General features: G+C 66.5%; 52 protein-coding genes and 3 tRNA genes (2 of these 55 running past the window's edge). 34 read left to right on the forward strand and 21 right to left on the reverse strand.

Annotated elements, in window-relative coordinates:
* The 3 genes from ACFWIX_RS02930 to ACFWIX_RS02940 all read left to right on the forward strand — a co-directional run.
* Positions 1 to 1,805, forward strand: partial view of a DEAD/DEAH box helicase gene (locus ACFWIX_RS02930; RefSeq protein WP_377214611.1) — the 3' portion only. The gene continues 217 nt to the left of window position 1, outside the view; only the last 1,805 of its 2,022 coding nucleotides appear in the window; its start codon lies beyond the left edge, outside the window; it ends in the stop codon at positions 1,803 to 1,805.
* A 324-nt stretch (positions 1,806 to 2,129) separates the two neighbouring features.
* Positions 2,130 to 2,201 (forward strand) — tRNA-Thr (locus tag ACFWIX_RS02935).
* A 61-nt stretch (positions 2,202 to 2,262) separates the two neighbouring features.
* Positions 2,263 to 2,336 (forward strand) — tRNA-Met (locus ACFWIX_RS02940).
* A gap of 43 nt (positions 2,337 to 2,379) precedes the next feature.
* Here the strand turns inward: ACFWIX_RS02940 and ACFWIX_RS02945 are convergent.
* The gene (locus tag ACFWIX_RS02945) at positions 2,380 to 3,159 is read right to left on the reverse strand and encodes an IclR family transcriptional regulator (RefSeq protein WP_377214612.1); all 780 of its coding nucleotides are present in this window, start codon (positions 3,157 to 3,159) and stop codon (positions 2,380 to 2,382) included.
* A 148-nt stretch (positions 3,160 to 3,307) separates the two neighbouring features.
* On the opposite strand from ACFWIX_RS02945, the gene ACFWIX_RS02950 reads away from it, so the two are divergent.
* Positions 3,308 to 4,630: a YjiH family protein gene (locus ACFWIX_RS02950; protein WP_377214613.1), complete on the forward strand. Its 1,323-nt coding sequence runs from the start codon at positions 3,308 to 3,310 to the stop codon at positions 4,628 to 4,630.
* A 103-nt stretch (positions 4,631 to 4,733) separates the two neighbouring features.
* On the opposite strand, the gene ACFWIX_RS02955 is transcribed toward ACFWIX_RS02950, so the two are convergent.
* From ACFWIX_RS02955 to ACFWIX_RS02975, 5 genes are read right to left on the reverse strand one after another with little or no spacing between them, the layout of a single operon-like run.
* On the reverse strand, positions 4,734 to 5,954 hold the full coding sequence (locus tag ACFWIX_RS02955) for a nitrate/nitrite transporter (protein ID WP_377214614.1): 1,221 nt from the start codon (positions 5,952 to 5,954) through the stop codon (positions 4,734 to 4,736).
* Positions 5,955 to 5,999: 45 nt separating this feature from the next.
* Positions 6,000 to 6,785 carry a respiratory nitrate reductase subunit gamma gene (gene narI, locus ACFWIX_RS02960; RefSeq protein WP_377214615.1) on the reverse strand — a complete coding sequence of 262 codons (786 nt, stop codon included), beginning with the start codon at positions 6,783 to 6,785 and terminating at the stop codon, positions 6,000 to 6,002.
* Positions 6,786 to 6,787: 2 nt separating this feature from the next.
* A complete protein-coding gene (gene narJ / locus ACFWIX_RS02965; protein ID WP_377214616.1) occupies positions 6,788 to 7,408 on the reverse strand; it encodes a nitrate reductase molybdenum cofactor assembly chaperone in 621 nt (206 codons plus the stop codon).
* Positions 7,405 to 9,102 carry a nitrate reductase subunit beta gene (gene narH, locus ACFWIX_RS02970; protein ID WP_377214617.1) on the reverse strand — a complete coding sequence of 566 codons (1,698 nt, stop codon included), beginning with the start codon at positions 9,100 to 9,102 and terminating at the stop codon, positions 7,405 to 7,407. Before narH ends, narJ begins: the two co-directional genes overlap by 4 nt.
* The gene (locus tag ACFWIX_RS02975) at positions 9,102 to 12,812 is read right to left on the reverse strand and encodes a nitrate reductase subunit alpha (protein WP_377214618.1); all 3,711 of its coding nucleotides are present in this window, start codon (positions 12,810 to 12,812) and stop codon (positions 9,102 to 9,104) included. The genes narH and ACFWIX_RS02975 overlap by 1 nt, the downstream gene beginning before the upstream one ends.
* Positions 12,813 to 12,917: 105 nt before the next feature.
* On the opposite strand from ACFWIX_RS02975, the gene ACFWIX_RS02980 reads away from it, so the two are divergent.
* Entirely contained in the window at positions 12,918 to 13,580 is a 663-nt protein-coding gene (locus ACFWIX_RS02980; protein ID WP_377214619.1) for an SDR family oxidoreductase, read from the forward strand.
* Here ACFWIX_RS02980 and ACFWIX_RS02985 read toward each other — a convergent pair.
* Complete coding sequence (locus ACFWIX_RS02985; protein WP_377214620.1) at positions 13,577 to 14,782, reverse strand: ROK family protein; 1,206 nt, start codon at positions 14,780 to 14,782, stop codon at positions 13,577 to 13,579. The genes ACFWIX_RS02980 and ACFWIX_RS02985 overlap by 4 nt on opposite strands.
* A gap of 95 nt (positions 14,783 to 14,877) precedes the next feature.
* Between ACFWIX_RS02985 and ACFWIX_RS02990 the strand changes: the two genes are divergently transcribed.
* The 10 genes from ACFWIX_RS02990 (at position 14,878) to ACFWIX_RS03035 (ending at position 24,492) form a co-directional block, all read left to right on the forward strand.
* Complete coding sequence (locus tag ACFWIX_RS02990; protein WP_377214621.1) at positions 14,878 to 16,605, forward strand: glycoside hydrolase family 13 protein; 1,728 nt, start codon at positions 14,878 to 14,880, stop codon at positions 16,603 to 16,605.
* Positions 16,605 to 17,546, forward strand: coding sequence for an aldo/keto reductase family oxidoreductase (locus ACFWIX_RS02995; protein WP_377214622.1), 942 nt, complete (start codon positions 16,605 to 16,607; stop codon positions 17,544 to 17,546). The genes ACFWIX_RS02990 and ACFWIX_RS02995 overlap by 1 nt, the downstream gene beginning before the upstream one ends.
* Positions 17,547 to 17,699: 153 nt before the next feature.
* Positions 17,700 to 18,563, forward strand: coding sequence for an HpcH/HpaI aldolase/citrate lyase family protein (locus ACFWIX_RS03000; RefSeq protein ID WP_377214623.1), 864 nt, complete (start codon positions 17,700 to 17,702; stop codon positions 18,561 to 18,563).
* Positions 18,564 to 18,585: 22 nt separating this feature from the next.
* A complete protein-coding gene (locus ACFWIX_RS03005) occupies positions 18,586 to 18,810 on the forward strand; it encodes a DUF3188 domain-containing protein (protein ID WP_377214624.1) in 225 nt (74 codons plus the stop codon).
* Positions 18,811 to 18,859: 49 nt separating this feature from the next.
* Positions 18,860 to 19,321 (forward strand): MaoC family dehydratase N-terminal domain-containing protein, encoded by a 462-nt coding sequence (locus ACFWIX_RS03010; protein WP_377214625.1) that lies wholly within the window; start codon positions 18,860 to 18,862, stop codon positions 19,319 to 19,321.
* A 2-nt stretch (positions 19,322 to 19,323) separates the two neighbouring features.
* Positions 19,324 to 19,761 carry a MaoC family dehydratase gene (locus ACFWIX_RS03015; protein WP_377214626.1) on the forward strand — a complete coding sequence of 146 codons (438 nt, stop codon included), beginning with the start codon at positions 19,324 to 19,326 and terminating at the stop codon, positions 19,759 to 19,761.
* A 10-nt stretch (positions 19,762 to 19,771) separates the two neighbouring features.
* A complete protein-coding gene (locus tag ACFWIX_RS03020; RefSeq protein ID WP_377214627.1) occupies positions 19,772 to 21,052 on the forward strand; it encodes an MFS transporter in 1,281 nt (426 codons plus the stop codon).
* A gap of 22 nt (positions 21,053 to 21,074) precedes the next feature.
* Positions 21,075 to 22,142 carry a UDP-N-acetylmuramate dehydrogenase gene (locus ACFWIX_RS03025; RefSeq protein WP_377214628.1) on the forward strand — a complete coding sequence of 356 codons (1,068 nt, stop codon included), beginning with the start codon at positions 21,075 to 21,077 and terminating at the stop codon, positions 22,140 to 22,142.
* Between the two features lie 124 nt (positions 22,143 to 22,266).
* A complete protein-coding gene (locus ACFWIX_RS03030; RefSeq protein ID WP_377214629.1) occupies positions 22,267 to 23,379 on the forward strand; it encodes a winged helix DNA-binding domain-containing protein in 1,113 nt (370 codons plus the stop codon).
* A 147-nt stretch (positions 23,380 to 23,526) separates the two neighbouring features.
* On the forward strand, positions 23,527 to 24,492 hold the full coding sequence (locus ACFWIX_RS03035) for a hypothetical protein (protein WP_377214630.1): 966 nt from the start codon (positions 23,527 to 23,529) through the stop codon (positions 24,490 to 24,492).
* Positions 24,493 to 24,547: 55 nt separating this feature from the next.
* On the opposite strand, the gene asd is transcribed toward ACFWIX_RS03035, so the two are convergent.
* The 8 genes from asd to ACFWIX_RS03075 form a co-directional block, all read right to left on the reverse strand.
* Positions 24,548 to 25,690: an aspartate-semialdehyde dehydrogenase gene (gene asd / locus ACFWIX_RS03040; protein ID WP_377214631.1), complete on the reverse strand. Its 1,143-nt coding sequence runs from the start codon at positions 25,688 to 25,690 to the stop codon at positions 24,548 to 24,550.
* A gap of 101 nt (positions 25,691 to 25,791) precedes the next feature.
* The gene (locus ACFWIX_RS03045; RefSeq protein WP_377214632.1) at positions 25,792 to 26,010 is read right to left on the reverse strand and encodes an NF038396 family protein; all 219 of its coding nucleotides are present in this window, start codon (positions 26,008 to 26,010) and stop codon (positions 25,792 to 25,794) included.
* 4 nt (positions 26,011 to 26,014) lie between these two features.
* Positions 26,015 to 26,590 (reverse strand): dihydrofolate reductase, encoded by a 576-nt coding sequence (locus ACFWIX_RS03050; protein WP_377214633.1) that lies wholly within the window; start codon positions 26,588 to 26,590, stop codon positions 26,015 to 26,017.
* A complete protein-coding gene (locus ACFWIX_RS03055; RefSeq protein ID WP_377214634.1) occupies positions 26,587 to 27,390 on the reverse strand; it encodes a thymidylate synthase in 804 nt (267 codons plus the stop codon). Before ACFWIX_RS03055 ends, ACFWIX_RS03050 begins: the two co-directional genes overlap by 4 nt.
* 43 nt (positions 27,391 to 27,433) lie before the next feature.
* Positions 27,434 to 28,402, reverse strand: coding sequence for an NUDIX domain-containing protein (locus ACFWIX_RS03060; RefSeq protein WP_377214635.1), 969 nt, complete (start codon positions 28,400 to 28,402; stop codon positions 27,434 to 27,436).
* Between the two features lie 10 nt (positions 28,403 to 28,412).
* Positions 28,413 to 30,662, reverse strand: coding sequence for an RNA degradosome polyphosphate kinase (locus tag ACFWIX_RS03065; protein WP_377214636.1), 2,250 nt, complete (start codon positions 30,660 to 30,662; stop codon positions 28,413 to 28,415).
* Positions 30,663 to 30,779: 117 nt separating this feature from the next.
* Positions 30,780 to 31,757, reverse strand: a complete 978-nt coding sequence (gene mshD / locus ACFWIX_RS03070) for a mycothiol synthase (RefSeq protein WP_377214637.1) — start codon at positions 31,755 to 31,757, stop codon at positions 30,780 to 30,782.
* A 42-nt stretch (positions 31,758 to 31,799) separates the two neighbouring features.
* The gene (locus ACFWIX_RS03075) at positions 31,800 to 32,498 is read right to left on the reverse strand and encodes a winged-helix domain-containing protein (RefSeq protein ID WP_377214638.1); all 699 of its coding nucleotides are present in this window, start codon (positions 32,496 to 32,498) and stop codon (positions 31,800 to 31,802) included.
* A gap of 271 nt (positions 32,499 to 32,769) precedes the next feature.
* On the opposite strand from ACFWIX_RS03075, the gene ACFWIX_RS03080 reads away from it, so the two are divergent.
* From ACFWIX_RS03080 to ACFWIX_RS03110, 7 genes are all read left to right on the forward strand, one after another.
* Positions 32,770 to 33,537 (forward strand): permease, encoded by a 768-nt coding sequence (locus tag ACFWIX_RS03080; RefSeq protein WP_377214639.1) that lies wholly within the window; start codon positions 32,770 to 32,772, stop codon positions 33,535 to 33,537.
* Positions 33,538 to 33,709: 172 nt separating this feature from the next.
* Complete coding sequence (locus tag ACFWIX_RS03085; protein ID WP_377214640.1) at positions 33,710 to 34,318, forward strand: FABP family protein; 609 nt, start codon at positions 33,710 to 33,712, stop codon at positions 34,316 to 34,318.
* A gap of 50 nt (positions 34,319 to 34,368) precedes the next feature.
* A complete protein-coding gene (locus ACFWIX_RS03090; protein WP_377214641.1) occupies positions 34,369 to 35,094 on the forward strand; it encodes a flavodoxin family protein in 726 nt (241 codons plus the stop codon).
* A 16-nt stretch (positions 35,095 to 35,110) separates the two neighbouring features.
* Positions 35,111 to 36,196: a YgfZ/GcvT domain-containing protein gene (locus ACFWIX_RS03095; RefSeq protein WP_377214642.1), complete on the forward strand. Its 1,086-nt coding sequence runs from the start codon at positions 35,111 to 35,113 to the stop codon at positions 36,194 to 36,196.
* Positions 36,193 to 36,612 (forward strand): ankyrin repeat domain-containing protein, encoded by a 420-nt coding sequence (locus ACFWIX_RS03100; RefSeq protein ID WP_377214643.1) that lies wholly within the window; start codon positions 36,193 to 36,195, stop codon positions 36,610 to 36,612. Before ACFWIX_RS03095 ends, ACFWIX_RS03100 begins: the two co-directional genes overlap by 4 nt.
* Positions 36,613 to 36,729: 117 nt before the next feature.
* On the forward strand, positions 36,730 to 37,755 hold the full coding sequence (locus ACFWIX_RS03105) for an ATP-dependent 6-phosphofructokinase (protein WP_377214644.1): 1,026 nt from the start codon (positions 36,730 to 36,732) through the stop codon (positions 37,753 to 37,755).
* Between the two features lie 28 nt (positions 37,756 to 37,783).
* Entirely contained in the window at positions 37,784 to 38,506 is a 723-nt protein-coding gene (locus ACFWIX_RS03110) for a GNAT family N-acetyltransferase (protein WP_377214645.1), read from the forward strand.
* Positions 38,507 to 38,548: 42 nt separating this feature from the next.
* On the opposite strand, the gene ACFWIX_RS03115 is transcribed toward ACFWIX_RS03110, so the two are convergent.
* The 3 genes from ACFWIX_RS03115 to ACFWIX_RS03125 are packed head-to-tail and all read right to left on the reverse strand — an operon-like array spanning position 38,549 to position 40,145.
* The gene (locus tag ACFWIX_RS03115) at positions 38,549 to 38,806 is read right to left on the reverse strand and encodes a PspC domain-containing protein (protein ID WP_377214646.1); all 258 of its coding nucleotides are present in this window, start codon (positions 38,804 to 38,806) and stop codon (positions 38,549 to 38,551) included.
* 3 nt (positions 38,807 to 38,809) lie between these two features.
* Entirely contained in the window at positions 38,810 to 39,079 is a 270-nt protein-coding gene (locus ACFWIX_RS03120; protein ID WP_377214647.1) for a hypothetical protein, read from the reverse strand.
* 1 nt (position 39,080) lies between these two features.
* A complete protein-coding gene (locus tag ACFWIX_RS03125; RefSeq protein ID WP_377214648.1) occupies positions 39,081 to 40,145 on the reverse strand; it encodes a PspC domain-containing protein in 1,065 nt (354 codons plus the stop codon).
* Positions 40,146 to 40,555: 410 nt separating this feature from the next.
* Between ACFWIX_RS03125 and ACFWIX_RS03130 the strand changes: the two genes are divergently transcribed.
* Entirely contained in the window at positions 40,556 to 41,905 is a 1,350-nt protein-coding gene (locus ACFWIX_RS03130) for a PspC domain-containing protein (protein WP_377214649.1), read from the forward strand.
* Complete coding sequence (locus ACFWIX_RS03135) at positions 41,902 to 42,579, forward strand: LuxR C-terminal-related transcriptional regulator (protein WP_377214650.1); 678 nt, start codon at positions 41,902 to 41,904, stop codon at positions 42,577 to 42,579. Before ACFWIX_RS03130 ends, ACFWIX_RS03135 begins: the two co-directional genes overlap by 4 nt.
* Positions 42,580 to 42,720: 141 nt before the next feature.
* On the opposite strand, the gene ACFWIX_RS03140 is transcribed toward ACFWIX_RS03135, so the two are convergent.
* Positions 42,721 to 43,938 (reverse strand): pyridoxal phosphate-dependent aminotransferase, encoded by a 1,218-nt coding sequence (locus tag ACFWIX_RS03140; protein ID WP_377214651.1) that lies wholly within the window; start codon positions 43,936 to 43,938, stop codon positions 42,721 to 42,723.
* 295 nt (positions 43,939 to 44,233) lie between these two features.
* Between ACFWIX_RS03140 and ACFWIX_RS03145 the strand changes: the two genes are divergently transcribed.
* From ACFWIX_RS03145 to rplL, 8 genes are all read left to right on the forward strand, one after another.
* A tRNA-Trp gene (locus tag ACFWIX_RS03145) sits at positions 44,234 to 44,306 on the forward strand.
* A gap of 81 nt (positions 44,307 to 44,387) precedes the next feature.
* On the forward strand, positions 44,388 to 44,672 hold the full coding sequence (gene secE, locus ACFWIX_RS03150) for a preprotein translocase subunit SecE (protein ID WP_377214652.1): 285 nt from the start codon (positions 44,388 to 44,390) through the stop codon (positions 44,670 to 44,672).
* 116 nt (positions 44,673 to 44,788) lie between these two features.
* Complete coding sequence (gene nusG / locus ACFWIX_RS03155; protein ID WP_377214653.1) at positions 44,789 to 45,667, forward strand: transcription termination/antitermination protein NusG; 879 nt, start codon at positions 44,789 to 44,791, stop codon at positions 45,665 to 45,667.
* Between the two features lie 129 nt (positions 45,668 to 45,796).
* Positions 45,797 to 46,228 (forward strand): 50S ribosomal protein L11, encoded by a 432-nt coding sequence (gene rplK / locus ACFWIX_RS03160; RefSeq protein WP_377214654.1) that lies wholly within the window; start codon positions 45,797 to 45,799, stop codon positions 46,226 to 46,228.
* Positions 46,229 to 46,410: 182 nt separating this feature from the next.
* Positions 46,411 to 47,118 (forward strand): 50S ribosomal protein L1, encoded by a 708-nt coding sequence (gene rplA / locus ACFWIX_RS03165; protein ID WP_377214655.1) that lies wholly within the window; start codon positions 46,411 to 46,413, stop codon positions 47,116 to 47,118.
* A 136-nt stretch (positions 47,119 to 47,254) separates the two neighbouring features.
* Positions 47,255 to 48,373 (forward strand): GNAT family N-acetyltransferase, encoded by a 1,119-nt coding sequence (locus tag ACFWIX_RS03170; RefSeq protein WP_377214656.1) that lies wholly within the window; start codon positions 47,255 to 47,257, stop codon positions 48,371 to 48,373.
* 305 nt (positions 48,374 to 48,678) lie between these two features.
* Positions 48,679 to 49,272, forward strand: coding sequence for a 50S ribosomal protein L10 (gene rplJ, locus ACFWIX_RS03175; protein ID WP_377214657.1), 594 nt, complete (start codon positions 48,679 to 48,681; stop codon positions 49,270 to 49,272).
* A 77-nt stretch (positions 49,273 to 49,349) separates the two neighbouring features.
* Positions 49,350 to 49,727, forward strand: coding sequence for a 50S ribosomal protein L7/L12 (gene rplL / locus ACFWIX_RS03180; RefSeq protein WP_377214658.1), 378 nt, complete (start codon positions 49,350 to 49,352; stop codon positions 49,725 to 49,727).
* Positions 49,728 to 49,783: 56 nt separating this feature from the next.
* On the opposite strand, the gene ACFWIX_RS03185 is transcribed toward rplL, so the two are convergent.
* A complete protein-coding gene (locus ACFWIX_RS03185; protein WP_377214659.1) occupies positions 49,784 to 50,281 on the reverse strand; it encodes an aminoacyl-tRNA deacylase in 498 nt (165 codons plus the stop codon).
* Positions 50,281 to 51,480, reverse strand: coding sequence for an acetyl-CoA C-acetyltransferase (locus ACFWIX_RS03190; protein WP_377214660.1), 1,200 nt, complete (start codon positions 51,478 to 51,480; stop codon positions 50,281 to 50,283). Before ACFWIX_RS03190 ends, ACFWIX_RS03185 begins: the two co-directional genes overlap by 1 nt.
* Positions 51,481 to 51,888: 408 nt before the next feature.
* Here ACFWIX_RS03190 and rpoB point away from each other — a divergent pair, with 408 nt between their 5' ends.
* Positions 51,889 to 55,398, forward strand: coding sequence for a DNA-directed RNA polymerase subunit beta (gene rpoB / locus ACFWIX_RS03195; protein ID WP_377214661.1), 3,510 nt, complete (start codon positions 51,889 to 51,891; stop codon positions 55,396 to 55,398).
* A 105-nt stretch (positions 55,399 to 55,503) separates the two neighbouring features.
* Positions 55,504 to 56,357, forward strand: the 5' portion of a protein-coding gene (locus tag ACFWIX_RS03200; protein WP_377214662.1) for a DNA-directed RNA polymerase subunit beta'. 3,046 nt of this gene lie beyond the right edge of the window; the window shows 854 of its 3,900 coding nt (coding positions 1-854); it begins with the start codon at positions 55,504 to 55,506; its stop codon lies beyond the right edge, outside the window.

A 56,357-nucleotide genomic window follows, 5' to 3' on the forward strand; every position in this document is an offset into this window, starting at 1 on the left:
CCATCCCGCTGCTGCTCGAAGGCCGCGACGTTGTGGGCCTGGCACAGACCGGTACCGGCAAGACTGCAGCATTCGCAGTGCCGGCACTGTCCCGCCTGGCTGAACTGCACGACCTCAACGGCCCGTCCCGCAAGACGCAGGCCCTGGTCCTGGCCCCCACCCGTGAACTTGCGCTCCAGGTGGCGGAGGCGTTCACCTCCTACGCCAAGCACATCGACGACTTCACCGTGCTGCCCGTCTACGGCGGCTCCGCCTATGGCCCCCAGCTGGCCGGCCTGCGCCGCGGCGCCCAGGTTGTTGTCGGTACCCCCGGCCGCGTGATCGACCACATCTCCAAGGGCTCGCTGGACCTGTCCGAACTCCAGTACCTGGTACTGGACGAGGCCGATGAAATGCTGCGCATGGGCTTCGCCGAAGACGTGGAGCAGATCTTCCAGCAGACCCCGGAAGACCGCCAGGTGGCGCTGTTCTCCGCCACGATGCCCAGCCAGATCCGCCGGATGTCCAAGCAGTACCTGAACAACCCCGAAGAGGTCTCGGTCAAGACCAAGACCTCCACGGGCGCCAACATCCGTCAGCGCTACCTGCAGGTCATGGGCCCGCACAAGCTGGACGCCCTGACCCGCATCCTCGAGGTGGAAGAGTTCGACGGCGTCATCGCCTTCGTGCGCACCAAGATGGCGACCGAGGACCTGGCCGACAAGCTGAAGTCCCGCGGTTTCCAGGCTGCCGCCATCAACGGCGACATTCCGCAGCAGCAGCGTGAACGCACTGTTGACGCGCTGAAGGAAGGCCGCATCGACATCCTGGTGGCCACCGACGTCGCCGCCCGCGGCCTGGACGTTGAGCGCATCAGCCACGTGGTCAACTACGACATCCCGCACGACACCGAGTCCTATGTGCACCGGATCGGCCGTACGGGCCGCGCGGGCCGCAACGGTGATGCGATCCTCTTCATGACGCCCCGCGAGAAGTACCTGCTGCGCGCCATCGAGAAGGCCACCCGCCAGCCGGTTGAGCAGATGCACCTGCCCACCGCCGAGACCGTTAACACGCTGCGCCTGGGCAAGTTCGCCGAGCGCATCACCGAGACCCTCGCCTCCGAGGATGTCTCGATGTTCCGCGACCTCATCGCCTCCTACGAGGAAGAGCACAAGGTGCCGGCAGCCGAAATCGCTGCAGCCCTTGCCGTGATGGCCCAGGGCGGCCAGCCGCTCCTGGTCAAGGAACTGCCGGCAGCTCCCGAGTTCCAGAAGCGTGAACGGTCCAAGGACGGCTTCGGATCCCGCGGGCCCACCCGCCAGCTCACCGAGGGCAATGCCACCTACCGGATCGCGGTGGGACGCCGCCAGCGCGTCATGCCCGGCTCCATCGTGGGCGCCATCGCCAACGAAGGCGGCATCTCGTCCTCGCAGATCGGCGGCATCGACATCCGTTCGGACCACTCCCTGGTGGAGCTGCCCGCGGACCTCAGCCCCGAGCAGCTGCGCGCACTGTCCCGCACCCGGATCGGCGGCGAGCTGATCCACCTCGAGCTGGACAACGGACGCCGTCCCTCCGGTGAGCGCGGCGCCTACCAGGGCAACCGCGGCGGTGACCGCGGTGGCAACTTCAAGGGCAGCGGCGGGTTCAAGCGCGAGTTCCGCAAAAACGACGGCGAGCGGTCCTCTGCGGACCGTGGCGGACGTTCGTACAGCGAGCGCTCCTCCAGTGATTCCCGTTCCTTCGGCCACGGTGACGGTTCCCGCAAGCCCCGCGGCAATGACAGCGGACACCGCGATTTCAACCGCAAGGGCAAGTGGTAAACCTTCCGCAAGGTAGGTGACTGACGACGGCGGCGGACCGGCTGAATGCCGGCCCGTCGCCGTCGCCCGTTAAGGCGAGCACACACTGCCGGGAGTGCGGCTGGTGTGGTGATGGACACATTGCCACCCGGGCGGGTCGATGAGGGGTCCTCCAAGGGGATTTCCGGCGTCGGCCGTCCTGATGGTGAAACCGTTAAAAGCCGCTAAAACCTAGGGAAAATCGGGGTGATGCGCACCTCTCTCAGGCAGGCTGCGAGCCCCGGTGGAAGGCCGGTTCCGCCGATTTGTTGGTGGTGAAATCTTCCGGTAGAGTATTTACTCGTTGCCCCCCTAGCTCAGTGGTAGAGCGCGTTCTTGGTAAGAACGAGGTCACCGGATCGATTCCGGTGGGGGGCTCTGAATGAGGGCCTGTGTCAAGGCGGTTTTGACCGGCTTGACGCAGGTTTTTCTCATTCGTGGCGGTGTAGCTCAGTTGGTTAGAGCGCACGACTCATAATCGTGAGGTCGGGAGATCGAGCCTCCCCACCGCTACAGGCTAAGCCCCCGGAATCCCCGAGATTCCGGGGGTTTTTCGTTAACCGTTCCCCGGTGGCACCCATCCAAGCCGGCGGCTCAGGTCCCGGGTCGCGTTCTCGAGGGCGGCCACGAGGGTGCGCTGCAGGTCCGCATCAGCGGCGGACGGTTCGGCCAGGCTGTAGGCGTGGGTGACCGCGATGGAGGCCACGACCCGCCCGGTCCTGTCGTGCACCGGTTTCGCGATGGACGTTAAGCCTTCCGTGACCTCGCCGAACTCGCGGGCGAACCCGGCCCGCCGCACCGCCGAGAGCTGTTCCTGCAGTTCGCCGTACGTGGCCGGACCCCGGCCGGTCCGCCGGATGAACGCGAAGTTGGGTGGGAACAGCGCGCGCAGCTGGTCGTTGCCCATGCCGGCCAGGATCACCCTGCCGGAGGCTGTCAGGTGTGCCGGGAGCCGGACGTCCTTCGCGGTGACCAGTGGTGCGCGCAGGGGAGCGGTCTGCTCGTGGATGTAGAGCGTCTCGTGGCCGTGCAGTACGGCCAGGTGTGCTGTTTCGCCCACCTTTGCCACGAGCCGTTCCAGGACCGGGCGGCCGTACCGGGCCAGCGGCGCCTGGAGACCGAAAGCCTGGCCGATTTCCCGCGCGGCGATGCCCAGGGCGTAGGCCTGTTCCTCCGGCAGGTGCGTCACGTAGCCCAGTGCCTGCATGCCCCGCAACAGCCGGAAAGTGGTGGACCGCGGGGCATCGACGGCCTCCGCTATCCTTGCCGCCGACACCGGGTTTGCCTGGGTGGCCAGGAAGCTCAGGATCAGCAGGGGACGCAACGAGCTGTCCACGCCACACCTCCCTGTGAGCCGAATCTCATATGTGAGACTCCATAGTCCCGGATTCCATTGTCCCTGATCCGGTTCCGCGGTGGGATGGTTGGGTACACGAAAATGCCGGACCCACTCCGTGGCCGGCAAAAGTCAGGAGACAAGTCCGATGGCCATCACCTCCGAGGCCCCGCGCACCACATCGCGTCATATGTGGAAGCTTTTTGTTTACAGCGGCATTGGCGCCTTCATGTTCTTCGTTCCGGTGACCATCGGTGCCAAGAACACCATCATGCTGGACCACATCGTTACGTTCCTCCAGGCCGGCATCGGCCCGGCCCTGCCCTACTACGCGCTGGCCGTCATCGTCGCCGGAGCAGCGTACCCGTTCATTACCGGAACCTGGAAGAAGACTCCCGTCGATGTGATCTTTTCCCTGTTCAAGGTGGTGGGCATGGCGGTGGGCTTCATGATGGTCTTCCGTGTTGGCCCCGCCTGGCTGTTCGAACCCGGCATGGGCCCGTTCCTCTTCGACAAGTTGGTCATCCCCCTGGGCCTGCTGGTACCGATCGGTGCTGTCTTCCTGGCCCTCCTGGTGAGCTATGGCCTGCTCGAGTTCATTGGCGTCCTGGTACAGCGGGTCATGCGGCCCATCTGGCGGACACCGGGGCGTTCAGCGATCGACGCCGTCGCCTCCTTCGTGGGCAGCTACTCTTTGGGACTGCTCATCACCAACCGGGTCTATAAAGAGGGCAAGTACACCGCCCGCGAGTCCGCAATCATCGCCACCGGTTTCTCCACTGTCTCTGCGACGTTCATGGTCATTGTCGCCAAGACCCTGGATCTCATGGGCCAGTGGACCGCCTACTTCTGGATCACCTTCCTGGTGACGTTCCTGGTCACCGCCATCACGGTCCGGATATGGCCCCTGAACAGCATCCCGGACGACTACCACCCGGACGCCGTGGCCCAGCCGGAAGAGCAGATCACCGGCCGCCGCCTCCAGGTTGCCTGGCGCGAAGCGCGAGCTACGGTGGACGCGGCTCCGTCCCTCGCGGCCAACGTGTGGACCAACGTCCGCGACGGCCTTCTGATGGCCATGGCCATCCTGCCGTCCATCCTTTCCATCGGCCTGCTGGGCCTGGTCCTGGCCACTTACACTCCGGTCTTCGACTGGGTGGGCTACATCTTCTACCCGTTCACCTGGGCCCTGCAGCTGCCCGAGCCCATGCTGGTGGCCAAGGCAAGCGCCGTGGGCGTGGCCGAGATGTTCCTGCCGGCCCTGCTGGCGGCAGAAGCCGCCCCCGTGGTGAAGTTCGTCATCGGCGTGGTGTCGGTTTCCGGGATCATCTTCTTCTCCGCCCTGGTGCCCTGCATCATGGCCACGGACATCCCCATCCCGGTGTGGAAGCTCGTGGTGATCTGGTTCCAGCGGGTTGCCCTGACCCTGATCCTGGTCACTCCCATCGCGTTCCTGCTGTTCCCCTCATAGCCGGCACCCCGACGTCGGGCTTAACCGGCTGTGGCCCGCATAAGCGGTGTGCAGCAGCACCGTTCATGCGGGCCAAGGCCGGTTTTGCGAAAGAGGTCCTCCGCTACCGCGCCTCCTGAACCTTGGCAGCTGTGACGCGGCCCTGCACGCCCCACACAGTGAACGCCAGCGCTGCCAGGGCAGTGGCCACCAGCAGCAGGAGCCCGATCGAGTAGCTGCGCGTGGCGGCATCGTACGTGGCGCCCATGATCAGCGGCGGGAAGTACCCGCCCAGACCGCCGGCTGCGCTGACCACGCCGCTGATGCTGCCAACCTTGCCCTGCGGTGCCAGCACCCCTACCCACGCGAACACTCCGCCCGTTCCCAAGCCCAGGGCTGCGGCCATGCCGACGAACGTCAGGCCGGCCGGGATCTCGCCGTCGGGCCGCATGTTGACCACCCAGGCCAGGACGGCGACGGCGGCCAAGGATGTCACGACCACCGGCTTAGGCCCGAACTTGTCCGCCAGCACGCCGCCAATGGGCCGCGCCAGCACAGCAGCCAGCGCGAATCCGGCGGTCCGGGCACCGGCACCGGCGGGATCGAAGCTGTAGACATCGCGCAGGTAGGTAGGCAGGTACGTGGCAAACGAAACGAACCCGCCGAACACTACCGCGTACAGGAAGCACATCTTCCACGTCACCGGCGTCCGGGCGGCATCCAGCAGCTTGGGCACGACCGGCACGTGGTGGGGTTCCCAGTCCGGCGCCTCTTTCATCAGGAACCAGACCAGTGCGGCCATGGCGGCCAGGACTCCGGCGATGAGCAGGTGGGTCGGGAAATAGCCGATGCCTGCTACCAAGCGCGGGTTCAGGAACGCCGCGAGGGCGGTGCCGCCCATGCCGGCGCCGAACACTCCGGTGGCGAAGCCGCGCCGGGAGGGGTCGTACCAGGCGCTGACAAAGGGAATTCCGACGGCGAACACGGTACCTGCCACGCCCAGCAACAGTCCCGCGCCCAGCACCAGCGCGAACGAACTGAGCAGCCCGCCGATGGCCACGAGCATGAGCGGGATGATGGAGGCCAGCAGTACGAAGCTGAACATGGCCCGCCCGCCGTACTTGTCCGTCAGGGCTCCCACCACGATCCTGCCCAGCGAGCCCACGAACACGGGCATGGCCACCAGGATTCCCGTGGTGGCGGGGGTGAGCTCAAGGTTCTGGGTGTAGAAGGCCCCCAATGTTGCCACGGAGTTCCAGGCCCAGAACCCGGCCACGGAAGCGGCCGTGGCCAGCACCAGGTTGAGGGTGCGGCCGCTGGTGACGGCGGGGGATGTTCCAGACACGGTGGCTCTCCTTGAAGTATGTGCGGGCGGGACCGAGTGCCCCGGTCAGCGGTTGCGGGTGTCCCGGTCCGGCGTGCCGACGGGCTGCCAGCCCCGGCCACGGCGGTCCTTGTCACGGGAGCGGTAGACGATGTACGGGCGGAAGAGGTAATGCAGAGGGGCAGTGAACGCATGGACCAGCCGGGTGAATGGCCACAGGAAGAACAACACCATGCCCACCAGCGTGTGCAGGTGGAAAGAGAACGGAGCGGCGGCCATGGCGGCCACGTCCGGCTGGAAGATGAACAGCGAGCGGAACCAGGGGGCCACGGTCTCGCGGTAGTTGTGCCCGTGCTCGCCTTCGAAGACGCTCGCCAGCGTGGTCCACAGCCCGAACAGGATGGCAGCGGTGAGCACCACGTACATGGCTTTGTCGTTCCTGGTAGTGGCCATGAACACCGGGCCACTGGTCCGCCGCCGGTAGATCAGCAACGCGATCCCGCCCAGCGTGCCCACCCCCGCGATCCCGCCGACGAACAACGCGTTGAAGTGGTAGAAGTCCTGGCTGATCCCCACCGCCTCGGTCCAGGACTTGGGAATTACCAGGCCGAAGAAATGCCCGGCCACTACGGCCAGCAGCCCGAAGTGGAACAGCGGCGAAGCGATCCGCAGCAGTTTGGACTCGTACAGCTGCGAGGAACGGGTCGTCCAGCCGAACTGGTCGTAGCGGTAGCGCCACACCAGCCCGCCCACCAGCACCACCACCATCAGGTACGGCAGGACGCCCCACAGCAGGGTATCCAAGGGAGTCACTACGACGGCGGATCCGGGCGCGGTCTCAAAAGCCGGCATGGTCAGGCCCTCCTTACGGGCAATAGCCGGGGATCGTACGGGTCAGGGCCTACCGCTTCGGTGGGAGGTCCCAGGCCAGCCATGCGCATGACGTCCTGCTCGTCGCGGGGCGATTTGCCCGGCAGCGTGGCGCAGAGGGCCTCCAGGATCTTCGTGTGTGGCAGGCCGTCCCGCGCCAGGCCCAGACGGAGCATCTCCAGGCTGGGACGGTAGCGGACCAACAGGGCATGGCCCGCCCCGAAGTCCACCCGGGCCGCGTACTCCAGCACCATGGGCAGGTAATCCGGCAGTTCACCCTGGGTGTCCACCAGGATGTCGCTTTGCCGGTAGGCCTCCTTGAACGTGCCCAGGACCTCGCCGCGGCGCCGTGTGTCCCCATCCGTCCAGTAGCTCAGGTGCAGGGCGTGCCGTTTGCCCAGGTCGAACTCCCGGACATAGAAGGCCTGGAGCTCCATCGCAGGCGTGCCTTCGAGCTGGTCGAGCACGGCCTCGAAGCCGGCTGTGACACCAGGGAACTCTGCCAGCGCGGCGCGGATCAGCGGCACCCTGGCCACCAGGTCCTCGTCGGGATAGGACAGGCACCACGCGGCCGCAAGGTACAGTACCTGGCTGCGGCGGCTCATGGGCGGTCCTCCGCTGTGGACACGGGAGAGCCGGAGGGGCCGGAACGCTCCGGGAACAGCCCCGGCGGTGCTCCGTTGCCGTCCCAGTTGAGCAGGTTCACCCGGCCCCGCAGCGCCGAGTTGTCGGCAGCCGCGCCGGAGGTCTGCCGGTCGCGGAGGGCGTTGAACGTTTCCACGGCCACCGGGACGGGCCGGCCGCTGGCCTCCCCAAAGGGGGCTGAATCCTGCATGCCCGGGCCGCCGTCGAAATCCAGCGAGCAGCCCATCTCCTCGAGGTCGTGCGCCTGCTCCACGTGGGCCTTGGGAATGACGTAGCGTTCGTCGTATTTGGCGATGGCCATGAGCCGGTACATCTCGTACATGGTCTGCCCGTCCATGCCCACGGACTCCGGAATGGATTCGTCCGGGTCCTCGCCCATGCTGATGCCGCGCATGAACGAGCGCATGGCCGCGAGTTTCCGCAGCACCGCCGTCACCCGTTCGGTGTCCCCGGCCGTGAAGAGCTCGGCAAGGTATTCCACGGGGATCCGCAGCGCGTCGATGGCGCCGAACAGATTTCCCTGGTCCTCGCCGTCGTGCCCCTGCTCGCGCAGGAGGTCCACTACGGGGGAGAGGGGCGGCACGTACCAGACCATCGGCATGGTGCGGTACTCCGGGTGCAGCGGCAGGGCCACCTTATACACCTTGGCCAGCGCATACACGGGCGAGCGACGGGCGGCATCCAGCCAGTCCTCCGGGATGCCCTGCGCCCGGGCCTCGGCCTGGACGGCGGGATCGTTGGGGTCCAGCAGGACGTCCATCTGGGCGTCGTAGAGTTCCTTCGGGTCGGTGACCGAGGCCGCAGCGGTGACCGCATCGGCGTCGTACAAAAACAGCCCCAGGTACCGCAGCCGGCCCACGCAGGTCTCGGAGCAGACGGTGGGCAGCCCCACCTCCACGCGCGGATAGCAGAACGTGCACTTCTCGGCCTTGCCGGTCTTGTGGTTGAAGTAGATCTTCTTGTACGGGCAGCCGGTGATGCACTGGCGCCAGCCGCGGCAGCGGTCCTGGTCCACCAGCACGATCCCGTCCTCCACCCGCTTGTAGATGGCGCCGGAAGGGCAGGACGCCATGCAGGACGGGTTGAGGCAGTGCTCGCAGATCCGCGGAAGATAGAACATGAACGTCTGCTCGTAGGCGAACTTGATCTTGTCCTCAGACTCGCGCCGGACCTTCTCCACCAGCGGGTCCAGGTGGCCGTTTTCCGCGGAGCCGCCCAGGTTGTCGTCCCAGTTGGCGGACCAGGTGATCTTGGTGTCCTCGCCGGTGATCAGGGATTTGGGCCTGGCCACGGGGAAGTCATCGCCCAGCGGTGCATCCACCAGGGTTTTGTAGTCGTAGGTCCACGGCTCGTAGTAGTCCTTGAGCTCAGGCTGTACCGGGCTGGCGAAGATGCCCAGCAGTTTCTTCACCCGGCCGCCGGCCTTGAGGACCAGCTTGCCGCGCTTGTTCAGGGTCCAGCCGCCGTACCAGCGGTCCTGGTCTTCGTACCGGCGCGGGTACCCCTGCCCGGGTCGGGTTTCAACGTTGTTGAACCAGACGTACTCGGTGCCGGCACGGTTGGTCCAGGCCTGCTTGCAGGTCACGGAGCACGTATGGCAGCCGATGCACTTGTCCAGGTTCATCACCATGCCCATCTGGGCCATGACACGCATCAGTACTGCACCTCCTGTGAGCGGCGGCGGACGGTGGCCACCATGTCCCGCTGGTTTCCGGTGGGGCCGAGGTAGTTGAACGCGTACGCCAGCTGCGCGTACCCGCCGATCAGGTGGGACGGCTTCACGAGCAGCCGTGTCACGGAGTTGTGGATGCCGCCGCGCCGGCCCGTGGCCTCGGATTTGGGCACATCGATGGTGCGTTCCTGCGCGTGGTGGACGTACACAACCCCGGCGGGCATCCGGTGGCTGACCACGGCCCGTGCCACCAGCACGCCATTGATGTTCACGCATTCCACCCAGTCGTTGTCCTTGACCTCGATGGCGTCCGCGTCCGCCGGGCTCATCCAGACAGTGGGTCCGCCGCGGGAAAGCGAGAGCATCAGCAGGTTGTCCTGGTACTCGGAGTGGATGGACCACTTGGAATGCGGCGTCAGGTACCGGACCACCACTTCCATGGACCCGTCGCGGCCCAGCTTGGGTTCGCCGAACAGCCGGTGCATGTCCAGCGGCGGCCGGTAGATGGGCAGCGACTCGCCGATATCCGTGATCCAGTCGTGGTCCAGGAAGAAGTGCATTCGGCCGGTCAGCGTGTGGAAGGGCTTGAGCCGTTCAATGTTGATGGTGAACGGCGCGTAGCGGCGGCCGCCGGTTTCGGAACCGGACCATTCCGGTGAGGTGATCACCGGCACCGGACCGGCCTGCGTCTGGGCGAAGGTGATGAACTTTTCCTCGGATCCCTCGGCCAGGTCCGCCAGCTTCTGCCCGGTCCGCACCTCCAGGTCCTTGAACCCCTGTACCGAGAGCGCGCCGTTGGTGGTGCCGGAGAAGGCCAGGATGGCCTCCGCCATCTTCGCGTCTGTGTCCAGGGCGGGGAGTCCGTCCGCAGCGCCGCCGAGCATCACGCCGTTGGCGCGCCGCAGCCGCTCCAGAGGGCCGTCCAGTTTATAGGTGACGTTCTTGACGGTGAAGCCCAGCTTTCCGGCGAGGGGACCGACGGCGGCCAGCTTCTCCGCGATGGCCGTATAGTCACGCTCCACGACGGAAAAGACGGGCATGTTCTGGCCGGGTACCGCGGGAATGTCCGGGTTGCGCCAGTCGCGCACCACGCCGCCGGGCTGGGCCAGCTGGCCCGGGGTGTCGTGTTGCAGCGGCACGCTCACCAGGTCCCGGCGGACGCCCAGGTGGGTCTTGGCCAGCCGGGAAAACTCCTGCGCCAGCAGGTGGAAGGTATCAAAGTCGGTCTTGGTTTCCCACGGCGGGTCGATGGCCGGGGTGAAGGCGTGCACGAAGGGGTGCATGTCCGTGGAGGAGAGGTCGTGCTTTTCATACCAGGTTGCGGCGGGGAACACCACGTCGGAGAGGAGCGTGGTGGATGTCATCCGGAAGTCCGCGGAGACCAGCAGGTCCAGCTTCCCTTCGGGCGCCTGGTCGTGCCAGGCGACGTCCCGCGGCTTGAGCTCCGGCGGGTTGTCCTGGCCCATGACGTTGTTGTGCGTGCCCAGCAGATTCCGCAGGAAGTATTCGTTGCCCTTGGCGGAGGAGCCGAACAGGTTGGAGCGCCACAGCACCAGGGTGCGCGGCCAGTTGGCGGGGGCGTCCACGTCCTCTATGGCAGGGTTCAGGGTGCGGTCCTTCAGCGACTGGGCAATGTACGCGGGCGCGTCAGGCACCGCTCCGCTTGCGACGGCGGCCTCCGCCTCGTCCGCGACGTCCAGGGGGTTGCGGTCGAACTGGGGATAGAAGGGCATCCAGCCCAGCCGCGCCGACTGGGCCAGCGCATCCGCCGTGTGCAGCCCGTCCAGGCTGCCCGTGGACAGCGGGGACTTCAGCGCGTCCGCGGAGTAGCCGTCCTGCCGCCACTGGTCCGTATGCATGTACCAGTAGCCGGTGCCGATCATGGTCCGCGGCGGCCGGGACCAGTCCAGCGCGTTGGCCAGCGACACCCAGCCGGTCACGGGCCGGGTCTTTTCCTGGCCCACGTAGTGCGCCCAGCCGCCGCCGTTGCGTCCCATGCAGCCGGTGAGCATCACCAGGGCCAGGATGGCGCGGTAGGTGGTGTCGCCGTGGAACCACTGGCAGATGCCGGCGCCCATGATGATCATGGACCGGCCCTTGGACTGCTCGGCGTTCCGGGCGAACTCCCGGGCCACCCGCACGCAGGCCTGGGCGGGAACGCTGGTGATCTCCTCCTGCCAGGCGGGGGTGTAGGGCGTGGCCGCATCGTCGTACCCTGCGGCCCAGTCACCCGGCAGTCCCTCGCGGCCCACGCCGTACTGGGCCAGCATCAGGTCGAAGACCGTGGTCACCAGGTGCCCGCCCACTTCCATCACAGGCACCCCGCGGCGGAGCACGGAACCCGCCCCGCCGGCGTCCTCGAAGCAGGGGAGCAGGACCTCGGCGCTTTCGCCGGACACCTCGCGCAGGGACAGCGCCGGTTCCAGCCCCTCGAGGTCCAGGTTCCACTTGCCTTCACCGCTGCCGGAGTAGCGGAAGCCCAGGGACCCGTTGGGGACCGCTGCCCTGCCGGACTTCCGGTCGAACAGGACGGTGCGGAACGCCGCATCCTCGGCCCCGGCCTCGCCGGGGACGTCCAGGGCGGTGAGGAATTTCGACGGCGCCAGCCCGCCGCCGTCGTTCGCCTCCAGCCTGACCAGGAAGGGCAAGTCCGTGTACTGCTTGACGTAATCCGTGAAGAAGGGGACCTGCCGGTCCACGAAGAATTCCTTGAGCATCACGTGGCCCATGGCCATCGCCAGGGCTGCATCCGTGCCGGCCTGGGCGGGCAGCCACTCGTCCGCGAACTTGGTGTTGTCCGCGTAGTCAGGGCTTACGGTGACCACCTTGGTGCCCCGGTAGCGGACCTCCGCCATCCAGTGCGCGTCCGGGGTCCGGGTGACGGGGACGTTGGAGCCCCACATCATGAGGTAGCGGGCGTCCCACCAGTCGCCGGACTCGGGAACGTCCGTCTGGTCCCCGAATACCTGCGGGCTGGCCACGGGAAGGTCCGCATACCAGTCGTAGAAGGACGTCATTACCCCGCCGATCAGCTGGATGAAGCGCGTCCCCACCGCGTGCGACACCATGGACATCGCGGGGATTGGGGAGAACCCGGCGCAGCGGTCCGGGCCGTAGGTCTTGATGGTGTTCACGTGCGCGGCGGCGGCAATCTCGATGGCTTCCTGCCAGGACACCCGGACCAGCCCGCCCTTGCCGCGGGCCTGCTGGTACCGGCGCCGCTTCACAGGATCCGCCGCGATCTCCGCGAACGCCAGGACGGGGTCGCCCAGCCGGGCCTTCGCCTCGCGGTACATCTCCACCAGGACGCCGCGGGCATAGGGGAAGCGCACGCGCGTGGGGGAGTAGGTGTACCAGGAGAAAGCCGCACCGCGGGGGCAGCCGCGGGGCTCGTACTCCGGGCTGTTGGGGCCCACGGAGGGGTAGTCGGTCTGCTGGGATTCCCAGGTGATGATGCCGTCCTTGACGTACACCTTCCACGAACAGGAGCCGGTGCAGTTCACACCGTGCGTGGAACGGACCACCTTGTCGTGACTCCACCGGTCGCGGTAGAAGACGTCGCCGCGCCGCCCGCCCTCGCGGAACACCGCCCTGCCGTCATCGGTCTGGTCCCATTTCGTGAAGAAACGGCCCAGTTTGAGCAGTGCGTCTGAGGCGGGTCCATCCAACCCGGCGTGTGGTCCGGCAGCCATGCCTTCCAAGCTAGGCGGGGGCCGGAAACCCGGAACAGGGCACAAAGGCCCTGTTCAGGGCCTTTTCCACTTCTGATGGAGGCACCCGGCAGGCAGAATGGTGGAATGACACGCATCGGCATTATCGGCGGCCACGGGAAAGTGGCCCTCCTCCTGTCCGAACTCCTCACCGGCGAGGGTCATTCCGTCACCTCGTTCATCCGCAACCCCGGCCATGCCGGCGATGTCGCTTCGACCGGAGCATCGCCGTCGGTCCTGGATGTGGAACACGCGACGACGGCGGAAATCGCCGAAGCGCTTAAGGGGCACGACGCTGTGGTCTGGTCCGCCGGGGCCGGGGGCGGCAATCCCGCGCGCACCTACGCGGTGGACCGCGACGCGGCCATCCGGTCCATGGATGCCGCGGTCCAGGCAGGCGTGGACCGGTACGTCATGGTCTCCTACCTGGGCGCCGGCAAGGATCATGGAGTGCCGGAAGGCAGCAGCTTCTTTCCGTACGCAGAGGCCAAAGCGGCTGCGGATGAGTACTTGCGGGGCACCGGCCTGGCCTGGACCGTCCTGGGCCCGGGCGCGTTGACGGACAATCGCGGATCGGGATTGATCGACGTCGGCCCTTCACCCGACGGGGTCCGGGACACTTCCCGGGCCAACACGGCCATGGTGGCGGCCGCTGTGCTGGACCTGCCCCAAACCGCAGGCCGGACCATCGAATTCCGCGACGGGGACCTGCCGGTGGCTGCCGCCCTGGACAGCCAGGAATCGACCTAAGGGCGGGCGCGCGCGCCGATTTCCAGGTCCAGGGAGTTCTTCTCCACGTAGTCCAAGGCGCACCGCACCGCGCCCGCGGCCACGATGGCATCGCCCAGCGGTGATAACTCGACCCGTGGGGGTGTGGCGGTGAACTGCGCCAGGCGTTTGCGGATGTCCGGCAGCATGCGGCCGGCCGAGTTTGCCACGCCGCCGCCGATGACTACCAGTTCCGGGTTGAGCATTGTGGCCACGGTACCGATGACCCGGGCCATCCTGTCCGCCAGCCGGTCAAGGATCCTGCCGGCCACGGAGTCACCGCCGGCGGCAGCCGCGAAGACGTCCTCCGCTGCCAGGCCGCTGGCCGGGATGCTCCGGAGCGCCGTGGGTTCGCCTCCGGCGACCGCTTCCGCGGCCCAGGACCTGGCCAGGTGCGCGATGCCGAAGGTGTCACCCACGCCCTCGACCAGGTCCAGGTACGCCAGCTCGCCGGCGCTGCCGCGGCTGCCATGGACCAGCCGGCCGCCCTCCAGCACGCCCGAGCCCAGGCGTTCGCTGGCCAGGATCACCACAACGTCGTCCACGCCGGCCGCGGTGCCGCGCCAGCGCTCGCCGAGCGCCGCAAGGTTTGCGTCATTTTCCAGCAGCACCGTCCAGCCGCGCCGCTCCTGCATGGCCGTCTTCAATCCGATGTCGAACAGGCCCCAGAACTCCTGCGTGGCCAGCACGTTTCCATGCCGGTCCACGGGTGCGGCGACGCCGGCGCAGGCAGCCAGAACCTCGTTAGGGTCCGCCTCCGCCTCTGCGAGGGCGGCCAGCGCCACGTCCTCGATGACGGCCAGGCGCCCGGCGCCGCCGACGGAGGCAGCGAACGGACGGCCCGCCCGGCCGAGGGCCGTGCCTCTCAGGTCGGAGACCACCACGGACACCTTGGCGTAGCCGATGTCCAGGCCAAGGACGACGCCGGCGCGGTCGTTCAGTTCGAAACGCCGGGCAGGGCGGCCCTTCTGGGCAGTCCCTGCCGCCCTGTTGCTTTCCAGCTCCCGGATCCAGCCGCGCTCCATCAGGTCTTCGCAGACGGCGATGCCCGTGGCGCGCGTCAGTCCGGTGGCGGCCATGACTTCGGTGACGGTGACCGCCTGCGAAGCACGCATGAAGTCCAGCACCGCTCCTGCGCTGACCCGGCGAAGCAGGCCGGGGGTAGCCGGGATCCAGTCGGGCATGCTGTTGACCTTTCTGCGGGCAGGGCCAGATAATGTGGAGAGTAATAAATTTAGAATCAATATAAATATAACCACAGCCACGAAAAGGATCAGCCTTGTCCACCACTGCCACTCTGGCAACCCTGTCCGATTCCGACCGCCTGGCCGACCCCAACTGGTGGCGCCAGGCCTCCGTCTACCAGATCTACCCGCGGAGCTTCTCGGACTCCAACGGGGACGGCATCGGCGACCTCAAGGGCATCACCGCAAAGGTCCCCTACCTGAAGTCCCTGGGGATCGACGCCGTGTGGCTAAGCCCGTTCTACCCCTCAGCGCTCGCCGACGGCGGCTACGACGTGGATGACTACCGCGATGTCGACCCGAAGCTCGGCACCCTTGCCGACTTCGACGAAATGGCCAAGGCACTGCACGCCGCCGGCATCAAACTCATCGCGGACATCGTGCCCAACCACTCATCGGACCGCCACGAATGGTTCAAGGAGGCGCTGGCGTCCCCCAAGGGATCCCCGGCCCGCGACCGCTACATCTTCCGGGACGGCAAGGGCCCCAACGGTGAATTCCCGCCCTCGGACTGGGACTCAGTGTTCGGCGGCCCCGCTTGGGAGCGGATCACGGAACCGGACGGCACGCCGGGCCAGTGGTACATGCACATTTTCGCCAAGGAACAGCCGGACCTGAACTGGGCCAACCGCGAAATCCGCGAGGACTTCCTCAAGACCCTGCGCTTCTGGTCGGACCGCGGCGTGGACGGCTTCCGCGTTGACGTGGCGCATGCGCTGACCAAGGACCTCACAGAGCCCCTTCTGTCCAAGCTGGAACTGAGCGCCGCCAACACCGGCGTGGACGGATTCGACGACGGCTCGCACCCGTTCTGGGACCGCGACGAGGTCCACGAGATCTACACCGAGTGGCGCGAGGTCTTCAACGAGTACAACCCGCCGCGGACCGCCGTGGCCGAGGCCTGGGTGCACGCTTCCCGCCGCGCCCGGTACGCCAGCCCCGATGGCCTGGGCCAGGCCTTCAACTTCGACCTGCTGCAGGCCGACTTCAACGCCGCCGAGTACAAGGAGATCATCACCCGCAACCTTGCCGAGGCCGCCGCGACCGGCGCGTCCTCCACGTGGGTGTTCTCCAACCACGACGTGGTCCGCCACGCCACCCGCTACGGCCTGCCCCAGGTCTCCAAGGCCAAGGCCGGCGCCAAGGGCCAGGACGGCAAGGACTGGCTGCTCGCCGGCGGCCCGGCCGACCAGCTGGATACGGACCTGGGGGAACGCCGCGCCCGCGCCGCCACCCTGCTGATGCTGGCCGTCCCCGGATCGGCCTACCTGTACCAGGGTGAAGAGCTCGGGCTCCAGGAAGTCGCCGACATCCCCGAGTCCGAGCGCCAGGATCCCTCCTTCTTCCGCAACCGCGGCGTCGAAGTGGGCCGCGACGGCTGCCGCGTGCCGCTGCCCTGGAAGGTTGACGGGCCCTCCTTCGGGTTTGGCGACGGCGGCGCGCACCTGCCGCAGCCGGAGTGGTTCAGCAAGTACGCAGTAGAGGCACAGGACGGCGCAGAGGGTTCCACGCTGGAGCTCTACCGCGCCGCCCTGAAACTCCGACGCGAACTGCAGACCGGGGAAGAGCTCACCTGGCACGAGACCGGCAACCCGGAGGTCCTCCACTTCAGCCGCCCCAACGGCTGGCAGTCCGTGACCAACTTCGGGGACACCGCCGTCGAGCTTCCCGCCGGCACCGTCCTGGTCAGCAGCGCGCCGCTGGAAGGCAGCACCCTGCCCGCCAACACCACCGCCTGGCTGCGCGCCGGGGACCAGGCCTGATGCAGGAGCTCATTTACGGCTGCATGGGGCTGGGCGGCACCTGGTCCGACGAACCGCACGGCAGCGACCATGTGGAGGAGGCCGCGGCCGCCATCGACGCTGCACTGGATGCCGGAATCACCCTCTTCGACCATGCGGATATCTACCGCAACGGCAAGTCGGAGGCGGTGTTCGGTGAAGTCCTGGCGGCCCGGCCGGAGCTGCGGGGCCGGATCCGGCTGCAGACCAAATGCGGCATCCGGCTCAGCGAACCGGGGATGCCCGGGTACTACGACCTCAGCCGGGACGCCATCCTGGAGCGGGTCAACGCCAGCCTCAAGCGGCTCCGGACGGACTACGTGGATGTCCTCCTGCTGCACCGCCCCGATCCCCTGGCGGACCCCGCGGAGGTGGCCGGCGCCGTCGGACACCTCATGGCGGAAGGCAAGGTCCGGCAACTGGGTGTGTCCAACATGTCCGCGGCGCAAATCGAAGTGCTGCAGGACCAGCTGGAGACGCCCGTGGTGGCCAACCAGCTGGAAATGAGCCTGCTCAAGCGGGCCTGGCTGGAGAGCCACGTGCTGGTCAACCACGCCGAGCACCTGGACTACAGTTTCCCCCACGGCACCGTGGAGTACTGCATCCGCAACGGCATCACGCTGCAGGCCTACGGGTCGCTGGCCCGCGGACTGTACACAGGCGCCGAACCGGAGAGCCCGTCGTCGGCCGAAACCGCCACCGCTGAACTGGTGGCCAGGCTGGCTGCCGACTATGGCACCTCCGGCGAGGCCGTGCTGCTGGGCTGGCTCATGAAGCACCCGGCGGGCATCGCGCCCGTGATCGGGACGATCAACCCCGGCCGGATCCTGGCCTGCCGGGACGCCGGCCGGGTGGCGCAGGCCATGACCCGGACCGAGTGGTACCAGCTGTGGGTCGCGGCACGGGGAAGCAACATCCCCTAACCCCCAACCAGGTAGCAGTAAGTGCCGTTTTGGCATGCCATAACGGCACTTACTGCTACCCACATGCGGAATAAGTCCCTTTAGTTCTTATTGGTCCCCGCCCGGCGGCCGTTTTCTTGGCACTGCCGGTCCCCGGCCAGATACGGTAGGAACATGACGTCTACCATCGCCGCCGAGACCGTAAGGCCGGAACGCAATATCCCCGCAGAAATCGCCCGCTCCTGGCTCCTCGTGAACGCCATGAAGACGGAACTGTTCGACCAGTCGGCAGGTTCACGCGCGGACTCGATCATCCTGGATATTGAAGATGCCGTAGACCCCTCCCAGAAGGACCAGGCCCGTGGCCACGTGGTTGACTGGCTGACGGCAGGCGGCAAGGCCTGGGTGCGCATCAACGATGCCACCAGCCCGTTCTGGGCGGATGATCTGGCGGGCCTGCGCGGCACGCCGGGCCTGTTGGGCGTCATGCTCGCCAAGACTGAATCCGCGGACCAGGTCACCGAAAGCTTCCACCGTATGGACGGCAAGACTCCCGTGATCCCACTGGTCGAGTCCGCCCTCGGCATCGAGGAAGCCAACCACATCGCCAAAGCCCAGGGTGCGTTCCGCCTGGCCTTCGGCTCCGGCGACTTCCGCCGTGACACCGGCATGGCCGCCACGCCCGAGGCCATGGCCTACCCCCGGGCCAAGCTCGTGGTCGCCAGCCGCGTGGGGAACCTGCCGGGTCCCATCGACGGCCCCACCGTTGGCACCAACCACCCCATCCTGCGCGAGCAGACCGGTATCACCGTGATGATGGGCATGACCGGCAAGCTCTGCCTCGCCATCGACCAGACTCCGGTGATCAACGAAGTCATCAGCCCCACGCCGTCCGACGTCGCCTGGGCTACGGACTTCATGAACGACTTCGAAGCAAACGGCCGGGTTATCCGCGACGGGTCCGACCTGCCGCGCCTGGGCCGGGCCGAGAAGATCATGAAGCTCGCAGTGGCCTTCGGGGTGAAGCCGGCGCTGTAGTGCCGGCCGCTAGACTGGCACGGTGCTGAACGAATTCTGGGCCACTGCGCCTACCCGCTACAAAGTCCTGGTTTTCAGCGCAATGGGGCTCATCGCCGTCGGAATTATCCTCAACCTGGTGGGCAACACCAACGGAAACCAGGCGCTGGCCATGGCGTCGCTGCCGCTGATCGGGCTCGGCCTGGTGCTGCACATCGTGGGCCTCGTGGTACGCGGCCAGGCCATACGAAAGAACCTCCGACGCTAGCTGCCGCTGCCTTTCCTCCCTGCCAATGGCGGGCGATAGGCTTGAGGCCATGACTATCAATCCGGACCTGCAGGGGCGCAGCTACCCCGCCGCAGAGGTGTACGACGTCGGCCGCGAGAAGATCCGCGAGTTCGCCCGCGCCGTCAAAGCCACCCACCCTGCGCACTTCGATGTCGACGCAGCCAGGGCCCTGGGCCACAGCGACCTCGTAGCGCCGCCCACGTTCGCCATCATCATTGCCCAACGTGCCGACGCCCAGCTGATCGAGGACCCGGAAGCCGGCATCGACTTCTCCCGGGTGGTCCATGCGGACCAGCGCTTCACGCACCACCAGCCCATCCTGGCCGGCGACCGCCTGGTGGCCGAGCTGCACGTGGATGGGGTCCGGGCCATGGGCGGTGGAGCCATGCTCACCACCCGCTCGGAGATATACGCGCTGGGCGAGGGTGACTCCCGCCAGCACGTCACCACCACCACGTCATCCATCCTGGTCCGCGGAGAGGGACAGTAGCCATGAGCCCCACCTTTACTGAACTCAGCGCCGGCCAGGAGATCGGCAGCCGTACCGTCGAGGTCACCCGCACAGACCTGGTCAAGTACGCCGGCGCCTCCGGGGACTTCAACCCCATCCACTGGAACGAAGCCTTCGCCACCAGCGTGGAGCTGCCCGGGGTCATCGCGCATGGGATGTTCACCATGGGAGCGGCCGTCCAGCTGGTGACCGACTGGGCCGGCGACCCCGCCGCCGTCGTCGATTTCCAGACGCGCTTCACCAAACCGGTGCTGGTCACCGACACCACCGGAACGCCTGATCCCGGCGCCACCATCGAGGTCAGCGGCACCATTGGAAAGCTCGACGCCGATGCGGGCACCGCGCGCGTTGACCTCACCGTGGTTTCGGGCGGACAGAAAGTCCTGATGAAGGCCCAGGCCCTCGTCAGGGTCTCCTGAGCCTCGTCCCATGACCGCCCGGACCGGCGCCAGGCCTTCCGCCGTCGAGGTCACCCAGTGGCGCAACGCCGTGGTGGTGGCCTATGCGGCCAGCGGCATCGCGTTTGCCTCCTGGGTGGCGCGACTGCCTGCCATCCGGGACGGACTGGGGCTGACGCCGGGGAACGTGGGGCTGCTGCTCCTCTGCATGACCCTGGGCTCCTTCCTGTCCGTGTCCGCTTCCGGGCTGATCGTGCTGCGGCTCGGCTCGCGGCGGACCATCAGGACCGGAAGCATCATGGTGGGCGTCGGCCTCGCCGTCGCCGGTTTCGGCACATCGGTGCTGATCAGCCCGCTGGTCACGGGCGTGGGCCTCGCAATCATTGGCTTGGGCACGGCCAGCTGGAACACGGCCTCCAACGTGGAGGGCGCCGCCGTCGAACGCGCCGTGGGCCGCCACATCATGCCCCGGCTGCACGGTTCGTTCAGCATCGGAACCGTGGCGGGCGCCGGGCTGGGCGCCTGGGCCGCCGCAGTTTCCATCCCGGTGTTCTGGCATCTTGCCGCAGCCGGTGCGGTCGTTGCCATTTCAGTGACGACGGCGGCAGCCTGGTTCCGCGCGGACCTCACTCCGCACGGGGGCGAACGCAGCTATGCGCCGGACACGTTCGGCGATCCTTCCACCGGGCCCATCCCGGTGATTCCGCCCGGCGGGTCGGCGGCCGGCGAGGCGCCGCTGGACAACAAGCGCAAGATTGCCCAGGCCTGGCGTGACCGCCGCACGGTGCTGCTCGGGGTCCTGGTGCTGGGCCTGGCCCTTGCGGAGGGGGCCGCGGGGGACTGGGTGGCGCTGGCCCTGGCTGACGGGTACGGGCAGAGTGACGCCGCGGGCGCCGCGGGATATGGCCTGTTCGTGGCCTTCATGACCATCGGCCGCTTTGCCGGGACTGTGGTGCTGGACCGCTACGGCCGGGTTCCCGTCATGCGGGGGTGCGCGGCGATGGCGGTCCTGGGCCTGGCCCTGTTCGTGTTCGCCCCGGCACCATGGGTGGCGTACGCAGGTCTCGCTGTGTGGGGGCTCGGTGCGTCCCTCGGTTTCCCGGTGGGGATGTCCGCGGCCGCCGACGACCCCGCCAAGGCTGCCGCCCGGGTCTCCGTGGTGTCCACTATCGGCTACGGGGCGTTCCTGTGCGGGCCGCCGCTGCTCGGCCTGCTGGCAGAGCGCGTGGGCATCCTGCACTCGCTGCTGGCCGTCATGGTGATGCTGGTGGTCAGCTTCCTGCTCTCCCCGGTGGCCCGGAAGGTTACCTAGGATTCCCTAGTATTGTGGCAGGGTGACTCCCACGATGCTCTCCCAGCTGACCACGTCCGCCGTCGGAGGCCCCGCCGCCACCTACATTGAGGCCCGGACCGAGGCGGACATCATCGATGCTGTCCGTTCCGCGGACGCGGCAGGGGAGCAGGTCCTCATTATCAGCGGCGGCTCTAACCTCCTGATATCCGACGACGGGTTCCCGGGTACCGTTATCCGGATCGCCTCCGAGGGATTCACCGTCAACGCGGAGGATTCATGCGGTGGGGTGTCGGTGGTGGTCCAGGCCGGCCACAACTGGGACGCCCTCGTGGAGCACGCCGTCCGGCACGCCTGGTCCGGGATCGAGGCGCTCTCAGGAATCCCCGGCTCCACCGGTGCCACGCCCGTCCAGAACGTCGGTGCCTACGGGGCGGATGTCTCCCAGACCATCGCGTCCGTCCGCACCTGGGACCGGGAGCGCAACGCCGTGCAGACGTTCACCAGCTCCGAACTCAAGTTCGGCTACCGCGATTCCATCCTGAAGCAGACCACAGTCAACGGCTCGCCGCGCTACGTGGTGCTGACCGTGGAGTTCCAGCTGCCCCTGGGCCGGATGAGCGCGCCCATCCGCTACGCCGAGCTGGCCCGGTCCCTGGGGGTCGAAACAGGCAAGCGGGCCTACGCCAACGACGTCCGCCGAGAGGTGCTGCGGCTCCGTGCGTCCAAGGGCATGGTGCTGGATGCCGGGGACAGGGACACCTATTCGACGGGGTCGTTCTTCACCAACCCGGTGGTGTCCGGGGATCTGGCAGCGGGCCTTCCCGAGGGAGCGCCGCGATACCCTGCGGGGGAGGACGGACTCGTGAAGCTCTCGGCTGCGTGGCTCATCGACCAGGCCGGCTTCGGGAAGGGCTACGGGCTGGAACCGGACAGCGTTTCCAGGGGGCGCGCGTCCCTCTCCACCAAGCACACCCTCGCCATCACCAACCGCGGGGCAGCCAGCGCCGCGGACATGGTGGCCGTCGCGCGCGAGGTGCGTGCCGGCGTCGAACGCCGTTTTGGCATAGTGCTGCACCCCGAACCGCTGCTGATCGGCCTGGAACTCTAACCCCCGGCCCGCCCCCGGCCCCATAACCGGCCCGCCCCCGCATGACCGGTGCAGGCCAACCGCGTTCATGCTGCCCCGGGCCGTCCATGCCCGCATGTCGGTCGGCGACCGTAGGATTGGGGGCATGGCTGCGCTGGCGGGCAAGCGCCTCAACGGCAGGATCATGGGACGGCTCAGGCTGGCCTCGCAGTTGCTGCTGCCGTCGCTCACCGATGAGCGTCCGGAGGCGGCTGACATAGTCCGATGGATGACGGCCATGCAGGCGCAGGATTTCCAGGCCGCGCTGTGGGCTGTCGGGGTCCGGCTCCAGGGAGGGGGACTCAGCATGGTCCGGGCGGCCTTGGACTCCGGGGCCATCGTCCGGTCCTGGCCGATGCGCGGGACTCTGCACCTGGTGGCGCCCGAAGACCTTCGCTGGATGCTGGAGCTCACCGCGGACCGTCTGACCAAGGGCATGGCCGCCCGCCACCGGGAACTCGGGATCACCTGGGCGGACGTGGAGAAATGCCGGGACCTCGCCCTGGACCATATATCGTCCGCGGGACCGGTCAGCCGAAGTGAGCTGTTTGCCCTGTTCGATGCCGCCGGCCAGGCCACGCAGGGCCAGCGCGGCATCCATATCCTCGGCACACTCTGCCGCCATGGCAGGCTGGTACTGGGACCGCTGGCCGGCAACCAGCAGCTGTTGGTGGCCTTTGACGACTGGATCCCCGCATCGCGCCGGCTGGAGCGTGCGGAGGCGGTTGCCGAATGGCTGCTCCGGTACGTCCGCAGCCACGGGCCCGCCACCGTCCATGACTTCGCCTGGTGGACGCAGCTTCCGCTCACCGAGGTCCGGGCCGCTCTGGCGGAAGTCCGCGGGCAACTGGCGGAGCTGGAGTTCGATGGTTCCGCCTACTGGATGTCGCCCGGGACGGCGGCACTGCAGGACGCGACAGTCCCCGCTGGCCGGTCAGTCCTGCTGCTGCCCGGCTTCGATGAGTTCCTGCTGGGCTACAAGGACCGGAGCCTGGTGCTGCCGCCGGAGTACGCCGACCACATCGTTCCCGGCGGCAACGGGGTGTTTAAGAAGACAGTTGTGGCTGCTGGCGAGGTGATCGGCACCTGGGCCGTGGAGGGAAAGGGCCGCCGGGCCGCCGTCGTACATGATCTCTTTGGCGACCGTCAGCCCGGTCCGGCCGCGCAGGCTGCCTTCGAACGCGCTGCCCGCCGGTACCTGGAATTCCTGGCCACTTGACGCACACTCCCGTATGACCGGTCCGTGCCGGCTTGACCGGCGTTGGCCAACCGCGCCCATGCGGCCACGGACCGCTCATGCGCCAGGCTATCCACATAGCCGCGCCCGGGGCTACCCGTCCAATAGCCGCCCGGCGAGTGTTGAACCATGAATTCCCAAAAGATCCAGGCCGTAGTGGACGGCCGGTGGCCGCAGGTGGATGTTGCGTCAACCCGGCACCTGGCAGCGGCCGGCCTGGAGAGCCGGCTGGTCAAGAAAGCAACGGACGACGGCGCGCTGCTGCGGCTTCGCAGGGGTGCCTACGTTCGGCGGGGCTACTGGGACAGCCTGAAACCGTGGGACCAGGACCTGCTGCGGGTCCTCGCGCACTTCGAATCGACGGGCGGCGATTCCCGGTACAGCCACATCAGCGCGGCCCGGCTGCACCGCTGCAATGTGTGGGAGGTGGGCCCGTTGATCCATGTCACCACCGGCTACTCGAACTCCCGGGCCAGCGCAGGCAAGGATGTCAGGACGCACCGGCTGCCGTTGGCGGACCATGAACTGGCCAGCGTGCGGACGACGGACGGCCGGGAGGTCCTGACCACCAGCCTCGAACGAACCGTGCTGGACTGCGCCCGGATCCTGCCGCTGGACCGGGCCGCGGTGATCGGGGACCACGCCCTCCGCAAAGGTGCCAGCCTGGAGCGCATGCGGCAACTCCTGGATGAGAGTCCCACCAAGCGCGGCAGCAGAAGGGCGGCGGACCTGCTGGAGGTGATCGACGGGCGCTCGGAGTCGGCGGGGGAGACCCGGACCCGGCTGCTGCTGCGCTCCTTTGGCCTGGACAGCTTTATTCCTCAGGTGGAGATTCCCACGGGCCAGGGACTCTTCCGGGCCGATTTCGCGGACCTTCAGGCCAGGGTCATCATCGAATTTGACGGCCGCGCCAAGTACTCCGACTACAAGCCCGCAGAGGAGGCCCTCCTCAGCGAACGGTGGCGGGAAACAGCGCTGCAGGAGCTCGGCTGGTCAGTGTTCCGGATCAAGTGGCCGCAGCTGGACCGGCCCGGCGAGCTGCGGAGGCGGCTCTTCGCGTTCCTGGCCACGCAAAAGCGGCCTTGGCCCGCATGAGCGGCGCTTGGAAGCGCCGGTTATGCGGGTCAGGGCCGCTTAAGGCAACCGAGGCCTACAGGTTGCCCGTGGCGATGTTGAGCATGCGGCGCAGCGGCTCGGCGGCGCCCCAGAGGAGCTGGTCGCCCACGGTGAAGGCGCTGATGTACTGCGGCCCCATTTCCATCTTGCGGATGCGCCCCACCGGGATGTCCAGGGTGCCGGAGGCGGCGACCGGGGTCAGGTCGGCCATGGACGCTTCCTTCGTGTTCGGAACCACCTTGGCCCACTGGTTGTCCTCGTCCAGCAGCTTCTCGATCTCGGCGACCGACAGGTCCTCGCGGAGCTTCAGCGTCAGGGCCTGGGAGTGGGAGCGCATGGCACCGATGCGGACGCAGAGGCCGTCCATGATCACGCGGTTTTCCTCGGAGGTGCCCAGGATCTTGTTGGTCTCAACCCCGGCCTTCCACTCTTCCTTGGACTGGCCGTTGCCCAGGTCCGCGTCGATCCAGGGGATCAGCGAACCGGCCAGCGGCACGCCGAACTGGGTGGCGTCGATGTCCGTGCGCTGGTGGGCGAGCACCTTGCGGTCGATCTCCAGGATGGCCGACGCCGGGTCGTCCAGTTCCGTACTGACCTCGGCGTTGAGCGTGCCGAACTGGCTGAGAAGCTCACGCATGTGCCGTGCCCCGCCGCCGGAAGCGGCCTGGTACGTCATGGAGGTGCCCCATTCCACCAGCCCGTTCTTGAACAGGCCGCCCAGGCCCATGAGCATGCAGGAAACAGTGCAGTTGCCGCCGATGAAGTCGCGGGTGCCGTTGACCAGGCCCTTGTCGATGACATCGCGGTTGATGGGGTCCAGCACGATGATCGAATCTTCGTTCATGCGCAGGGTGGAGGCGGCGTCGATCCAGAGGCCGTCCCAGCCACGGCCGCGCAGCTCCGAGTGGACACGCTTGGTGTAGTCACCGCCCTGGGCGGTGACGATAATGGGCAGCTTAGCCAGGGTGTCGACGTCGAACGCGTCCTCGAGCTTGCCGGCGCTGCCTGCTGCTGTACCAGCAAGCGAGGGCGCGGCACCTCCCGCGTTGGAAGTGGAGAAGAACACCGGGTTGATGTTGGCGAAGTCGCCCTCGTCCTGCATGCGCTGCATGAGGACGGAACCGACCATGCCTCGCCATCCGACCAGGCCGACGGAAGGGGTAGCTGCTGTAGTCATTGGACCAGTTTAGACTTCGCAGCCGGGGCGGCGCAGTCGGTTACGTCACGCCGGAACAAGCGAAGCGGGCTGGCGAAGCGGACCCCGGCTGCCCGGTATGGCTACTGCCGGTCCGGGTCCTCCAGTACAGCGGTCTTCCGGGCACGGAGCGCGAAGTAGGCTCCGAAGGCGAAGACCTGTGTCACCACCACCAGCACGATGGCACCGGCAATCTTGTTCCCGCCCAGGATCATGGTCAGCCCCACAATCGCGGACAGCAGCGCCAGCAGTGGCAGGAGCATATAGCCCAGGATGAAAAGCGTTTCGGGTTTCTTCAGCATGTTCCTAGCCTTGGGTCCGTGACCATTTGGTGAAGCGGTAGCGCGTGCCGTTGGCGCCGGTCAGCCAGCCGTCCGGAGGGACGGAGGCTGTTGCCTCCCAACCGGGGCCAAGTTCCGGGGCGTAAGTGTCGCCGTCGGCCGTTACGTCGATGGTGGTGACCACCGCTGTGTTGGCGAGTTCGGCGGACTGCCGGAAAATCTCGCCGCCGCCCACGATCCAGACGGTTTCGCCGCCGTCCACGAACTGCGATTCCAGCAGCGCGTCATCCAGGGAGGAAACCACGACGGCGCCCTCCGCCTCGGGCGTTTCGGCCCACCCTTCCTGCCGGGTGATCACAATGTTGGTGCGGCCAGGCAGCGGACGGTACTTGTCCGGAAAGGACAGCCAGGTTTTGCGGCCCATCACCACAGGGTGGCCCATGGTGAGGCGGGTGAAGTGCTTCAGGTCCTCGGGCAGGTGCCAGGGCATGTCCCCGTCCTTGCCGATGACGCCGTCCGGCGTCTGCGCCCAGACGAGCCCGACGCCGGTGATGGAGGTGGCGAGCTCCTCCGTGAATGCCTGCGGGTTCCCGGTGCTCATACGGCAATCGGGGCTTTGATGGTGGGGTGGTGCCGGTAACCGACCACGTCGAAGTCCTCCAGGGTGTAATCGAAAATCGAGGCGGGTTTGCGGGTTATTTTAAGTTGCGGGTACTCGTACGGTTCCCGGTCCAGCTGCTTGAGCACCTGGTCCATGTGGTTTTCGTAGATGTGCACATCGCCGCCGGTCCAGACGAATTCTCCCGGTTCAAGGCCAACCTGCTGTGCCACCATGCACGTGAGCAGGGCGTAGGAGGCGATGTTGAACGGAACGCCCAGGAACATGTCCGCCGAGCGCTGGTAGAGCTGGCAGGAGAGCTTGCCATCCGCCACGTAGAACTGGAAGAACGCGTGGCACGGCGGCAGCGCCATGTCCTTGAGTTCGGAGACATTCCAGGCGGAGACGATGTGGCGCCGGGAATCGGGGTTGGACCTGAGACCCTCGATGAGCTCGGCGATCTGGTCGATGTGTCCGCCGTCAGGGGTGGGCCAGCTGCGCCACTGTACGCCGTACACGGGGCCGAGGTCGCCGTCCGCGTCCGCCCATTCGTTCCAGATGGTGACGCCCTGGTCCTGCATCCACTTGACGTTGGTTTCCCCGCGCAGGAACCACAGGAGCTCCACGGCCACCGACTTGAAGTGCACCCGCTTGGTGGTGATCAGCGGGAAGCTCTTGCTGAGGTCAAAGCGCAGTTGCCGGCCGAAAACGCTGGTGGTTCCGGTGCCGGTACGGTCCGACTTATGGGTGCCGTTGGCCAGGACATCGCGCAGGAGGTCTTCGTAAGGGGTTGGGATGCTCACGGTTCAAGTCTACTTTCGAAAGCGCGGGGTCTGGTGGGCGACACTAGTCGTCAAACGGCTTGAACTGTTCCACCGCCACGATCCGGTCCTTGCCGCCGTGGGCAACGTGGCACACCACCAGCTCGCCGGGCGAGAGGTACGGCTCGTTGGCCGGCAGCAGTGTCTGCAACTGCTTGCCCATGTGCTTGGCCAGTTGGCCGAAGACCGTGGGCAGTGCCGGGCGGTGGGTGCAGACTACTACCGGCCGCTGCTTGTCGAAGAGGTTCTCGATTACTCCGGCGGTCTTCTTGGGGCTGCGGTGGTGCCGATGCTCCGTGAGGGCCTCAACGAGCTTCACCTTTGCGCCGCTGACCTTGGCGTAGGGGGCAACCGTGGCCACGCAGCGCGTCCACGGGCTGGTCACCACCCGGGCGGGCTGCCAGGTCTGCAGAAGCCTGCCGACCGCCTGGGCCTGCCGGGTGCCCGTGGCGGCGAGCGGCCGCTCGCCCTCTGCCTTGGTCCAGGAGGAACGAGGTTTGGCCTTGGCATGCCGGAGCACCAGCAGCGGCCACGTGTCCAGCTCCCGGCGCCGGTACATTTCCCACAGATACTCCAGCGGCAACAGGTCCGAGGGGTTGGAGAGCAGTGAAGCCGCCTTTTCCGGCGTGCACCACATCACGCTGTCCACCTCCTTGCCGTCCGGCTCCAGGCGGTTTCCATTGACCTTGAGGGCCCAGTAATGGACCACCTTCAAGCCCGACTGGACGTGGTAGTGGATCGGAGGAAGCGGAATCCCCAGCTGTCCGGTGAGGCCGATCTCCTCACGGACCTCCCGCACTGCGCACTCGGGAATGGTTTCTCCGTCATCGATCTTGCCTTTGGGCCATGACCAGTCGTCATAGCGCGGCCGGTGGATCAACAGGACTTCCAGCCGGTCCTTGGCAACCCGCCACGGGATAGCCCCCGCTGCCGTGACGGCGATGGGTTCTCCCGGGTGGTCTGTCTGGTCGGCTACGAGCGCATCGCTGGACAAGACTGGGCCCTTACCGGCGGCTGAGGCTGCGCTGCCGGGGACGGGAAGCCAGCAGCCAGGACTGGACGTCCTCCAGCGGCTTGCCATCGTCCGAAAGGTGATGTCGGGTCCAGTGTCCTTCGTTGTCCAGGTGCCAGCTGGCGGTTTCCGGTGCCATGTAGCGCTGCAGCAGGCCCAGCACGTACGCGATGTCGTCCGGGCTGCCCAGCTGTACCAGGGCTTCCACCCGGCGGTCAAGGTTGCGGTGCATCATGTCCGCCGAGCCGATGTACACCACCGGGTCCCCGCCGTTTGCGAACGCAAACACGCGCGAGTGCTCCAGGAACCTGCCCAGGATGGAGCGGACCGTGATGTTGTCGCTCAGGCCCGGCACGCCGGGGCGGAGCGAACAGATGCCACGGACCACCACGTCCACCTTGACCCCGGCCTGCGACGCCCGGTACAGCGAATCGATGATGGCCTCGTCCACCATGGAGTTCACCTTGATCTGCACCCGGGCCGGAAGGCCGGCACGGGCGTTGCGGATCTCGGTCTCGATCCGGTCAATCAGGCCGGACCGCACGGACCGCGGTGCCACCAGCAGGCGCTTGAACGTGGACTTGGGCGCGTACCCGGAGAGCTGATTGAACAGCTTGGACAGGTCCTCGCCCACCTGGTCGTTGGCGGTGAGCAGGCCCAGGTCCTCGTAATAGCGCGCGGTGCGGGGGTGGTAGTTGCCGGTGCCGATGTGGCAGTAGCGGCGCAGCCCGTCCACCTCCTGGCGGACCACCAGCGAGAGCTTGCAGTGCGTCTTAAGTCCCACGATGCCGTACACCACGTGGACGCCTGCCTGTTCCAGCTTGCGCGCCCAGGAAATGTTTGCCTGCTCGTCGAACCGTGCCTTGATTTCCACGAGTGCCAGGACCTGCTTGCCGGCCTCCGCGGCGTCGATGAGCGCATCCACGATAGGGGAGTCGCCGGACGTCCGGTACAGGGTCTGCTTGATGGCCTGGACCTTCGGGTCCGCCGCGGCCTGTTCCAGGAACGCCTGGACCGAGGTGGAGAAGGAATCGTAGGGGTGGTGCAGCAGGATGTCGCGTCGCCGCATCGCAGCGAAGACATTGGCCGCCTTTGAGGTCTCGGACTCGTTGAGGTACCGGGATGTGTGCGGGACGTGCTTGGGGTAATGCAGGTCCGCGCGGTCAATGGCCGCAATCACGGACAGGCCGCGGAGGTCCAACGGGGCCGGGACGGAGTACACCTCGGCCTCTTCGACGCCAAGTTCGCGGATGAGGAGCGCCCGGATGTTCGGGTTGATGTCGGTGGTGACTTCGAGCCGGACGGGCGGGCCGAACCGGCGCCGCAGCAGTTCCTTCTCCAGCGCCTGGAGGAGGTTCTCGGCGTCGTCCTCTTCCACTTCCACATCCTCGTTGCGGGTGACTCGGAAGGTGTGGTGCTCAAGGACTTCCATGCCGGGGAACAGCCGGTCCAGGTGGACGGCGATGACCTCTTCCAGCGCGATGAAGCGGGCCACCCGGCCCGGGACGGCACCGGCGCGCGGCCCGTCGATGGAGATCAGGCGGGGCAACTGGTCCGGAACCTTGACGCGGGCAAAGAGTTCCTTGTCGCTCACCGGGTTCCGGACCACGACCGCCAGGTTCAGGGACAGTCCGGAAATGTAGGGGAAGGGGTGGGCGGGGTCCACTGCCAGCGGGGTGAGGATCGGGAAGACCTTTTCCGCGAACATGACGCTCAACTGCTGCTTGGCGGCGTCGTCCAGCTCATCCCAGTGCATGAGGTGGATGTGTTCGTAAGCCAGTGCCGGGCGGATCTGGTCAGCGTAGACCTGCGCGTGGCGCTGCTGCAGCCGGTGCGCCTCTTCGCTGATCCGTTCCAGGACCTCCACCGGGCTCAGGCCGGCGGGGGAGGGGACGGCCAGTCCAGTGGCGATGCGGCGTTTCAGTCCGGCCACCCGGACCATGAAGAATTCGTCCAGGTTGGAGGCGAAGATGGAGAGGAAGCCGACGCGTTCCAGCAGGTGCAGGGTGGGGTCTTCCGCCAGTTCCAGGACCCTGGAATTGAAGGCGAGCCAGCTCAGCTCCCGGTCCAGGAAGCGGTCCGGGCGGATGTCGCCCTCGGGCTGCAGGTTCGGTGCGAATTCGGGAATGTCGATCCGGTCCTGGGTGGCCCGTGAAGCCGGAACCTCGGAGGAGCCGAAGCGGGCGCGTACAGGTGCCGCAACATCCTGGGGAGTGGCGGTTCCGGACGGTTCCGGGGTCATGGCGTCTCCTTTGCCTGGCGCCTGGACCGGCTGGTCCGGCCTGCGCGCCCTGTTTCAACCTTACAAGTTTTCCGGCCTGCAGCAGGGGCGGATTACGCTCCTCTCCGGCCCGCCATTCTAGGCGGTGCCCAGCTCCAGCGGCCCGTACATGATGTCCATGTCCCAGCGGGTGAATCCCAGACTGCGGTAGAGGGCCACGGCGGCCGCGTTGTCCGCATCCGTGTAGAGCATGACGGCGTGCAAACCAAGGTCCTGCAGGTACCTGATGCCGGCAACGGTGAGGGCCTTGCCCAATCCCATTCCCTGCGCGTCGGGGGCGACGCCCACCACATAAACCTCGCCGATCGCCGGATGCTGCCCGTGCCTGGGGTGGACCTTCGTCCAGTGGAACCCCAGCAGGCGCCCGTTCCGGTCCTCGGCGAGCAGGAATCCCGCAGGGTCGAACCAGTCCTCCGCCATGCGGGCCTCGAGGTCAGCCCGCGTCAGGCTGCCCTGCTCGGGGTGGTGTGCGAACGCCGCGCGGTTTACTGCCAGCCAGGCGTCCTCGTCCCGGCCCGGCAGGAACGGCCGCAGCGAGACGCCTTCCGGAAGCGCCGTCTCGGGCAGGCGGGAACCCGCCGTCGTCATCCGCATTTTCCAGAGTTCACGCACCGGGCCGAACCCATAGCGGGCGGCGAGGTCGGCCGCGGCCTCGTGGTTGCCGTGGGACCAGGCCTTCAGACCGTCCAGTCCGCGGGACTCCCTGAGTGCGCCCACCAAGCGGTCCGCCACGCCCTGGTTGCGGTAGCTGGGGTGCACGGCAAGTTCCAGGACTCCGGTGCCGTCAGGTTCATCGATGACGACGGCGAACCCCGCCAAATCCTCGCCCGTCGCCGGATCGGAATCCTCGTCAGGGGCATAGAGCGCCAAAGTGAGGAGCGCGTGGGAGCCGGTATCGGCGGAGCGCATGGTCACCAGGGTCTGCTCCGAAATGGACGGGTTGCCATCCGACTCTTCGGCGGCAGCAAGGAGGTCGCGGCAATCCTTCAGGAGCTGCCGGTCAACCCCGCCGCGCACAACCTGGACGGGCCATTTCTCGGGGTGCGCTGGAGTCATGAAGCAAGGCTATACGGGTTCGGCCGGATCCGGTCGAGCGCGTCAGGCCTCGGTGAGTTCGTCTTCCTGCTGGCGCATCAGCGTCAGGCGGTAACCCACGTTCCGGACCGTGCTGATCAGGTTCTCGTGGTCGGCGCCGAGTTTGGCGCGCAACCGCCGGACATGGACGTCCACGGTACGGGTGCCGCCGTAGTAGTCGTAGCCCCACACCTCGGTCAGGAGCTGCTGACGGGTGAACACCCGGCCAGGGTGCTGCGCCAGGTACTTCAGGAGCTCGAACTCCTTGAAGGTAAGGTTCAGGGCCGCGCCGTTGACGCGGGCGGTGTAGCTGGCTTCATCAATGACTACACCGGCGGCACGGATCTCGGTGGGGGTCTCGTCCGCTTCCGGCATGGCCCGGGCAACTGCGAGCCGGATCCTGGCCTCCACCTCCGCAGGGCCCGCCGAATCCAGCACGATGTCGTCTACGGCCCACGCTGAGGATACCGCCGCCATGCCGCCCTCGGTCAGAATCAGCATCAGCGGCGCGCTCAGGCCGGTTGCCTTAAGGAGCTGGGTGAGGGACCGGGCGCCCACCAGGTCTTTGCGGGCGTCGAGCAGGACGATGTCGCACGGATCGGTTTCCAGCAGTGCGGTGGGTTCCGCGGGGAGGATATGGACGCGGTGGTTCAGCAGTTCCAAGGCAGGAAGGATGTCCACCGAAGAGCCGGTGCTGTTCGTCAGTAACAGGATGTGCGACATTATTCCTCCAAGGGCCGTCCGCGCATCGTTGGGCGACTGAGCTGAACTTTGATTATACCCGGCAGGCCTTTCCAAGCCACGGATCCGGCCCTCCGGCGGGGACGTTTTACGACATATCCGTTTCATATAAGGCAGGATTGGGGCAGGGGCCGAATGCCCCGCAACGCGGCGCCGCCGCCCTGCGCCAGGGCATACGCGCCCAGCCACGGTCCACGCCACGATGGGAAAGCAACGCAGTGAGTGCACAGACTAAGCCCCGGCCGGTTCCCGCATGACCGCCGAACTGCAGGCCCCGGTCCGGTCGCTCGGTTCGTGGGTGATTGGCGTCGTTGGAATCGCCGGACTCGTGGCGATCATCGCCGGCGTCTATTCCTCTATCGCTGTCCTGGTCACCGTGGCGGTCCTGACCGCCGTCGCCGTGGGTATTGGCTGGCCGCACTTCCTCCGCATTCCCGCCAAGAAGACCCTCGCCGCCGTCATCGCCCTCCCCGGCGTCGGCTCGGCGCTCGCCGCAGCCTCCGCGCCCGCCCCCGGCTACCTGGACCGGACGCCTGCCTTCATTGCGCTCGGCATCATGGCGGTCTTTGTAGTCCAGCTGATCCGCGGAACCGGGCAGGCCCAGAGGCTGGAGTCCACGCTGGGCTGTTCCGCCGGCGTGCTCCTGTCCTGCCTGGGCGCCGGCTGGATTGCCGGGGCCCGCTTCAACGGCGTCCGCGAGATGCTGCTGGTGGCCGCCATCAGCGCCGCCGTCGCCCTCCTGGTCGGGCTGATCCGCTGGCCGGACAACATCGTGGCGCCGCTGGAAATCTCCCTCGCCGGCCTGGCCGGTCCGCTCGCCGGGCTGGTGCTCTCGGACATCGCCGTCCTGCCGGCCGCGATCTTCGGCGTGGTGGTGGGGGCGGTGCTCGCCAGCTTCCGTCGGCTGGTCACGCTGCGGGGTGCCCCGCTTAACATTCCGGCCGCTGTGGCCATCGGCCTCGCACCGGTCTCTGCCGTGGGGTCCCTTGCCTACTTCATAGACAAACTACTCATCTACTAACGGTTAGGATGGCATCATGTCCGTACTTGCATTTGAAATCTTCTTCCTTGTCCTGCTCGGCATCGCGAGCCTGGCCATGGCCTGGTTCGCAGGCTTCGTGGTTTACCGCCTCTTCAAGGGCCAGAAATAGGCTGCTGGGTTCCCGGTCTTTCCCTACCGCGAGGTAATTGCTGTGCCCATTGAGATTCCTACAGACCTGACACCCGAACTCGTTCCCCTTTCCTGGCTCATCGGTGAGTGGGAAGGGCGCGGCCGGCTAGGCAGCGGGGACGAGGACTCCGAGCACTTCCTGCAGCACGTCTCGTTCACCCACAACGGGCAGCCGTATCTGCAGTACCGCGCGGAGAGCTGGCTGACGGACGACGACGGCACGCGCCTGAGGCCCCTCACCGTCGAGACGGGCTTTTGGGCACTGGAGCGCAAGCAGCTGGAGGCCGACGGCGGCCCGGGCCTTGTTCCCTCCGACATCGTCCCCGTGCTCAAGAGCGCGGAAGAGGTCGAGGCGCTGCGGAACAAGGACGGCGGCTTCGATATCTCCGTGTCCATCGCGCATCCCGGCGGAATCTCCGAGCTGTACTACGGGCAGATCAAGGGCCCGCAAATCCACCTGACCACGGATATGGTCATGCGCGGGAGCCACTCCAAGGCCTACACGGCAGCCACCCGAATCTTTGGACTGGTGGACGGCAACCTGCTGTGGCGCTGGGACGTAGCCACCGGCGAGGAAGGCGGCAAGGGCCTCGAGGCCCACGCTTCGGCCTTCCTGAAGAAAGTGTCCTGACACCGGCCGGCACCAGCCGGGCGGGCAGTATCAACGCGAGGAGCGGTGCCGTGGAAGCAGGACAAGCCGGCGATTACAGCGGACTCAAGGCGGTTTTCTTCAACGGGACCCTGAAGAAATCACCCCAGACCTCCAACACGGACGGGCTGATCGCCATCAGCCGCCGCATCATGGAAAAGCAGGGCGTCACCACCCGGCTGATCCGCACTGTGGACCATGACATCGCCAGCGGCGTCTACCCGGACATGACGCAATACGGCTGGGCCACGGATGAATGGCCGGAACTCTACCCCGCGGTGCAGGAAGCCGACATCGTGGTGCTGGCCGGCCCCATCTGGCTCGGTGACAACTCCTCGCAGACCAAGAAGCTGATCGAACGGCTGTACGCGCATTCCGGGGAACTCAACGGCAAGGGCCAGTGGGCGTTCTACCCCAAGGTGGGCGGCGCCCTGGTCTCCGGCAACGAGGACGGCATCAAGCACTGCGCCATGAACCTCCTCTACAGCCTGCAGCACATCGGCTTCAGCATCCCGCCCCAGGCGGACGCCGGCTGGATCGGTCCGGTGGGCCCCGGCCCCAGCTACCTGGACGAGGGGTCCGGCGGGCCGGAGAGCGACTTCACCAACCGCAACGTCACCTTCATGACCTGGAACCTGATGCACCTGGCCGGCATCCTCAAAGCGGCAGGCGGCTACCCGGCCTACGGCAACCTGCCTGAAGAATGGGATGCCGGCACCCGTTTCGATTTCGAAAACCCGGAATACCGGGGACCCTAAAGGACGTTTTCCCAGTATGACTACCCCCAGCCCCCTGTTGTCGCGCCCTGGCGCGGTCGAAGCCGTCGGCGCGGACGCCGGAGTTGCCGCCCACTACGGTGAGCCCCTCCGCGAGCAACGTGCCCTCGCGGCCGGTACCGCCGTCGTCGACCTTTCCAACCGCGGCGTGGTGACGGTGACCGGCCCCGACCGCCTCAGCTGGCTCAACACCCTCTCCTCCCAGCAGGTGGCGGCGCTGAAGCCGGGGGAGTCGAGCGAACTGCTGCTGCTGAGCGTGCAGGGGCGCATCGAGTTCGACGCCCGGGTAATTGACGACGGCGGGACCACCTGGCTGATCGTCGAGGCTACCGAAGCCGGTCCGCTGGCGGAGTTCCTGAACCGCATGAAGTTCATGCTGCGGGTGGAGGTGGCGGATGTCTCTGCCGGCTGGGCCGTGCTGGGCAGTACCCGGGCGGTGCCCGAATGGTCCGGCCTGCTGGCCTGGCAGGATCCATGGCCGCACGTCGGTGCCGGCGGATACTCCTACGCAACCGTTACCGAGGAGGGGCACCCAGGGCTGGAGCGGCCCTGGTTCGAATACCTCGTGCCCGCCGCGGAGCTGGAACAGACGGTCGGGCAGCGTCCCCTGGCCGGGGTCATGGCGGCGGAGGCGCTGCGCATTGCCGCCTGGCGGCCGCGGATCGGTGCCGAAACGGACGATAAAACCATTCCCCACGAGCTGGACCTCATCCGTACCGCCGTGCACTTGGCCAAGGGCTGCTACAAGGGCCAGGAAACCATCGCCCGCGTGCACAACCTGGGACACCCGCCGCGGCGCCTCGTCTTCCTGCAGCTGGACGGGTCCCAGCACACCATGCCGGCCGCCGGCAGCCCGGTCCTGGCCGGGGAGCGCAAAGTCGGTGCCGTGACGTCCGTGGCGCAGCATTACGAGATGGGCCCGGTGGCCCTCGCAGTCATCAAGCGTTCCGTAGCGCCCGATGAGATACTGACTGTCCAGGATGGCGACGAGCCGTACACCGCCGTCCAGGAGCTCATCGTTGCCCCGGACGCCGGCCAGGTGGTGGGGCGCCAGACCGGATTCCTCAGGGGGCCACGCGCATGACCGGAACCAACGCCGCGACGTCCGGAGCCTCGCCGGAAACGCCCGACGACGACGCCCTGGCTTTGGCGCATACGCTTTTCCAGGCTGCCAGGGAAGGGAACACGGAGCTGCTGGGCGCCTACCTCGCCGCAGGTGCCCCGGCCGGGCTCACCAACGCCGCCGGGGACTCGCTCCTGATGCTCGCGGCCTACCACGGGCACGCTGACGCCGTGGCGCTGGTGCTCCGGCACGGCGCCGACGCCAACACGGCAAACGACCGCGGCCAGACCCCGCTGGCGGGTGCCGCGTTCAAGGGATACACGGACGTGGCCCGGATGCTGCTGGACGCTGGGGCTGACCCCGACGCCGGAGCTCCTTCCGCCCGCGCCGCGGCCCAGATGTTCGCCCGGACGGAGATCCTGGACCTCCTCGGCTGACCCGCTCCCACGTGTAACCGGTTTGTGTCGTACCCCACACGTCCCACTAGACTCTAGGGTGAGCTCAGCGTGGCGCTCTGCCAGTTATCCCCTCTCTTCCAGGATTTGAGCCGAAACATGAAAATTGGAATCCTCACCAGCGGTGGCGACTGCCCCGGTTTGAACGCGGTCATCCGCGGCGCCGTCCTCAAAGGCATTGCCATCCACGGCCACGAGTTCGTCGGTTTCCTCGACGGCTGGCGCGGTGTTGTTGAGGGCGACATCATCGACATCCCCAGGACCATGGTGCGCGGCATCGCCAAGCAGGGCGGCACCATCCTGGGAACCTCCCGCACCAACCCGTTCGAAAACGGCGGAGGCCCTGATGTCATCAAGGCGCACATGGACCGCCTGGGCATCGACGCCATCATTGCGATCGGCGGTGAAGGAACCCTTGCCGCGGCCAAGCGCCTCACGGATGCGGGCCTGAAGATCGTCGGTGTGCCCAAGACCGTGGACAACGACCTCGACGCCACCGACTACACGTTCGGCTTCGACACAGCCGTCCAGATTGCCACCGAGGCCATCGACCGGCTCCGGACCACCGGCGAGTCCCACCACCGGTGCATGATCGCTGAGGTTATGGGCCGCCACGTTGGCTGGATCGCGCTGCACGCGGGGATGGCCGCAGGCGCCCACGCCATCCTGATTCCGGAACAAAAAGTCAGCATCGAGCAGATCACCGAGTGGGTCAATGAAGCCCACGCCCGTGGCCGCGCGCCCCTGGTAGTGGTCGCGGAGGGCTTCGTGCCGGAGCACATGGAATCCCCGCACTCGGAGCGCGGCCTGGACACCTTTGGCCGGCCCCGCCTCGGCGGCATTGCGGACCAGCTGGCCCCTGAGCTGGAAGCCCGCACCGGCATCGAAACCCGCGCCACCATCCTGGGCCATATCCAGCGGGGCGGCGTCCCGTCCGCTTTCGACCGTGTCCTGGCCACCCGCTTGGGCATGGCTGCCATCGATTCGGTAGTCGAGGGCTACTGGGGCACCATGGTTGCACTGAAGGGCACGGACATTGAGCATGTCGCGTTCGAGAAAGCGCTTGGCCAGCTCAAGACGGTGCCCCAGAACCGCTATAACGAAGCTGCGGTCCTGTTCGGCTAAGACCGCCGGCCCGGCCTAGGCTGGGAGGATGACACTCGACGCCGGTTCCGCCGCCATCATCCAACTTGCTTGGGCGCGCCGCCTGGGTCTGACGGACCATGCCTTTAGTGAGGCCCTGGCCTCCGGCGAACGGATCGTGCGGGTGGATGAGGCGGCGTCAACGGCCGAGTTCGTCCGGTTGTTCGGTGTCTCTGCGCTGGTGGGTCCGCAGTGGCTTGTCGATGCCGCTGCGGACATCCCGGACGCGGAAATGGCCCAGCACGTCACGCTCCTGACACTGACCCGGTCCCATGGCGGCCACGGACTCGGAGCGGCGGCGTTGTTCTTCGCGGACGACCTTCCGCTGAAACAGCCTTCCGAAGAAATGACTGTTTCCCACGGGAATCCCGAAGCCATCGAGCTGGAGGGACAGTGTCCGCCCGACGACGTCAACGAGGTTGGCCTCTCGGACCTGGAGAACCGCTACACCATCGTGCACGAGATCGAGGGCAGGCGGGTGCCACTGGCCTGCGGCGCCTTCACGGAATGGGAAGGACTGCTGGCCCAGCTGGGTGTGCTGGTGGATCCGGACTGGCGACGCCGCGGCCTGGGCCTCCTTGCGGCGTCCATCGCTGCCCACGAGGCCCTGGCCGCGGGCCTCACGCTGCAGTGGCGGACGGACGTCAGCAACACCGGATCGCTGGCGCTGGCCCGGAAACTCGGCTTCACCGCCGGGGGAATCCAGACCAGCGTCCTCTTGGGCCCATCCTGAACGGGCACTTCTCTCAGCAGGCCCTTCCGGCGCGGGCGCCAGCTAGCGGCCGTTGAGCGAGCGCCGCTCCAGGAAGGACTGGAGGAGAATGGTGTTCCGCTGGTCCGGGATGATGACCCAGGCGATGACGTAAAACACCCAGGCCGGCCCCGGCAGGAGCGAGAGCACCAGGAACGCGATCCGGACGTACGCCACGTCCACGTTCAGCTTGGCTGCGATGCCGCCCAGCACCCCGCCGATCCAACGTTCCGGGCCGCGCTTCAGGCCGAGGCCCCTGACGATGCTGAAGAACTTGTCCATGGATTAAGACTTCCCTGTTGCGGAGCCATTGTCACGTTTCCGGGCGGACAGGACACCGCCCAGGACCAGCGCCGCGCCTGCACCGATCATGAGGCCGATGAGCACGTAGGTGCCGTTAAGGACTACCAGGCCAAGCTGTGCCACGATAATGAGCGCCGCGAGGGCCAGGACGATCAGCCCCCACACGATGGTTCCCACCCGGGCAGGTGCCGGGCCGCCGCTGACGGGACCCGCCGTCGTCGGATTTTCCGGTACCGGACTCTCGTTGCTCATCTCAATTGCCTTCCTGGATGGTGACGTTGCTGAATGCGCCGTCGATTTCGATGACGAGGTGGCCCCCCGGCTCACCAGTGTTGTAGTTGCTCTCCCGCTGGGTGGTGCCGCCGCGCCGGCCACCGGGCTCGTTGAGGTTGCCCATGGTCATGTCTGTCTTGACGTCGACGGGCACGTCGTCCGGGATGACCACCGTAACGTTGCTGGCGGTGACGTCGAGCGGAATCACGACGTCGGAGGGCAGCGGGGAGGCCAGGTTCAGGCCGGTGAGGTCAACAGTTCCGCGGCCCGCCGTGATGTCGAAGCCTTGGGCCGCTTCCTCAACACTGATGGGCGTCCAGTCCACTTCCTGGAACCGCGCCCGGTCCCCGACGCCGATGACGCTGGAGATCCCGCCGGCAATCAGCGCCACGACGGCGAAGAAGCTCAGGATCCCGGAGGTGCGGCCACGGGCTCCGGAAATGAGGATGCCCAACCCAAGGACCGCCGCCGCCGAAGCCCAGACGAGGGCGTTCGGGGAGGTCCCCAGGCTGACGGCGCCGGTGGCGTCCAGCGCCTTGAGGCCGCCGCCCACCAGCAGGGCCAGGCCCGCGGAAATGGCTACGGCCGGTGCGCCCGGCCCCGCCGGCCGGGGGCGGGCAACGGGAGGAGTGTAGGTATAGCTGTACGCGTAGTCCGGCGTGCCGTAGTTCGGCGCTGCCGGGTACTGCTGGGGCGGACGGGAGCCCGTGTTCCGCTGGGAGAGGTAGTAAACAAGGTAGATTGCGCCGCCCACCCAGACGACAGTCCAAAGGAAGCCGCCGAAGCCGTGGTTGTTCCATCCCCATACGCCGCCGCCCAGACCGGTCAGGCCGAGGATGGTGGCGATCAGGGCGCCGGTCATCCCGCTGGACCAGCGTCCGGCGCCGGCTTCCTGGGCGTGGATCCGACCGTCGGGTTCGGGAAGGAGCGCCCAGGCGAGGCCGTAGAGGAGCACGCCGACGCCGGCGAAGATCGTCAGCACGATGAAGACACCGCGGATGATCAGCGGGTCCACGCCGAGCCGGTATGCAATGCCTCCGGACACGCCGCCAATCCACCGGTCTGCACTCCGGTAAACGCCGTGGCTCCGGATCCAGCTGAAGAAGTCAGTCCGTGGTGCGACGCCCGGCGGGAGGTTCCCGGGGCCTGGCGGGGGCGTTCCGTTGGAAGGCGGCGCCAGGCCAGGCGGGGGAGGGGGAGGGGGAGGGGCCTGGCCCGGGCTACTGGTACCGGCTGTGGCGGGCCAGCCTTGGGCTGGAGCGTTGCCGGGGCCAGGGAACGGGGTGTCGTTCGAGTCGTTGCCGTCCGGGGACGGAGTGTGCGGATTCATACCAAAATCCTCCCGCTGCCGCACGTTCCGGCTCTACTGGGGGATACCCTGAACCATCCCTGACCGTTCCCCGGTTGGCGGCCAATTCGGGTCCGGGAGACCCTGATCCGTGCTTGGATTGACCCATGGCAACAATCCCCGCCGGACAGCCGCCGGAATGGCCCGTCGCTGCATGGCACGGTGCGGAAGCGCGGGTCCCGGCGCGGCCGCGCCTTGTCCGCAGCACCGACCGTGTCATCGCCGGCGTCTGCGCCGGCCTGGCGGCGCACCTCGGCTGGCCGGTTCGGAACGTCCGCATCGGCATGGCCGTCGCCGCGCTGGCCGGCGGCGCCGGATTCCTCTTCTATGCCTGGCTGTGGATTATGGTTCCCACCGCGGACGAAGCCGCGCGCAGGGAAGCCCGCCGGCCGTCGTCGCCGGTTGCTCCTGCCGCAGCCGGCCCCGTGCCTCCGACGGAAGGGGCCGGCGCGCCGTCCGCGCCCTGGTTCCGCCCCGGAGGCCTGCGCTACGGCAAAGAGATCCTGCTGGGCATCGGACTGCTCCTGGTGGCCGGCATCATGATCGCGCAGCTCTTGGGCGTGGATGTGCCGCTGGGGACGCTGATCCCTGCGGCCGCGGTGTTGGGCGGAGCCTCCATCGCGTGGATGCAACTGGACGAAACCCGCCGCGCCGGCCTGGTGGACACGACGAAGGCGGACCAGGCCGGCGGCTGGGCCCGGCTCGTTGCCGGCCTGGCGCTGGTGGTTGCGGGCGTGCTGGTGATGGTTTCCGGCTCCGGTTCGTGGGAACAGACATGGCTGGCCCTGCTCGCGTCCGTGGCTGTGCTGGGCGGGGTGGTGCTGGTGCTGCTGCCCTGGGCGCTCAAGTTCTGGCGTGAACTGGAGTCCGAGCGCGCCGGCCGCGTCCGCGAGATGGAGCGCGCCGAGATCGCCGCACACCTGCACGATTCGGTCCTGCAGACCCTTGCGCTGATTCAGCGGCGGGCAGGAAACGAGCACGACGTCGTCCGGCTGGCCCGGGCGCAGGAACGTGAACTTCGCGGGTGGCTCTTCCAGGATCCGGGCCGGGACGCAGGGCAGCTTTCGGACCGGATCAAGGCGGTTGCCGCCGAAGTGGAGGACCTCCTGGGTAACCCTGTGGAGGTGGTGGCGGTGGGTGACGCCGCAATGACCGAGGCGCACGAGGCCCTGGTCCAGGCGGTCCGGGAAGCCGTGCTGAACGCTTCCCGGCACGGCGGCGGCCCGGTGTCCGTGTACGTCGAAGCCGCCGCATCCCAGGTGGATGTGTTCGTCAAGGACCGCGGACCGGGTTTCGACCTCCAGGACCTGCCGGCGGACCGGCTCGGCGTGCGCGAATCGATTATTGGCAGGATGCAGCGGCACGGCGGCTCGGCCACCATTCTCAGCAGCCCGGACGGAACCGAGGTCCGGCTGCGGCTGCCGGTGGCTGCACACAACGTGGAAGGAACCCCATGAACATCGCCTCCGGCAGTGCCGACCCAGCAACCTCCGTCCGCGTGGTGATCGTGGACGACCACGCCATCTTCCGGTCCGGTCTCAAGGCCGATCTTGGACCGGCCATCGAGGTCGTCGGCGAGGCGGCAACCGTCGAACAGGCCATCGCCGTGATCGCCGACAAACGCCCGGACGTGGTGCTCCTGGACGTCCACCTTCCCGGCGGCTTGGGCGGCGGCGGACGCGAGGTCATCGCCGGGTCCGCCGCGCTGCTGGGCAGCACAAGGTTCCTGGCATTGAGCGTCTCCGATTCCGCGGAGGATGTGGTGGCCGTGATCCGCGCCGGCGCCCGCGGCTACGTCACCAAGACCATCTCCGGCGCGCAGATCACCGATGCCGTGTTCCGGGTGGCCGGCGGCGACGCCGTATTCTCGCCGCGGCTGGCCGGGTTTGTCCTTGACGCGTTTGGTACAGCGCCCGCAGACATCGCCGACGACGAACTCGACAAGCTCTCCGCCCGGGAGCTGGAGGTTATGCGCCTCATTGCCCGCGGCTACAGCTACAAGGAAGTGGCGAAGGAGCTCTTCATCAGCGTCAAGACGGTGGAAACCCACGTGTCTGCGGTGCTCCGGAAGCTTCAGCTCTCCAGCCGGCACGAACTCACCAGATGGGCTGCGGAGCGCCGCCTCCTTTAACCACTCCTCTTAACCCACCCCAACCCACTACGGACGCTCTCTCACTTCCTGCATGAAAAACGCAATCGCTCTCGCACTTTCCCGGGGAAAGTGCGAGAGCGATTGCGTTAATGCCGCAGGAAGTGAGAGAGCGTCCGGGGCCTACTGGGCCTTGCCGAGGAACTCCTGGAGGCGCTGCACGCCCGTGGCCAGGTCTTCGTCACCCAGGGCGTAGGACAGCCGCAGGTAGCCTGACGGGCCGAAGGCCTCGCCGGGAACCACGGCCACCTCAACCTCGTCCAGGATCAGCGCCGCCAGCTCTGCGGAGGTCTGCGGCGTGGCAGTGCCCGCCGCCGTCGGGAATTCCTTGCCCAGCAGCGCACGGACGTCCGCGTACACGTAGAAAGCGCCCTTCGGCGTCGGGCATTCCACGCCCTCGATGGCGTTGAGGCCGGCGACGATGGCCTTGCGGCGGCGGTCAAACGCCACCTTCATCTCATCCACGGCTGTCAGCGGGCCGGATACGGCGGCGAGGGCAGCGATCTGCATGATGTTGGAGACGTTGGACGTTGCGTGGGACTGCAGGTTGGTGGCCGCCTTGATGACGTCCGCCGGCCCGATCATCCAACCCACGCGCCAGCCGGTCATGGCGTAGGTCTTGGCCACACCGTTGAGGATGACCACCCTGTCGCCGAGTTCCGGGGCTGCGGTGGCAATGGACGTGAAGGGAACGCCGTCGTACGTCAGATGCTCGTAGATCTCGTCGGTGACCACCCACAGGCCCTTCGCGGCGGCCCACTTGCCGATCTCCGCGACCTGCTCTGGCGAGTAGACGGAACCGGTGGGGTTGGACGGCGAAACAAACAGCAGGATCTTCGTCTTCTCCGTGACCGCGGCTTCCAGTTGCTCAACCGTCACCAGGTAGTCCTGCTCCGGGCCGGCGAACACCTCGACGGGAACGCCGCCGGCCAGGCGGATCGCCTCCGGGTACGTCGTCCAGAACGGGGTGGGGACAATGACCTCGTCGCCCGGGTCCACCAGCGTGGCGAAGGTGTTGTACACAGCCTGCTTGCCGCCGTTGGTCACCAGGACCTGGGAAGGGTCGACGGCGTAGCCGGAGTCCCGCTGCGTCTTCTCGGCGATGGCCTTCTTCAGCTCGGGCAGCCCGCCTGCGGGGGAATAGCGGTGGTACTTCGGCTGGCCGGCGGCTTCGACGGCCGCGTGGACGATGTAGTCCGGGGTGGGGAAGTCCGGCTCGCCCGCCCCGAACCCAATGACCGGCCGGCCCGCTGCCTTCAGCGCCTTGGCCTTGGCATCGACGGCCAGGGTTGCGGATTCGGCAATGGCGGAAATGCGCTGGGAAACGCGGGCGGCAGACATGGCAGGTCCGTTCTACGCTTGCAGCCGGGAGGCTGAATGTGGGATTCGACGTGATCTACTCTATGCTGATCTGCGGATCCTCCGGGGAGCCCGTTCTGATTTGTGACTGACCGCCTGCCGCATCCCGGCAGCGGGAGGGCATGACCGGCGCGGCACGCGGCAGGACCGGGATGAGCTGGTTCGACTAACGCGCAGATGTTGCGTAGACTGGTTCACCGGTGTTGAAAACACGGATGATGGCGTGCGCCCCAGTGACAGCTGGCGGTTCGTGCAGGAAACGTGGAATTCGCTCCATAGGGTAGTGGCGCAATTGGTAGCGCAGCGGTCTCCAAAACCGCAGGTTGCAGGTTCGAGTCCTGTCTGCCCTGCGCAAGCTGTCCCGGACACAATCCGGGGCAAGCGCAGCAACCATGGTTCTGATCAGGGCCGGGTAATCCAACACTTTGCAGATGAGCGAGGACCAGGTGACCGAAACAGCTGCCAGCAGCTCCAAGGGCCGCCCAGCTAAGAAGGACGCCAAGGCAAACTTCTTCGCCCGCATTGCACTTTTCATTCGCCAGATCATCGGCGAATTGAAGAAGGTTGTTGCACCTACCCGCAAGGAACTGATCAATTACACGATCGTGGTGCTGGTATTCGTGGCCATCATGATGGTCATCGTCAGCCTGCTGGACCTCGGTTTCGGAAGCGCTGTCGGCTGGCTCTTCGGCGGTACAGGCCCCACGGACAGCTAAGGCTGAAAGGTCCGCAGGCTGCGTGTTCCACCTTCGGGAAACCGGAGGGAAACACCGGTGTGCGGAATTGAGCCATTTAAATACGCATGTTAGGCAATGAGGAAGCAGGAGACCAAGTGTCTGAGCAGGAGCTCGAGGTAACCGAGACTGAGCTGGAAGAGTCCGCGGACGTCACGGCGGAAGCCGGCGACGCGTCTGAGGTTGAGTCCTCCGCGCCCGAATCCGACGCCGCCGATTCCGACGCTGCCGCCGATCCGGACGTTGCTGACGAGGACGCTGCTGACAGCGCCGTTGCAGAAACGGACGACGACGACGCCACCGAAAGTGCCGACGTCGCCGGTGATTCGGAAGAGGCCGGGGACGCCCTGGCCGCCGCCGCTGCGACCGCAGCCGCTGACCCTGCCGAAGAGTTCAAGGCCAAGCTGCGCCGTCAGGAGGGTGACTGGTACGTCATCCACTCCTACGCCGGCTACGAGAACCGCGTGAAGGCGAACCTCGAGACCCGCATCCAGACCCTGGACATGGAAGATTACATCTTCGAAATCCAGGTGCCGATGGAAGAAGTCGTTGAGATCAAGAACGCCCAGCGCAAGGTCATCAACCGCGTCCGCATCCCGGGTTACGTGCTGGTCCGCATGGACCTGACGGACGCTTCCTGGGGCGCCGTCAGGCACACCCCGGGTGTCACCGGCTTCGTGGGTAACGCCCACAACCCGGTCCCGCTGCGCCTGGACGAGGTCTTCTCCATGCTCGCCCCGGTCTTCGAGGAAGAGCAGGCCGAGAAGGGCAAGCCGGTCAACAAGCAGCACCAGGCGCCTGTGGATGTGGACTTCGAGGTCGGCGAATCCGTCATCGTCAAGGAGGGCCCGTTCGAGACCCTCCCCGCTACGATTTCCGAAATCAAGGTCGAATCCCAGACCCTCGTGGTGCTGGTTTCCATCTTCGAGCGCGAAACGCCCGTCACCCTGGCGTTCAACCAGGTCACCAAGATCTGATTATCCAAAGAATTCGTCCCGGCGCTGCCCGCTTAGCGGTGCCGGAACGGCCGGCCGCCTCGCCATGGCGGCCAAAAACCTGAGGCACGCTCCTGTGCCCCAGGACGTTATTGAGAGAAGGACCCTACATTGGCTCCCAAGAAGAAGGTCACCGGCCTCATCAAGCTGCAGATCCAGGCAGGTGCCGCTAACCCGGCCCCGCCGATCGGTCCCGCGCTTGGCCAGCACGGTGTCAACATCATGGAATTCTGCAAGGCGTACAACGCTGCCACGGAATCCCAGCGCGGCAACGTCATCCCCGTGGAAATCACCGTCTACGAGGACCGTTCCTTCACGTTCATCACCAAGACCCCGCCGGCTGCAGAGCTCATCAAGAAGGCTGCAGGCGTTGCCAAGGGTTCGTCCACCCCGCACACCGTCAAGGTTGCCAAGCTGACCCAGGCCCAGGTCAACGAGATCGCCAGCACCAAGATGGAAGACCTCAACGCGACCAGCCTCGAAGGCGCAGCGAAGATCATCGCCGGGACCGCCCGCTCCATGGGCATCACGGTCGAGGGCTAATAACCCCCTTCCAGCCGTTCAGGTTCGGGTCGTTGACGACGACGAACGGCGCCGCCGGGAAACCGGCACCATCGAAACATTGAAATGTTGGTCATCCGGCCCGGATAACGCTCCGGATCACCGACTGTGGCAGGGCCCAGCGCGGTCCGCAGACCACAACTGCACAAGGAGAAATAAGCAGCATGGCAAAGCGCAGCAAAGCATATGAGGCAGCAGCCGCCAAGATCGACGCGGAGAAGTTCTATGCTCCGTTCGAGGCAGTAACGCTCGCCAAGGACACCAACCCGTCCAAGTTCGACGCCACCGTTGAGGTTGCCTTCCGCCTGGGCGTTGACCCCCGCAAGGCCGACCAGATGGTCCGCGGCACGGTCAACCTGCCCCACGGCACCGGCAAGACCGCCCGTGTCCTGGTGTTCGCGACCGGTGACAAGGCCGAGGCAGCAATCGCAGCCGGCGCCGACTTCGTTGGTTCCGACGACCTGATCGAAAAGATCGCCGGCGGCTGGACCGACTTCGACGCAGCCGTTGCCACCCCTGACCTCATGGGCAAGGTTGGCCGCCTCGGTAAGGTGCTGGGTCCCCGTAACCTGATGCCGAACCCCAAGACGGGCACCGTGACCGCAGACGTCACCAAGGCCGTCAACGACATCAAGGGCGGCAAGATCGACTTCCGCGTCGACAAGCACTCGAACCTGCACTTCATCATCGGCAAGGTCTCGTTCGACGCCGTGAAGCTGGCCGAGAACTATGCAGCAGCACTGGAAGAGGTGCTTCGTCTGAAGCCGTCCGCTTCCAAGGGCCGCTACATCCAGAAGGCCACCGTTGCCACCACGTTCGGTCCCGGCATCTCCGTTGACCCCAACGTCACCAAGGTGCTCACCGAGGCATAAGTCCTCTTCGTAAGCTCCCGCCCCCTTGCGGGGCAGCGAAAAACCGCCCGGCGCATCCGCCGGGCGGTTTTTTGCTTATGACGTCAGGCTTAACGTGGCGGGCTCCAAACCGGCATATGCTGGCAGCATGCCCCCAATGGCAAGAGACGTGAAGATCGAACAGCTCTGGATCCCGGAGTCCCTGGAAGCCGCGGACGCCGCAGACTTCCTGGCCGCCGTCGAGGTGGGCCGGAAGGTGCGCATGCAGACGTGGGGGAGCGATGATCTCGCGTATGGCCCGCTCGAGAAGCTGCTGGAATTCCAGGACCCCTACGAGCGGCAGCTGATCCTGGTCGCCAAAGTGGACGGCGCCATCGTGGGCACCGTTGACATCGCCCTTCCGCTGACGGACCACCTGGACATCGCCGAATTCACCCTGGACATCCTCCCCGAATACCAGCGGCAGGGTGTGGGGCGGCGCCTGCTGGAGGCGGCCGAGCACTTCGCCCGGGGCGAGGGCCGCACCATGATCCTGGTGGACACCAACCACCCCGGCGCTTCGCTGCACGAGTTCGAGCCCGAACAGCTGGTCCCGGGTTCCGGCCAGGGATTTGTTCCGCTGGAAAGCCGGGAGGTCGAGTTTGCCCGCAAGATGGGCTACACCCTGCAGCACATCGAACAGTTCAGTTCGTGTGCCCTTCCCCTGGACACCAGGCTGGTCGCGGACCTGCAGGCGGAGGCGGAGGAGGCCAACCACGGCCGGTACCGGCTCCATCACTGGACGGACCGCTGCCCCGAGCGCTGGCTGGAGGCGGTGGCAGCCCTGGAGAACCAGGCGGGCGCGGACGTGGATCCGGACCTTGATGTGCCGGTGGAACAGGAGATGGTGTTCGACGGCGGCATCCTCCGGGAAGCCGAAGAGGTCGCCATTGCGCAGGGACGGCGGACGGTGGTTACCGCCGTCGAGCATCTCGCCACCGGCACCCTGGCAGGGCTGACCACCATCACAGTCCTTGCGCACCGCGCGGACGTGGTCTTCCAGGACGACACGATCGTCCTGCAGGAGCACCGGGGCAACAAGCTGGGCCTGCTCATCAAGGTGGCCAATATGGAGCGCCTCACCGAGCAGTTCCCCGATGCCCGCGTGATCTATACCTGGAACGCCCCGGAAAACCGGTACCTGCTGACGGTCAACAAGCAGCTTGGCTTCCATACCGCAGGCGTTACCGGGATCTGGCAGAAAGAGCTGCCGCGGCTGCACTCAAGCACCAGCTGAAGGGCTGGCAAGCCCCCGATTTGGTGCACTGCGCCGCCTCCCGTAGACTGGGATGACCAAAGACCGTCGGTTGTTGGAAATCCACTCTCTCGAACATGGCTCACTTCTGCAGTCATGCGCGGGAGGCCCAGTGGTTTTCCGGACGAAGGACCCTCAACGCAGGGCGGCCGGCGCAGGTGAACGAAGCAACGCTCCACGGGCTACCGTGTTGAGCCAAGCCCCGTGCATCTGCGCGGGGCGTTTTTAGTTTTAGCTCTTCTGAGCAGGGACCGTCGAATACCGGCACTATCCCCGGAAGGAGGGTTATGGCAACGCCTACCAAGGTTTCAGCAGTAGCTGAGATCACTAACGATTTCAACGAATCGAACGCCGCTGTCCTGACCGAATACCGCGGGCTCACCGTTGCACAGCTCAAGCAGCTGCGTGTTTCTCTCGGCCAGGACACCAAGTTCGCGGTCGTCAAGAACACCCTGACCGCCATTGCAGCCAAGGAAGCCGGCGTCGAAGCATTCGACGGCCAGCTTGCCGGCCCCACTGCAATCGCGTTCATCAAGGGTGACGCAGTTGCCGCTGCCAAGAGCCTGACGGATTTTGCCAAGGCCAACAAGCAGCTGGTCATCAAGACCGGTTACTTCGAGGGCAAGGCACTGAACGCCAGCGAAGTTGCTGCCCTGGCAGCACTCGAGTCCCGCGAGCTGCAGCTCGCCAAGGTTGCAGGCGTCCTCAAGGCACCCGCCGCCGCAGCTGCACGCATCATTGACGCACTGCGCCTCAAGCTTGAAGAAGAGAACGGTGCACCGGCAGCTGCCGAGGCTCCTGCCGCTGAAGAAGCTCCCGCCGCTGAAGCAGAAGCCGGTGCAGAAGCACCCGCCGAAGCCGCAGCTGCCGAAGAGAACTAATTCTCTTTACCCCACAAGACTCCGGTGTGACGCACGGCCCTGCGCCGCTGAACACCACAACAGGAAGGACGCCTACCATGGCGAAGCTCAGCAACGAAGAGCTCATTGAAGCTTTCAAGGAACTGACCATCATCGAGCTCTCCGAGTTCGTCAAGCTCTTCGAAGAGACCTTCGAAGTTACCGCTGCTGCTGTTGCAGTTGCTGGCCCCGCTGCCGGCGGCGCTGCAGAAGAAGCTGAAGAGAAGACTGACTTCGACGTCATCCTCGAAGCTGCAGGCGACAAGAAGATCGCAGTGATCAAGGAAGTCCGCGCCATCACCTCCCTGGGCCTCAAGGAAGCCAAGGACCTGGTTGACGGTGCCCCCAAGGCTGTCCTCGAAGGTGCCAACAAGGAGACCGCCGAGAAGGCCAAGGAGCAGCTCGAGGCTGCAGGCGCCACCGTTACCCTCAAGTAACAGCGCTTACTCCGCGAAAAACCCCGTCCACTCCGGTGGGCGGGGTTTTTTGCGTCCTAGACAGGATCGGAGATGTCAGCCACCACGGCGTCCAGGGCGGACGTCAGGGCGTCGGCGTCGACGAAGGCGCTATAGCCGTGGGCGCCGGCACCCATGGAGATCCGCCGGCCGGTGATGCTGGCATCCGCATAGACGGGCCACGCGGTGACGCTTCCCAGCGGGGTTATGGTCCCGCGTTCGTACCCTGTTGCCTTCAACGCCATGTCCGCCGGCGGCAGCGACAGCTTATTGACCCCCACGAGGGTCCGCAGCTTTGGCCACGAAATCTGCCGGTCGCCGGGAATCAGGGCGAAGAGGAAGCTGCCGTCCTTGTGCTTGACCACCAGGGATTTGACGATGTCCGCGGGGGAGATTCCCATCCCGGCCGCCGCCTCCTCGAGGCTCAGGGCGGCCGGGCGCTCCACAACCTCCACGTGGAGCCCCCGCGCCGCGGCGTCGGCCAGAAAGCGTTCACGTCCGACGGCGTTCCCCGCCTCCCCGCCAGAGTGTACCATCAGTCGCGGTACAGCAGGAGGGCTTCGCCCTGTCCGCCGCCGCCGCACAGGGCCACGGCTGCCTTGCCCCTACCGCGGCGCTTCAGCTCGTGGGCTGCGTGGGTGGCCAGTCGGGCGCCCGAGGCGCCGATCGGGTGGCCCAGCGCGATGGCGCCGCCGTGGATGTTGCACTTCTCCAGCGGGTAATCCAGGTCCTTGAGGGACTGGACCGCGACGGATCCGAAGGCCTCGTTGATTTCGATGAAGTCCAGGTCCGCGGTGTTCCAGCCGGCGCGGCCCAGGGCGTGAGCGATGGCGTTCGCGGGCTGGGAGTGCAGGGAGTTGTCCGGCCCAGCCACCTGCCCGGGCTTGCCAACCACGGCCAGGTACTCGAGTCCGTGCTGTTCCGCATAGCCCCTTGAGGTCAGGACGAGCGCAGCGGCGCCATCGGACAGGGGAGAGGAGTTTCCGGCCGTGATGGTTCCGTCCGTGACGAACGCAGCGCGAAGGCCGGCGAGCGATTCCACGGACGTGTTGGGCCGGACGCCTTCGTCGGTTTCGACCTGCAGCGGGTCGCCCTTGCGCTGCTTGACGCTCAAAGCGACGATCTCGTCGTCGAACGTTCCGTTCTTGGCCGCCAGCGCCGCGCGCTGGTGCGACTGGGCGGCCACCTCGTCCTGGGAGGTCCGGTCGATGCCGAGCGACAGGTTGCGCTTCTCAGTGGACAGGCCCATCGACTCGCCGTCGAAGGCGTCGGTCAGCCCATCGTGGGCAGCCGAATCCAGGGCGTTGATGGTGCCGTAGGTCCACCCTTGGCGCGACCCGGGAAGGACGTGGGGTGCGCGGGTCATCGATTCCTGGCCGCCGGCCACCACCACGGTCGCCTCGCCGGATCGGATCAGCCGGGCCGCGTCGATCACTGCGGTGAGGCCGGAGAGGCAGACCTTGTTCAGGGTGACGGCGGGAACGTTCCAGCCGATACCGGCGGCCACCGCGCTTTGGCGTGCCGGGTTCTGGCCGGCCCCTGCCTGCAACACCTGACCCATGACCACGGCGTCCACCTGGTCCGCGTCGACCCCGCTCCTGGCCAGCGCGGCCCGGATGGCGTGGGCTCCAAGGTCCACGGCGGTGAAGCTGGCCAGCTGGCCATTGATCCGGCCCTGCGGGGTCCGCGCTGCTGCGATGATGACAACATCGCTGTTGTCGGGGGTGTTGCCCATGGTTATCTCTTCCCATCTGATCCGGTGTAAGGCCACTAAGGCTATCGTGACCCCCGTCACCCAACTATTCAAACCCGGTCCCCGGGACCCGCGGGGAAGGGGCCCGTGCCGGCATGCCCGGGCGGCCAACGAATCCGTGCTTGCAATCCGGCCGGATGTGGGGTAGACAGGCAGGCTGTTTTGCCGTATCGTAGATATTTGCGTCTTCCCTGTTTACCTTCAGCCTTCATATAGCGGTGGGCTTCGCCTGGCAGCTGGCAATCGAGGTGCCGCGACACTTGTCGCAGCACGGCCGGCACGGGCCCCGGGTCATATAGCGGAACCGGATGGTAGCGCTGCGGAGTCACTTCGCAGGGTGCACAGCGGGGGAGATCTGAAAACGCCTGAAGGTCTGTGGAAGGATCCCTCTTGGTCGCCTCGAGCACCTCTAATAACGAAACCGCTAACACCGCCGACAGCACTGATGGTGCCACTCGCCGGCTCTCATTCGCAAAGATTCACGAACCTCTTGACGTTCCGAATCTGCTTGCCCTGCAGACGGACAGCTTTGACTGGCTGGTCGGCAACGAGCGCTGGCAGGCACGCGTAGCGAAGGCCGTCGAAGAAAACGATCTCAGCGTCGCCACCACGTCCGGCCTGTCGGACATCTTCGAAGAGATCTCCCCGATCGAGGACTTCCAGGGCACCATGTCCCTGAGCTTCTCCGATCCGGAGTTCGCTGACCCCAAGTACACCATGGCCGAATGCAAGGACCGGGACGCTACGTACTCGGCTCCGCTGTACGTCAAGGCCGAGTTCATGAACAACAACACGGGCGAAATCAAGCAGCAGACCGTGTTCATGGGCGACTTCCCGCTGATGACGGAGAAGGGCACCTTCGTGGTCAACGGCACCGAGCGTGTCGTCGTCTCCCAGCTGGTCCGTTCGCCGGGCGCCTATTTTGAGCGTGCCGCCGACAAGACCAGCGACAAGGACATCTTCACCGCGAAGATCATCCCGTCCCGCGGCGCCTGGTTCGAGCTCGAAATCGACAAGCGCGACCAGGTCGGCGTACGCCTGGACCGGAAGCGCAAGCAGTCCGTCACGGTGCTGCTGAAGGCCCTCGGCTGGACCGAAGGCCAGATCCTCGAAGAGTTCGGCCAGTACGACTCCATGCGGGCAACCCTGGAGAAGGACGCCACCGAAACCCGCGAAGACGCCCTGCTGGACATCTACCGCAAGCTGCGTCCGGGCGAGCCGCCCACCGTCGAGGCTGCCCAGTCCCTGCTGGACAACCTGTACTTCAACTCCAAGCGCTACGATCTGGCCAAGGTTGGCCGCTACAAGATCAACCGCAAGCTTGGCATCGACCGCTCCCTTGGCGACAAGGAAGCTTCGGTCCTGCACGTTGAAGACATTGTGGCCATGATCAAGTTCCTCGTTGCGCTGCACGCAGGCGAGAAGACCATCAAGGGCACCCGCGACGGCCAGGAAGTGGACCTGCGCGTCGACATCGACGACATCGACCACTTCGGCAACCGCCGTATCCGCGCCGTCGGCGAGCTCATCGAGAACCAGGTCCGCACCGGCCTGTCCCGCATGGAGCGCGTTGTCCGCGAGCGTATGACCACCCAGGACGTCGAGGCCATCACGCCGCAGACCCTGATCAACATCCGCCCCGTGGTTGCAGCCATCAAGGAGTTCTTCGGAACGTCCCAGCTGTCGCAGTTCATGGACCAGAACAACCCGCTCTCGGGCCTGACCCACAAGCGCCGCCTGTCGGCCCTTGGCCCCGGTGGTCTGTCCCGTGACCGCGCAGGCATGGAAGTCCGTGACGTGCACCCGTCCCACTACGGACGCATGTGCCCCATCGAAACCCCTGAAGGCCCGAACATTGGTCTGATCGGTTCGCTGGCATCCTACGGACGCATCAACCCGTTCGGTTTCATCGAGACCCCGTACCGCAAGGTCAAGGACGGCGTCGTTTCCGACGACGTCCAGTATCTGACGGCCGACGACGAGGCCGAGGTGCTGATCGCCCAGGCCAACGCGCCGCTGGACGAGAACAAGCGCTTCGCGGAAGAGACCGTCCTGGTCCGTGCCCGTGGTGGTGGAGGCGAGCCCGTGCTGGTCCCCGCCGAGGATGTCGAGTTCATGGACGTTTCCCCGCGCCAGATGGTGTCCGTGGCTACCGCCCTGATCCCGTTCCTCGAGCACGACGACGCCAACCGCGCACTCATGGGTGCCAACATGCAGCGCCAGGCCGTGCCGCTGGTCCGTTCCGAGGCCCCGTTCGTGGGTACCGGCATGGAGCGCGCCGCTGCCGTTGATGCCGGTGACGTTGTCATCGCCAAAAAGGCCGGCGTGGTCACCGAGGTGTCCGCCGAGCTCGTCATCATGCTCAACGACGACGGCACGGAGACCAACTACCGCATCAACAAGTTCGCCCGCTCCAACCAGGGCAACTGCTACAACCACCGTGTCCTGGTGAACGAAGGCCAGCGCCTCGAGGTTGGTGGCATCATTGCCGACGGCCCGGCAACGGACCAGGGCGAGCTTGCCCTGGGCAAGAACCTGCTCGTGGCATTCATGTCCTGGGAAGGCCACAACTTCGAGGACGCCATCATCCTCTCGCAGCGCATTGTTGCCGAGGACGTCCTTTCCTCCATCCACATCGAGGAGCACGAGATCGATGCCCGCGACACCAAGCTTGGTGCCGAGGAAATCACCCGTGACATCCCGAACGTGTCCGAGGAAGTCCTGGCGGGCCTGGACGAGCGCGGCATCATCCACATCGGTGCCGAGGTCGAAGCCGGCGACATCCTGGTCGGAAAGGTCACCCCGAAGGGTGAAACCGAGCTGACCCCGGAAGAGCGCCTGCTGCGCGCCATCTTCGGCGAGAAGTCCCGCGAAGTGCGCGACACCTCCCTGAAGGTGCCCCACGGCGAGTCCGGCACCGTCATCGGCGTCCGCGTCTTCGACCGCGACAACGACGACGAGCTGCCCCCGGGCGTCAACCAGCTGGTCCGCGTCTACGTGGCTGCCAAGCGCAAGATCACCGACGGCGACAAGCTCGCAGGCCGCCACGGCAACAAGGGCGTTATCTCCAAGATCCTTCCGGTCGAGGACATGCCCTTCCTTGCGGACGGCACCCCCGTTGACATCGTCCTGAACCCGCTGGGTGTTCCGGGCCGTATGAACGTGGGCCAGGTCCTGGAAACCCACCTCGGCTGGGTTGCCAAGACCGGCTGGAAGATCGAAGGCGAGCCGGAATGGGTCAAGCAGCTTCCCAACCTGCCGCGTGAGAGCGGCCAGACCACCGTCGCCACCCCGGTGTTCGACGGTGCCCGCGAAGAGGAAATCACGGGCCTGCTGGACTCCACCAACGTGACCCGCGACGGCGACCGCCTGATCGACTCCTCCGGCAAGACCCGTCTCTTTGACGGCCGCTCCGGCGAGCCGTTCCCGGATCCGATCTCGGTCGGCTACATGTACATCCTGAAGCTCCACCACCTGGTGGACGACAAGATCCACGCGCGCTCCACCGGCCCGTACTCCATGATCACGCAGCAGCCGCTGGGTGGTAAGGCACAGTTCGGTGGCCAGCGCTTCGGTGAAATGGAAGTGTGGGCGCTCGAAGCTTACGGCGCCGCCTACACGCTCCAGGAGCTCCTCACCATCAAGTCCGATGACATCCACGGCCGCGTCAAGGTCTACGAAGCCATCGTCAAGGGCGAGAACATCCCCGAGCCGGGCGTTCCCGAGTCCTTCAAGGTCTTGATCAAGGAAATGCAGTCGCTGTGCCTGAACGTGGAAGTGCTTTCCACGGACGGAACCACAATTGAAATGCGTGACTCTGATGACGCAGTCTTCACGGCTGCGGAAGAACTGGGCATCGATCTGTCTCGCGCAGAGCCCAGCTCCGTAGAAGAGGTTTAGCAGGTGGGCTTACGACGGCGGGTGCCCACCCGCCGTCGTAAGCTCCCTCCCTCATCCCGCACCCAAGACTTCAGAATTTAGAGAACAAGAGAGAACAGGGACCCTATGTCCAGCGAATCCTCCTTCGGCCTCATGCAGATCGGCCTCGCCACCGCGGAAGACATCCGCGGCTGGTCTTACGGCGAGGTTAAGAAGCCGGAAACCATCAACTACCGCACGCTCAAGCCCGAGAAGGACGGCCTCTTCTGCGAGAAGATCTTCGGCCCGTCCCGCGACTGGGAATGCTACTGCGGCAAGTACAAGCGCGTGCGCTTCAAGGGCATCATCTGTGAGCGCTGTGGCGTCGAAGTCACCCGCGCCAAGGTCCGCCGCGAACGCATGGGCCACATTGAACTGGCCGCACCGGTCACGCACATCTGGTACTTCAAGGGTGTTCCCTCCCGCCTGGGCTACCTCCTTGACCTGGCCCCGAAGGACCTTGAGAAGGTCATCTACTTCGCTGCCTACATGATCACCAGCGTTGACGAGGCTGCCCGCCACGAGGAACTGCCCAACCTGCAGGTTGAGCACGACATCGAGAAGAAGCAGCTGATCGACAACCGCGACTCCGACATCGCGGCGATCGCCCGCGACCTCGAAGGCGAAATCGCCCGCCTCGAGGGCGAAGGCGCCAAGGCTGCCGACAAGAAGAAGGCCCGCGACTCCGCCGACCGCCAGATGGCCAACGTGCGCAAGCGTGCCGACGCCGACATCGAGCGCCTCGAGCAGGTCTGGGACCGCTTCAAGAACCTCAAGGTCGCCGACCTCGAAGGTGACGAAGGCCTGTACCGCGAACTGCGCGACCGCTACGGCATGTACTTCGAAGGCTCCATGGGTGCCGAAGCCATCAAGAAGCGCCTTGAGAACTTCGACATGCAGGCCGAGTCCGAGGCACTGCGCGACATCATTGCCAACGGCAA

This window comes from Pseudarthrobacter sp. NPDC058362 (assembly GCF_042723515.1).
Classification (GTDB): Bacteria; Actinomycetota; Actinomycetes; order Actinomycetales; family Micrococcaceae; genus Arthrobacter.

Bases quoted from the DNA above. Each gene is read 5' to 3' on its own strand.
- ACFWIX_RS03135 (WP_377214650.1), top strand. From the start codon at position 41,902: ATGAACATCGCCTCCGGCAGTGCCGACCCAGCAACCTCCGTCCGCGTG.
- secE (WP_377214652.1), top strand. From the start codon at position 44,388: ATGAGCGAGGACCAGGTGACCGAAACAGCTGCCAGCAGCTCCAAGGGC.
- ACFWIX_RS03020 (WP_377214627.1), top strand. From the start codon at position 19,772: ATGACCGCCCGGACCGGCGCCAGGCCTTCCGCCGTCGAGGTCACCCAG.
- mshD (WP_377214637.1), bottom strand. From the start codon at position 31,757: ATGACTCCAGCGCACCCCGAGAAATGGCCCGTCCAGGTTGTGCGCGGC.
- ACFWIX_RS03140 (WP_377214651.1), bottom strand. From the start codon at position 43,938: ATGTCTGCCGCCCGCGTTTCCCAGCGCATTTCCGCCATTGCCGAATCC.
- ACFWIX_RS02950 (WP_377214613.1), top strand. From the start codon at position 3,308: ATGGCCATCACCTCCGAGGCCCCGCGCACCACATCGCGTCATATGTGG.
- asd (WP_377214631.1), bottom strand. From the start codon at position 25,690: ATGACTACAGCAGCTACCCCTTCCGTCGGCCTGGTCGGATGGCGAGGC.
- ACFWIX_RS02985 (WP_377214620.1), bottom strand. From the start codon at position 14,782: ATGCCCGACTGGATCCCGGCTACCCCCGGCCTGCTTCGCCGGGTCAGC.
- ACFWIX_RS03030 (WP_377214629.1), top strand. From the start codon at position 22,267: ATGGCTGCGCTGGCGGGCAAGCGCCTCAACGGCAGGATCATGGGACGG.
- ACFWIX_RS02980 (WP_377214619.1), top strand. From the start codon at position 12,918: ATGACACGCATCGGCATTATCGGCGGCCACGGGAAAGTGGCCCTCCTC.
- ACFWIX_RS03190 (WP_377214660.1), bottom strand. From the start codon at position 51,480: ATGGGCAACACCCCCGACAACAGCGATGTTGTCATCATCGCAGCAGCG.
- ACFWIX_RS03000 (WP_377214623.1), top strand. From the start codon at position 17,700: ATGACGTCTACCATCGCCGCCGAGACCGTAAGGCCGGAACGCAATATC.
- ACFWIX_RS03120 (WP_377214647.1), bottom strand. From the start codon at position 39,079: ATGAGCAACGAGAGTCCGGTACCGGAAAATCCGACGACGGCGGGTCCC.
- ACFWIX_RS03170 (WP_377214656.1), top strand. From the start codon at position 47,255: ATGGCAAGAGACGTGAAGATCGAACAGCTCTGGATCCCGGAGTCCCTG.
- ACFWIX_RS03130 (WP_377214649.1), top strand. From the start codon at position 40,556: ATGGCAACAATCCCCGCCGGACAGCCGCCGGAATGGCCCGTCGCTGCA.
- rplA (WP_377214655.1), top strand. From the start codon at position 46,411: ATGGCAAAGCGCAGCAAAGCATATGAGGCAGCAGCCGCCAAGATCGAC.
- ACFWIX_RS03015 (WP_377214626.1), top strand. From the start codon at position 19,324: ATGAGCCCCACCTTTACTGAACTCAGCGCCGGCCAGGAGATCGGCAGC.
- ACFWIX_RS03185 (WP_377214659.1), bottom strand. From the start codon at position 50,281: ATGGTACACTCTGGCGGGGAGGCGGGGAACGCCGTCGGACGTGAACGC.
- ACFWIX_RS03045 (WP_377214632.1), bottom strand. From the start codon at position 26,010: ATGCTGAAGAAACCCGAAACGCTTTTCATCCTGGGCTATATGCTCCTG.
- ACFWIX_RS02995 (WP_377214622.1), top strand. From the start codon at position 16,605: ATGCAGGAGCTCATTTACGGCTGCATGGGGCTGGGCGGCACCTGGTCC.
- ACFWIX_RS03035 (WP_377214630.1), top strand. From the start codon at position 23,527: ATGAATTCCCAAAAGATCCAGGCCGTAGTGGACGGCCGGTGGCCGCAG.
- ACFWIX_RS03065 (WP_377214636.1), bottom strand. From the start codon at position 30,662: ATGACCCCGGAACCGTCCGGAACCGCCACTCCCCAGGATGTTGCGGCA.
- ACFWIX_RS03110 (WP_377214645.1), top strand. From the start codon at position 37,784: ATGACACTCGACGCCGGTTCCGCCGCCATCATCCAACTTGCTTGGGCG.
- ACFWIX_RS03115 (WP_377214646.1), bottom strand. From the start codon at position 38,806: ATGGACAAGTTCTTCAGCATCGTCAGGGGCCTCGGCCTGAAGCGCGGC.
- rplL (WP_377214658.1), top strand. From the start codon at position 49,350: ATGGCGAAGCTCAGCAACGAAGAGCTCATTGAAGCTTTCAAGGAACTG.
- ACFWIX_RS02975 (WP_377214618.1), bottom strand. From the start codon at position 12,812: ATGGCTGCCGGACCACACGCCGGGTTGGATGGACCCGCCTCAGACGCA.
- narJ (WP_377214616.1), bottom strand. From the start codon at position 7,408: ATGAGCCGCCGCAGCCAGGTACTGTACCTTGCGGCCGCGTGGTGCCTG.
- ACFWIX_RS03080 (WP_377214639.1), top strand. From the start codon at position 32,770: ATGACCGCCGAACTGCAGGCCCCGGTCCGGTCGCTCGGTTCGTGGGTG.
- ACFWIX_RS03075 (WP_377214638.1), bottom strand. From the start codon at position 32,498: ATGTCGCACATCCTGTTACTGACGAACAGCACCGGCTCTTCGGTGGAC.
- ACFWIX_RS03050 (WP_377214633.1), bottom strand. From the start codon at position 26,590: ATGAGCACCGGGAACCCGCAGGCATTCACGGAGGAGCTCGCCACCTCC.
- rplJ (WP_377214657.1), top strand. From the start codon at position 48,679: ATGGCAACGCCTACCAAGGTTTCAGCAGTAGCTGAGATCACTAACGAT.
- narI (WP_377214615.1), bottom strand. From the start codon at position 6,785: ATGCCGGCTTTTGAGACCGCGCCCGGATCCGCCGTCGTAGTGACTCCC.
- ACFWIX_RS03095 (WP_377214642.1), top strand. From the start codon at position 35,111: ATGACTACCCCCAGCCCCCTGTTGTCGCGCCCTGGCGCGGTCGAAGCC.
- ACFWIX_RS03105 (WP_377214644.1), top strand. From the start codon at position 36,730: ATGAAAATTGGAATCCTCACCAGCGGTGGCGACTGCCCCGGTTTGAAC.
- ACFWIX_RS03100 (WP_377214643.1), top strand. From the start codon at position 36,193: ATGACCGGAACCAACGCCGCGACGTCCGGAGCCTCGCCGGAAACGCCC.
- ACFWIX_RS03010 (WP_377214625.1), top strand. From the start codon at position 18,860: ATGACTATCAATCCGGACCTGCAGGGGCGCAGCTACCCCGCCGCAGAG.
- narH (WP_377214617.1), bottom strand. From the start codon at position 9,102: ATGCGTGTCATGGCCCAGATGGGCATGGTGATGAACCTGGACAAGTGC.